Genomic DNA, 57,671 nt, shown 5'->3' on the forward strand with positions numbered 1-57,671 from the left:
AGCCCGGCAGATGCGACCCAATCAGGTCCCCCCGAAGGCCTCTACCACGCCGGTTTCTGCGGCGCTCGAAATAGGAGCGGCCCCCACGGGGCCCCGCCGCCTCGGCGCCGGAGAGGTTAACCGAAAATGTTGAAGCATCCCGCATGGTAGAACTGTATGCCCATCGCACCATCGATGCATCCATCCGGGTTCCCGCCGCGGCGGTGCTCCCGGAGTTTCACCCAGGCAGCGGGTAGGCTTGCCGATCGTGGGATCCCTCCGAACATGCTCTCGTTCCGCGTGCCAGCGCCCTGCCTTCGCCACGCTCACCTATGTCTATGCCGACTCGACGGCCGTGCTCGGGCCGCTGGCGACCTATGCGGAGCCGCACTGCTACGACCTGTGCGCCCAGCACGCCGAAACCCTGACGGTGCCCCGCGGCTGGGAAGTGGTCCACCTGATGCTTCCCTCGACACCCCCCGGGCCGAACCCCGACGACCTGCTCGCCCTGGCCGACGCCGTCCGCGAGGCCGGCGTCGACCGCGCCCCCGAGCCCGGGCAGGTCACCCAGCGCTCGAGCAGGACCCCCATCGAGCCGCCCGCCGAGGGCGCCGGACCGCGCCGCGGACACCTGCGCATCCTCAAGGAATAAGCGCACCTCCTGAGGGTTTCCCGCCTCCACCGGCCCGGCGGTAGGCTGGAGGAAGGCCTCCACCCCTTCTCCAGAAAGCTCACTTCCATGGCACATCTGTCCAAGCAGCTGCTCGAAGTGCTGCGCTGCCCGGTCACCGGAGCCGCACTGGTGGAGCAGGACGGCGTCCTGGTCGCCGGGGAGTCCGGCCCCGACGGGCTCCGGCGCAACTACCGCCTTGAGGAAGGCATCCCGGTGCTCCTTGCCTCCGAAGCACAGACAGCGGCATCCGATGCCGCCCATCCCGGCACACGATGAGGAACCCCATGACCTTCGATTACAAGATCGCCGACATCTCCCTCGCTGAGGCCGGCCGGCACCAGATCCGCCTGGCCGAACACGAGATGCCCGGGCTGATGGCGCTGCGCCGCGAGTACGCCGATTCGCAGCCGCTCAAGGGGGCGCGCATCGCCGGCTCCCTGCACATGACCGTGCAGACGGCCGTCCTCATCGAGACCCTCACCGCGCTCGGCGCCGAGGTTCGCTGGGCCTCCTGCAACATCTTCTCCACCCAGGACGAGGCGGCGGCCGCGGTCGTCGTGGGGTCCGGAACCGTGAACGAGCCGGCGGGCGTGCCCGTGTTCGCCTGGAAGAACGAGACCCTCGAGGAATACTGGTGGACCGCGGCCCAGATCCTCACCTGGCCCGGCTCGGCCGAGGGCCTCGGTCCGAACATGATCCTCGACGACGGCGGCGACGCCACCATGCTCGTGCACAAGGGCGCCGAGTTCGAGGCCGCCGGCGCCGTCCCGGCGAACCCGGCCGAGAACGACGTCGACTACTCCCACGAGTACACCGTGTTCCTCGACGTGCTGCGCAGCACCATCGACACCGAGCCCGGGAAGTGGACCGCGATTGCCGCCGGCATCAAGGGCGTCACCGAAGAGACGACGACCGGCGTGCACCGCCTGTACCAGCTGGCGGCACAGGGCAAGCTGTTGTTCCCGGCGATCAACGTCAACGACTCCGTGACCAAGTCGAAGTTCGACAACAAGTACGGCATCCGGCACTCGCTGCCCGACGGCCTCAACCGCGCCACCGACGTGCTCATCGGCGGCAAGGTCGCCGTCGTGTGCGGATACGGAGACGTCGGCAAGGGCGCAGCCGAGGCCCTGCGCGGCCAGGGTGCGCGCGTGATCGTCACCGAGATCGACCCGATCTGCGCGCTGCAGGCCGCCATGGACGGCTACCAGGTGGCCAAGCTCGAATCGGTGCTGGCGCAGGGTGACATCTTCATCACCACCACCGGCAACAAGGACGTCATCATGGCCTCCCACATGGCGGGCATGAAGCACCAGGCCATCGTCGGGAATATCGGCCACTTCGACAACGAGATCGACATCGCCGGCCTCGCGAAGGTTCCCGGGATCACCCGGATCGAGATCAAGCCCCAGGTCCACGAATGGGTCTTCCCGGAGGACGCCGCCGCGGGCACCGGGGCGCACTCGATCATTATGCTCTCCGAGGGGCGCCTGCTGAACCTCGGCAACGCCACCGGTCACCCCTCCTTCGTCATGAGCAACTCCTTCGCCAACCAGACCATCGCGCAGATCGAACTGTTCACCAAGTGGGAGCTTTCCGACGCCGAGGGCTCGCCGGTCTACGACAAGCAGGTCTACGTGCTGCCGAAGATCCTCGACGAGAAGGTTGCCCGGCTCCACCTCGACGCCCTGGGTGTCGAACTGACGGAGCTGACGAAGGCGCAGGCCGAATACCTCGACCTCGACGCAGCGGGTCCGTACAAGACCGACCAGTACCGGTACTGAGGCTGCCGCCACGCCGATCGTTGGCGGTTCGTAACCGTTCCTGCCCGGCGCGGCGGGTCCCGGCACGTAAAATCGCACTTCGGCAGCATTCTTCAAGGAACGGGTTGGGCGTATGACGCAGTCAGCTGGGCAGGGCGGATCGGGCCGGCGCGCAGGGAAGGCCGTGGCGATCGCCGTCGCCGGCCTCCTCGTCGTCGGCGGGGGGATCGGACTGGCGGTCGCCTCGCCCTGGGACGGTTCCCCCAGCGAGGCCGGGCAGGGCCCGTCCGAGCCGGCCGGCCCGAGTTCCACCCCTGCCGCGCCCGCGCCGACCACCGCACCCCCGGCCCGGGACGTCACGGTGAACGCGGTGCCGGCCGACGGCGCCGCCGCCGTCAATCCGGTGACCATGGCCGAGGTCAGCGCACGCAACGGCAGGATTTCCGACGTCACCCTGCAGCCGGTCACCGGCGGCGCCCCGGTCGGCGGGACCCTCTCGGCGGACGGCACCAGGTGGACCGCGGGGGAGCGGCTGGCGTTCAACACCCAGTACGCGTTCACCTATACGGTGAGCGACGCCTCCGGAGGCAGGACGACGCGCGAGCAGACCTTCTCCACCGTCGAACCGGCCAACGAAGCCGACGCCGCCCTCTACCCGCTCGACGGAACCACCGTGGGGACCGGCCAGCCGCTGGAGATCAACTTCAGCGAGCCCGTGGTCAACAAGGACGCGGTCGAGAAGGCCATCAAGGTCACGAGCACCAGCGGGCAGCCCGGCGCGTTCTACTGGCTCACCGACACCAAGGTGCGCTACCGGCCCCAGGAGTTCTGGGCACCCAACAGCACCATCACCGTGGACATGAAACTCTTCGGTGTCGACTTCGGCAACGCCATGATCGGAAACTTCGACCGGACGTTCACGGTGAAGACCCACGACACCCGCCTTGCGGTCGTCGATGACAAAACCAAGACCATGAACGTCTATATCGGCGGGAAGCTGCAGCGCACCTTCCCGGTCACCCTCGGCACCCCTGAATGGCCCTCCACCGTGGGCTACCACGTGGTGATGGAGAAGTACGAGTCGACGAAGTTCACTGCGGAGTCCATCGGGCTCAAGCCCGGCGACGAAGCCTACTACCCGCCCACGGTGGTCAAGCACGCCAGCCGGCTGAGCAACGGCGGCGCCTTCGTCCACGAGGCGCTGCCCGCCGCGCAGGTGGCCCTGGGGCAGGTCAATGTCTCCCACGGCTGCGTCGGAATGTCCCCGGAAGGGGCGAAGTACTTCTACGACAACTTCGGCCCCGGGGACGTTGTGCAGATCCTCAACACCAACTACGGCCCGATGTATGTCCACGACGGTTTCGGTGACTGGAACCTGTCCTGGGAGGACTACGTGAACGGGACCCGGCAGTAGCACCGGTCCGCCCCGCCGGCCCGGCGGGTTACCGGCTGAAGGGAAGCCGGTGCAGCCGTTCGGCCGTCGAACCGACGGCCTCCTTCTGGCGGAGCATGCGGGAATGGTCCCGCCCGCGGCGGGTGGCGGCCACCGCGGCCAGGAAGTCCTCCGGATGGGTGCCCCGCGGCGGGGCCGGCGCGACGGCGGTGCCGACCTCACTGGCCAGCTCGACGGCGAGGGCCGCCCGCGACTGGGGGGTGAGGCGGGGTGCCTGCGCCAGGAATTGGGAGACCCTGCGGGCCAGCGGATCGGGGAGCCGCCCGATATCCGCGGTCGACGCCCAGGCCTGGAGGTGGTGCGGCACTTCCGGCACCGCACGCGGCTTCACGACCACCCGCTCACGCAGCGCGTACGTCCCGGCCAGCAGGTCCCCGAGCCGCTTCGAGCGTTCGTTGAACAGCGCCACGACGAAGGCGAGCGAGCCGACCAGCAGGTAAATCTCAAGCACCGCGAGCATGCCGCGGATAAATGCGTGCCGGAACCGGATGGCGCCGCCGTCGTCGCGCACGATTCGCAGCCCGAGCATCACCCGGCCCAGAGACCTGCCCCGGGTGAGGGTTTCGATGGTGACCGGCAGGATCAGGAACACCAGGATGACCAGCACCAGCGTCAGGGTCCGGGTCAGCGCCGAATCGAAGACGCCGTCGAGGGTGCTCCCCACGAGGAACATGATCCCGAAGAGCACCACGATCTGGGCGACGGTATCGATGATCGAGCTAAGGGCGCGGGCGGCGAAGCCCGCCGAGCGCAGCTCGAGGACTACGGCCTCGCCGGTCACCACTGAATCCACTGACGTTCCCCCTTCGCACCACCGGCTGTCCCGGGCTCCACCCTATCCTCCAGCCCGCGCTATAGGGTGGGCAGCATGGACGTCGACGCCTTCAGCGAAGTGCACCGCCCCGACTGGGAGCGGCTCGATGAGCTGGTGCGGCGCCGCAGCCTCACCGGCGCGGAGGCGGACGAACTGCTGGTGCTGTACCAGCGCGTTTCGACCCACCTGTCGATGATCCGTTCCGTCGCCCCGGAGGGGGAACTGTCGGGCGCCCTGTCGATGCGCCTGTCGCGGGCGCGGACCCGCTTCAGCGGCGCCCGCTCCCACTTCCTCGAAGACATCGCGCTGTTCTTCGTCGTCTCGCTCCCCGCCGCGTTCTACCGGGTGCGCTGGCTCACCGTCGTCGTGGGGGTGCTGTTCACCGCCGTCGCCTGGGCGTACGGGGCGTGGGTGGTGAACACGCCGGGGGTTATCGCGGCCCTCGGCACCGACGAGGACCTGCGCCGGTTCGTCGAGGAGGACTTCATCGACTACTACTCGGAGAACCCGGCGGCGTCCTTCGCCGGCCTGGTGTGGACCAACAACGCCTGGATCGCCCTCCAGGCGGTCGCCTTCGGGGTCACCGGGATCTGGCCACCGATCATCCTGTACCAGAACGCGCAGTCCATCGGTCTCGTCGGCGGGATGATGGCGGCCTTCGACAAGCTCGACGTGTTCTTCCTCTACATCCTTCCCCACGGGTTAATGGAGGTGACGGCCATCTTCATCGCCACGGCCGCGGGCCTGAGGATCTTTTGGGCCTGGGTGTCGCCGGGACGGCGGACCCGGGTGGCAGCGCTGTCCGAGGAGGGGCGGTCCCTCATCACAGTCGCCCTCGGACTCGTCCTCGTCCTGTTCGTCTCGGGCCTCGTCGAAGGCTTCGTCACCCCCAGCGGGCTGCCGCACTGGGCGCGCCTGGGGATCGGACTCCTCGTCCTCGCCGCGTACTGGGCGTACACCCTGATCCTCGGCCGGCGCGTCGTCCGGGCCGGGGCCACCGGAGATCTTGCGGCCCTTGACCGGGGAGGGGCGGCGCGCACGGCGTAAGGAACGCCGTGCGGGGCTCCTCTTCCGGGTGCACGGGGGTGCGGCCCGGTAGTCTCGAAGGGGAAAGCCGCGACGCGGCGGAGTAAGGCAAAACAAGGAGACATCCCAGTGGCTGAGACCGACGGAACCGGCACCGAGCAGGACCACCAGGGGCGTGCCCCGGAGTCCGCCCCGGCTCCCATCGCCCAGCGCAACTCGCTGCCCATGCGGAGGGCGAGCACCATGCCCGATGTGTCCAGGTATGTCCCCGCGGGGGCGTCCGACAGCGAGTGGCACGGCTCCGCGGCGTCGGCCGCGGCCCAGGCGCCGACGCAATCCGCTCCACGCGGTGCAACTGCCGTCGATCCGGTGCCGACCGGTGACCCCGCGGCTGAACCGACTGCCACCGACCCGGCACCGACCGACGACGCTGCGGCTGAACCGACTGCCACCGACCCGGCACCGACCGGGTCGGGCCCGGCAGCGCCCGCCGAGGGGGAACAGGGGCCGCAGGCGCCGGCGTCCGGCCTCGAAGGGGCAGGCACAGCCAGGGACTCTGAACCAGCCAGGGACTCTGAACCAGCCACGGACTCTCAACCAGCCACCGCCGCGCTGCCGGTCAGCGATGTTCCGCGGCAGGAACCGGCGTCGGGCGGGACCGTCGCCGAGGACACGTCCGCCGCCGGGGCCACCGCCGTCGGCGCCTCCGTCGGGGAGGCCGAAGGGCTACGGACCCCGAGCGGCGGAAAGGACGCGCGCCGCGAGCCGGAGAACGAACCGGATTCCGACACCGGGGCGCTGCTGCTGCGCCCGTCCGAGCAGGAGGTCCGGCGGCGCGCCCTCGAACGGGAACACGCCGTGGCCGCCAAGCCGGCTCTCGCACGGTTCCTGCAGGTGGTTGTCGCCGCAATCTTCCCGATCGTGGTGCTGGCCGGCGCGGTCCGGGCCGTCACCTCTTCCTTCTTCCTCTGGGCCGAATACCACCGCCCGGGCTTTCCCGCCGACGAGTTCGGCTTTTCCACCCAGGACCGCCTGACCTACGGGTCTTACGCGCTCGACTACGTCCTCAACTTCGCCCCTGCCCGCTACCTGGGCGGGCTGGTCAACCCCGGCGGACAGCAGCTGTTCCTCGACAGCGAGGTCAGCCACATGGCCGACGTCAAAGCCGTACTTCAGCTGTCCTTCGCCGCCGCGTTCGTGCTGCTGGTGATCGCCATCGCCGCATGTGCCTACCTTGCCCGCCGGTACAAGGGCGGAATCCGCAGGGCGCTGTTCTCGGGTGCAGTGCTGACCCTGGTCCTCATCGTGGTCCTTGCCGTGTCGGCGGTGCTGGCCTGGGAGGTCTTTTTCGCAACAGTCCACTCGGTGTTCTTCGCCGACGGCACCTGGACCTTTAGGGTGGACGACACCCTGATCCGGCTCTTCCCCGAGCAGTTCTGGACCGACGCGGCCGCCACCGTGGGCTTCCTGGTGCTCGCGGCGACGCTGCTGACCCTGGTGCTCACCTGGCCCACGCGGCGGCGCCGGGAAAGTTCACAGGCCGCCCAGGACGAGCTGCAGGCCCGGCACCGCGCCGCACTGTCCGGCTCCTAGGCATCCGCGTCCGCAGGGTCCCGCCTTCCGGCAGGAGCACTGCGGAAATCTCCCCCGACCTACCGCGCCGCCGTCCCGGGGCCCATAATCGGTGCTGTACCAGGAGCAGCACACCGATTCGAACCGCCAAGCAGCACCGACCTTGAGGAGGAAGCGCGATGACCACACGCCTTAACCCATATCTTGGGTTCCGCGATACGGCGAGGGAAGCGATGGAGTTCTACCATTCGGTATTCGGCGGTGAGCTCACCCTGAGCACCTTCGGCGACTTCCAGGCGAGCGAGGACCCTGCGGAGCAGGACAAGATCATGCACGGAATGCTTGAGACCGAGGGCGGATTGGTGCTGATGGGGGCCGATACTCCGAACAGCATGGATTACAGCGTGGGCACCAACTACTCGGTTTCGCTGAGCGGCACCGACGAGGCCGAACTGCGCGGGTACTGGGACAAGCTCATCGACGGCGGCACGGTGACGCTGCCGCTCGAACGGGCACCCTGGGGCGACAGTTTCGGCATGTGCAGCGACAGGTTCGGCGTCAGCTGGCTGGTCAATATCGGCGCGCCCGAATCCTGAGGATGGCAAGCCGCATCGCCGTCGTCGCTATTGACGCCGCCGATCCGCGGGCCGTCGCCGCGTTTTGGACGGCGGCTCTCGGCTGGCAGGTGACCGGGGAGGAAGAGGGCATCATCAGAGTAGACCCGGCACGGACCCGCCGCCCAGCCGCGGGAACGTGCGGCGGGCCCGCGGGACCATAGGTCATGCCGGGCCGCGGCGCCGGCCGTCGAAACGTCCGACGCTCCGGCCCGGTTCCCACAGCGGTCCCGCCGGTCGGGTCTCCGCCGATCAGTCCCGCTGGATGCTCAGGTAGCTCAACCCGCGCAGGTCGAGGACCGTCCGTCCCCCCGCCTCGGTCAGCCGCAGCAGCACCGATCCGCACCCCCTGCACCGGGCGGTCATCCCCGGGGCGTGGGCATAGACCCGGGTCGTGGCCAGCACGCCCGTCATCCCGCAGTTCTCGCACCGGCCTTCGGCCACGGTGAGATCCCCTGCAGAGAATTCGGAGAGCGGTCCCGCGAGGGCGTTTCCATCGAGGCAGTCCTGCCCGTCGGCCTCCGCCCCGGTGCCGCCGGCCAACCCATCGTCAAGTCCAAGGCTCATGATCCGTCTCCTGTTCCACCGTAGCGTTCGGTCTTGATGCGGCCCTCCGTGTATCCGGCGTCAACGAGCCAGGCCGCCACCGCTTCGACAAAGCCCGTGGCACCGCAGATGAACACGGCCGGGTCGGCTTCGGGCGGCAGGATCCGTGGCATCAGCGTGGCGGGGGAGAGCCGCCCCACGGGCTCCCCGGCGGGCGCCTCCCGGGTGTAGACGTATTCCACCGGCAGGGGCGGCGAGGAGGCCTCGAGTTTTTCGAGTTCCCCGCGGTAGATGATGCTCGAGGGCCCACGGACCGAATAGAGGAGCTGCATCGGCGCAGTACTGCCTGCAGCGCGGTGGGAGCGCACCATGGCCATCAGGGGCACCACCCCGGAGCCTCCGCCGATGAGCTGCACCGGGGAGGTGTCAGAGGGCTGCCATACGAACCAGCCGCCGACGGGCCCCCGCATCTCCACCTGGTCGCCTACCGTCAGGTCGCGGACGAGGTACGGGGAGACCTCGCCGTCCTCCAGCTCCTCAACGGTGATTTCAAGGCCGGTCGGCGGCAGCGTCCCGGCCACGGAGTACGACCGCACGGCGGTGTACCCGTCGGGGGCCGTGAGCCGGATGTCGACGTGCTGGCCGCCGATGCTGCTGACCGGTTCGGGGAACTGGAGGGCGAGGGTCCGTGCGGTGGCCGTCTCGAACCGGGCCTCGACGACGTCGGCGGTCCTCCAGGTGCGGCTCACCAGTACCGTTCCTCGAGCCAGGGATCGCCGTGGAGGTTGTAGCCGTTGGTCTCCCAGAAGCCCGGGTCGTTTCGGTCCATCATCCTCAGTCCCCGGACCCACTTGGCGCTCTTCCAGAAGTAGAGGTGGGGGACGAGCAGCCGTGCGGGGCCGCCGTGGGCGGGCTGGAGATCCTCGCCGTCGAACTGGTGGACGATCCACGCCTTGCCGTTGAGGATGTCCTCCATCGGCAGGTTCGTGGTGTAGCCGCCGTAGCTGGAGAACATTGTGTAGGGGTGGGAGGTGTCAACGTCCTGGAAGAAGGTGTCCATGGACACCCCCTTCCAGCGCGTGCCGAACTTCGACCAACTGGTCACGCAGTGGATGTCGACGGTGAATTCCTCCTGCGGCAGGTTCTGGAAGTCGTCCCAGGACCATGAGTGCTTCTGCCCGGCCTCGGTGGTGAGCTGGAACTCCCACTCGGCGGTGTCGATCCTCGGCGTCGGACCGGCGGAGAGGACCGGAAAGCTTTCGGTCAGGTACTGCCCGGGCGGCAGACCGGGCTGGTCCTTGTTCCTGCGCCCCCGAAACCCTGATGAGATGATGCCCATGTGTTCCTCCAATCGGATGCGGAGCCCTGCCGTCGGAACGGACAGGCCTCCTCCCGGGAGCCCTGAACGCTTCGCCGAGCGGTAGGGGTTGCGCCTCGTGGCTCGTTCTATCACTTCGCCGGGGCAATGGAAAGAACAAGTCCCTTTCGTGTCAGCGCCCACCGGCCCGCCCGGCGCATCCGACGACGACGGGCGGGCCGGGGACGACGCGCGCACCCGAAGGCGACGGGCGCACCCGAAAGCGACGGGCGCGGCCGATAAAGCGGGCCGGTTTGTCGCGATGGGACGTTTTCGGTGGCCTCAGTCCGGCCGGCCGGCGGCCGCAGCGTCGAGCAGGGAGATGACCTCGGCTTCCTCAACGGGGGAGAAGTCGCCGTAGTGCTCGCCGACGGACCGGAAGCGGTGGGGGGCCGCGAGGAACACGTGGGCGTCGGCCTCGGGGATGCGGGCGGCGGCATCGAACGGCGCGACCGGTGCCGCCAGGATGACCCGGGCGGCATTGAGACCGCGCGCCACCCTGCACGCCACCCGGGCGGTGGCGCCCGTGGCGACGCCGTCGTCGACCACCACCGCCGTGCGCCCGGTGAGGTCGATGCGTGCGCGTCCCCGCCGCAGCAGGGCCGTGCGTGCCTGGAGGACGGATCGTTCCCGTTCCTCGACGGCCCGCAGCTCCTCGTCGCTCACGCGGGCGCGCTGGATCACGCGTTCCTCAAGGACGCGGATGCCGTCTTCGCCGATCGCCCCCATGGCCAGTTCGGGCTGGGAGGGCACTCCGAGCTTGCGCACCACCACCACATCCAGCGGCGCCCGCAGGGCCGCCGCGACCTCCGCCGCCACTGGCACCCCGCCGCGCGGCAGGCCGAGGACCACCACCGGGCCCTGAAGATCGGTCAGCCGCCCGGCGAGCTGCCGGCCCGCATCGATCCGGTCCCGAAAGAGCATTCTTCCCACCCCCGCCCGTCGTCCCCGTGCCCTGTTCCTCTGCCCGGCCCTGTTCCCGTGCCGGTGTGCTTGTGCCGGCAGGCAGCGCCGCTGCCGGCCCTTACAGTATCCGCCGGTGCGCGCCGCCCCGGGAGTGCAGGCTCAGATCCAGCGAGGGAACCACATGCGCTGCCGCCACTGCTCGTAGGGAATCACGTCGGCGGTCCAGATCGGCAGGAAGTAGGCGGAGACGAGGACCGCCGCGGCAAGGAACGCGCCGACGAGCAGGACGCCGACGCGCCGGCGCCGCAGGGAGTCCGACGGCCCGCCCAGCACCAGGCCCAGGCAGTAGACCAGGGCGAGGATGAGGAAGGGTTCGAAGGCGACGGCGTAGAAGTAGAACATGGTGCGGTCGGGGTACAGGAACCACGGCAGGTAGCCTGCGGCGGCGCCCACGAGGACCGCCGCGGCCCGCCAGTCCCTGCTGCGGATCCAGACCGCCAGCAGGATGAGCAGGGCGAGGGCCGAACTCCACCAGATCAGCGGATTGCCCAGCACCGTGACCGCCTGCGAGCACGCCTCTGCGCCGCAGCCGGTCGGCTTTTCGTAGAAGAACGAGGTGGGGCGGCCGAGGATCAGCCACAGTCCCGCAGGGGCCTCATACGGGTGGTCCGAGGCGAGGCCCTGGTGGAACGAGTAGGCGCTGCGGTGGTATTCGGCCAGCGATCTCAGGGCAGGGGGCACCCAGTCCCACTGCGCGGAAGGGTTGGCTGCGGCCCACTGGCGGTCGTAGGCGTCCCGGGAGGCGAACCACCCCGACCAGGTGGCGACGTAGGTCAGCGCGGCCAGCGGCACGATCGACGCGAACGCCTGCAGGCCGTCCTTCAGCACGGCCCCGCTGGCCCACCGCCGGATCCCGGCGACGCGCCGCGCACCCAGGTCCCACGCCACGGTGAGGAGCCCGAACGCGGCGATGTAGGGAAGGGCCGACCACTTCGTTCCGAGGGCCAGGCCGAGGCAGATCCCGGCCGCGATGCGCCAGGGGCGGAGCCCGAGCCACGGGCCGAACCGCAGGTGGGCGTCGGATGGCGGGCCACCCGTGCGGTCGGCCACGGCCGCCAGCCGGCGCGCCAGGCGCCTCCGGCCCTGCTCCCGGTCCAGCAGCAGCGCGGCGAAGGCCAGCAGCAGCCAGAACATCAGGAAGATGTCAAGGAGTGATGTGCGCGAGTGCACCAGATGGTGGCCGTCGACGGCGAGGAGCAGCCCGGCCACCGCCCCCAGGACGGGAGAGCCAAGGAGGCGCCCCGCGACGAGGGCCAGCAGGAGGATCGAGAGGGTACCGACCAGCGCCGCCGAGAAACGCCACCCGAACGGGTTGCCGGGGCCGAAGAGCAGCAGGCCGCCGGCGATCATCCACTTGCCCAGCGGCGGGTGCACCACGTAGTCGGCGGTCGGAAGGATGACTGAAGGATCCCCGGCGTTGAAGGAATCGTTGGCGTCCTCGGGCCACTCCCGTTCATAGCCGGAAAGCAGCAGCGAGTAGGCGTCCTTGACGTAGTAGGTCTCGTCGAAGACGAGGCTGCCCGGATCGCCGAGGCGGACGAAGCGCAGCACCCCGCCCAGGACGGCCAGGGCCACCGGCAGCAGCCAGGCCAGCACGCCCCCCGGCGCCGGCGCACCGAGGAGCCGGGCCCGCAGCGCCTGCTCGGTGAAGGCCGCCCGCGGGGAGGCCACCCACCGGCGCGATCCCGGCAGGGACTTCCCGGGTTCCAGGACGGCGGCGTGGCTCACCCTGCCATGCTACCGGGGCGCATCGTTTCCGCCGGGCGCTCTCCTAGTGGGCGAGGCCCTCTTCGTGGAGGCGGTGGCTCGCCGGTTCGATCTGGAAGGTGCTGTGCTCGATGCTGAGGTCGAAGTGCTGCCCGACGCACACCTGCAGCTGGTCGAGGACCTTGTGCGCGTTACCGCTGGTGTAGCACTCGTCCTCCACCACGACGTGGGCGGTCAGGACCGGCAGGCCCGTGGCGATCTGCGTGATGTGCAGGTCGTGGACGTCGGTGACGAAGGCAAGGTTGGAAATATGGGCGCGTACCGCGTCCGGGTCGATGCCTGCGGGCGTCGATTCGAGCAGGACGCTGACCGTCTGGCGCAGCAGGCGGATGGTGCGGGGAACGATCAGCGCCCCGATCAGCAGGGCCACCAGCGCATCGGCGCGCACCCAGCCGGTCAGGGTGATGATGACGGCGGCGATGATCACGGCCACTGACCCCAGCGCGTCGTTGAGCACTTCGAGGAAGGCGGCGCGGAGGTTGAAGTTCGCTGAGCGGTGGCGTGCCAGCACCGCCAGCGCCGCAATGTTGCCGGCCAGGCCGATGGCGCCGAAGACGATCAGTTCGGGCCCGGCGACGGGGGTCGGCTCGATGAGCCGGCGGACGCCCTCGATGAGCACGTAGAGCCCGACGGCGAGGAGCAGGCCCGCCTGGGCCATGGCCGCGACAACCTCGGCCCGGCGGAAGCCCCAGGTGCGCCGTGCGGTGGCCGGCCGCAGGGCCAGGGTGGCCGCCGCCAGCGCGAGGGAGAGCCCGGCGGCGTCGGTGAAGACGTGGGCCGAGTCGAAGAGCAGGGCCAGGCTGCCCGTCAGGGCGGCGCCGATGACCTGGAGAATGAAGACGGCCACCGTGATCGCCAGCGCGGCGGCCAGCGGCCCGCGGTGCGTGGAGTCGTGTCCGTGGTGGTGGTTCCCCATGCGCCAAGGGTACCGTGCCCCACACGCGCCGGAGGAACCCGCTACGGGGAAAGTCAGCCGTCTGGTCAGCTATTGGACCGATGCCGCGGACGTCACTTAGCGTTGACACTGACGGAATGCGGCACCGGCTCCGCGTTGCCGGGTGTAAAGACGAACCCATGGAGGGCGATTGTGAAGACGAAGGCGCAGGACGGCACCACCCAGAGGCTGAAGGCCGTACTCGATGTCCTTGCCGACCGGGCGCTGGGGGCCGCCGGCGGCCCCGGCTCCGCCGTGCTGGCCGAGGCCATCGCCCGGGTGCCCCTGAACGAGCGTGAAAGCGAGCTGCTCAGCGGCGGCGTCCCGCGGGGATTCAAGACCCTGACGACGGCCTCGGCGAAGCTCGTCAAGGCGGGCTGGATGGTCAAGGGCCGCAGCGGCTGGACCATCACCGAGGAAGGACTCCGGGCGACGGTTGCCTTCCCCGACGAGGAATCCTTCGCCTCGGCCCTCGCCGCCGGCACGCCCGTGCCCGCGGACACCCCGCTTCCCGCGGCCTCCGGAACGGCGGGCTCCGCGGACGGCGCAGCGGAGGAAACCGGTGGCGGTGCCCCGGCGGCGGAGGCTGAAGGCAGCGGACCCACCTCCGCGGCGGACCAGCACCCCGGCCAGCCGGCGGCCGTCGCGATCGCGGGCAACTTCGGCTCCCACCTCGGGGCGGCCGAGGACTGGGCCCCGCACTTCGATGAGGTGCAGATGGTGTTCGATCAGGACGAGTCGGTCTGGAAGATCACCACCGACCTTCCCGCGGGCGCCTACTCCTACAAGGTGGCCATCGACCGCTCCTGGGTGGAGAACTACGGCGCCTTCGGCGTGCGGGACGGTTCGGACCACGAGCTGCACCACCCCGGCGGGCAGGTCACCTTCCGCTACGACCACGACACGAAGGACATCAGCACCACCTGAACGCCAGACACCCCGGAAGCGGGGCCGGGCCGCAGCGCAGGGGCTACCCTTGAGTAGTGAATGAACCCGCAGGAAATGCCCCGGAACCCGGCCCCGACGACGCCGCAGGATCGGGGGCGGACACCGCCCGGCCGGCCTTCGCCGCCTACCGGGGAACCGCCGGCGACGGCGGAACCCGCGGCCGGGTGGTGCTGGCAGGAACCCCGATCGGCAATATGGGGGACGCGACCGAACGGCTCGTCGGGCTGCTGGGCAGCGCCGACGTGGTTGCCGCCGAAGACACCCGCAGGCTCCACCGGCTCGTGCAGGCGCTCGACGTCACCGTAGCCGGGAAGATCGTGAGCTACCACGAGCATAACGAGGCCACCCGCACCGCCGAACTGCTCGAGGAGGTGCGCTCCGGGGCGACCCTCCTGATGGTCACCGACGCCGGCATGCCCTCGGTGTCCGACCCCGGTTACCGCCTGGTGGAGGCCGCAGCGGCCGAAGGGATCGCGGTCACCGCCGCGCCGGGGCCCTCGGCCGTGCTCACGGCCCTGGCGCTCTCCGGGCTTCCCACCGACCGGTTCTGCTTCGAGGGTTTCCTTCCCCGCAAGGCCGGTGAGCGGTCCACCCGGCTCGCCGAACTGGCCGCCGAGCGCCGCACCATGGTCTTCTTCGAGGCCCCGCACCGCCTCGAGGCGATGCTGCGGTCCCTGCGCGCGGCCTTCGGCGGTGACCGGCCGGCGGCGGTGGCCCGCGAACTGACGAAGGTGCACGAGCAGGTCCTCCGCGGGTCCCTGCTGGAGCTCCTCGAATGGGCGCAGGACGGCGAGGTCCGCGGCGAGATCGCCGTCGTCGTCGGCGGGGCCCCCGCCGCGGCGCCCTCCCGCCCCGAGGACCACGTGGCGGCGGTGCACGAACTGGTGGGGAACGGACTCCGCCTCAAGGAGGCAGTGGCCGCCGTCGCCGAGGACGCCCGCGTCAGCAAACGCGAGCTCTACGCCGCCGTCATCGCCTCCCGGTAGCGCCGGCGCGGCGCACCTCACCCGGATCGTAGAGTTTGTGCACCTGAACAACACCTCCGGCATCCTGTGGTGCAACGGAGTCTGGACAGGCCCGGCCGCCCGGCGCTACCGTGAGCGGGAATCCGGGCCGCGTCCACCGCAGCTCCAGTGCCGCTTCCACCCCTTACCGTCGAGGAGTTCATCATGACTGTTACCGTCGAGCGCGAACAGGACCTGCTGGCCCGGGTTCCCACCGGACTGCTGATCGGCGGGCAGTGGCGCGATTCCTCAACCGGCGCCTCCTTCGACATCGAGGACCCCGCGACGGGCAAGACCCTGATCTCGATCGCTGACGCCACCCCGGCCGACGGCGCGGCCGCGCTGGACGCCGCCGTCGCCGCGCAGGAGGACTGGGCCCGGACGGCCCCGCGCGAGCGCGGCGAGATCCTCCGCCGGGCCTTCGAACTCGTGACGGCGCGCGCCGACGACTTCGCGCTGCTGATGACCCTTGAGATGGGCAAGCCCCTCGCCGAGGCCCGCGGGGAGGTCACCTACGGCGCCGAGTTCCTCCGCTGGTTCTCGGAGGAGGCGGTCAGGGCCTCCGGACGGTACTCCATGGCTCCGGACGGCAAGTCCCGGCTGCTCGTCACCAAGAAGCCCGTGGGCCCGTGCCTCTTGATCACGCCCTGGAACTTCCCGCTGGCCATGGCCACCCGCAAGATCGCCCCCGCGGTCGCCGCCGGCTGCACCATGGTGCTCAAGCCCGCGAACCTCACGCCGCTGACCTCCTCCCTGTTCGCCCAGGTGATGGAGGAGGCCGGGCTGCCGGCCGGCGTGCTGAACGTCATCCACACCACCGACGCGCAGGGGGTCACCGGTCCGCTGGTCGAGGATCCGCGCCTGCGCAAGCTCTCCTTCACCGGCTCCACCCCGGTGGGGCGCAGCCTGCTGGCCGCCGCATCCAAGAACGTCCTGCGCACCTCGATGGAACTCGGCGGTAACGCGCCCTTCCTCGTGTTCGAGGACGCCGACCTCGACGCCGCCGTCACCGGCGCGCTGGCGGCGAAGCTGCGCAACATGGGCGAGGCGTGCACCGCCGCGAACCGCTTCCTCGTGCACGAATCGGTTGCCGACGAGTTCGCCGCCCGGCTGGCCGAGCGGATGGCCGGCATGCGGACCGCCCGCGGCACCGAGGACGAATCGAAGCTCGGCCCGCTGATCGACGGCAAGAGCCGGGACAAGGTCCACAGCCTGGTCACCGATGCGCTCGCCGACGGCGCCGAGGCCGTGACCGGCGGCGCGCCGGTCGAGGGCCCCGGCTACTTCTACCAGCCCACGGTCCTGAAGGGAGTGGTCCGGTCCTCCCGCATTCTGAAGGAGGAAATCTTCGGCCCGGTGGCCCCCATCGTCACCTTCTCCACCGAGGACCAGGCGGTACAGCTGGCCAACGACACCGAGTACGGGCTGGTTGCCTACGTCTTCACCCGCGACCTCAACCGGGGCCTGCGCATGGGCGAACGCCTCGACACGGGGATGCTTGGCCTCAACGCCGGAGTCATCTCCAACGCTGCGGCCCCGTTCGGCGGGATCAAGCAGTCAGGGCTCGGCCGGGAGGGCGGCGCCGAGGGGATCGAGGAGTACCTCTACACCCAGTACATCGGCATCGCCGACCCCACCGCCTCCTGACCCACGGACTCCTGACCCGCTGCCTCCTGACCCACCGCCCCGACCGCGGCCGTTACCGGGTCGGACGCAGCAGCGACCGGGGAAGGAACAGGGCCCGCAGCCGGGCCGGCACGCTGCTCTGCTCCCGCAGCGCAGCGGTCACCGCTGTGACGTCGTCCCAGCCGGCCGCCGGTGCGGACACGAGGGCAACTCCCGCCCCGGGGGCCGGGGCCGGCGGGGGACCGGCGTATTCCTCGCGCTCGAAGGCCCGCTGGAGCGTCTCCAGCGAGGCGGCCGCGGGCCCATGAAGGCCGGCCTCGGCCCGCAGCCGCTGCGAGAACGCGCGCGGGGTGTCGGTCGGCAGGGCCGGGTGTCCGTAGTCTCCTGCGATCTCGGTCGTCTGGGCCCAGGCTGCGGCGGCGGCACCGGGTCCCTCGCCGGCGAGCACCCGGCGCCGCCGCGCCGCCGTGCGTGCCGAGCGGATCAGCAGGGGCAGGAGCGCGAGCAGGAGACCCGCGGCCACCGCAATCCCGGCCGCGGCGGCCCGGGACTGGGCAGCGGCCGGATCGGCGGCGCCGGCGGAGGTCTCCTCCGGGTCGGCGGCCGTACCCTGCGGCACGTCCGCAGCGCCGGGGTTGAGGTTGTCGTAGTCGTCGACGCGGACATTGAACGGCGAGGTGATCGTCTGCGCGTAGTCCGGAACGACGCCGCGTGAGGGAGTGGGCTCGAACCGCACCCAGCCGACCCCGTTGAAGTACAGCTCGGGCCAGGCGTGGGCGTTGCGGGAATCCACGGCGAACTCGCGCAGCTCCATGCCGTCGGGCCCGGCCTCCAGGTCGCCCGTCGTGGTGCCCGGGGTGTAGCCGACGGCGACCCTGCTGGGGATGCCCGCGGCCCGCGCCATCACCGCCATCGTGCCGGCGTAGTGGACGCAGTAGCCGGCGCGCGTCTCCAGGAACCGGGCCATCACGCCCATGCTGCTTCCGTCGTAGCCGCCCTCGACGGGCGCGTCCACCGAATAGGTGAAGTCCCGGCTCCGGAGGAAGTTCTGGATGGCGATCGCCTGGTCGTACGGGTTGCGCAGCCGCCCGGTGACCTCTTCGGTGGTCTCGAGCACGATGTGGGGGGTGTCCTCCGGCAGGTCCGTGAAGACCGGGGCCACCGCGCCCTTCGGTGCCGGCCGGATGGCGCTCAGGCGCTCCTCGGTGAGGTCGGGCAGCGTGCTGATCACCTCGTACTCTTGGCGGACCGTGGTGCCGCCGTCGTAGGAGAGGATGCTGAGGTTCTTCGGGTCCCAAGTCCAGCGCCCGTTGAGGCTCGCGACACTGACCGGCGCGTAGGGGGCCAGCAGCCACGGGCTGGTGTAGCTGTCGGTGTTGATCCGCGTGAACGCCGTGGCGCCGAACTCCCCGGCCGAACGGACCGACTCGGAACCCATGCCCTGGAGGCCGGGCTCGCGTTCGTCCCGGCGCTGGTCGGGTTCCCACCGCTGCCCGGCGAAATCCTCGAGCGTCACAGCCCTCAGGTACACCGGCTCGGGGGAATTCGTGGCATAGGTGACCCGACCGAAACCGGCCGGGTTGCGCAGGTCATTGCCGAGGGTCACCGCCGGATTGAGCCCGGAGGAGCTGCCCCACACGTTCAGCCGGGCACCCTGCGGGAAGGCCCCGCTGTTGAACCCGGGAATGGCAAGGGGCAGGAGCACCGTGACGGCCAACGCCGCCGCGCCCACCGCCAGGCCGCGCCCGAGGTATCCCGTGGAACCCGTTTCCGCCGAGGCTGCCAGGAGGCCTTCACGCCACTGCGCGCAGCCCAGGAGCAGCAGGTAGGCGGCCACGGTCAGGAGGAACGGCACCATCCCGACGCCCAGCGGCTTCACCACCGCCGGAACCACCATCAGGGCCAGCAGGCCGATGCCGCTGACCGCGGGCATCCGCAGGGTGGTGGCGAGGGTGTCGACGGCGATGGCGATCAAGCCGATGGCCGCGCAGGTCACCAAAAAGATGCCCGCCCCGGGGAGGACCGGCGCCGCCTGCGAGGTGACCGTGTCCTCGGCGTGGTTGAGGAGGATCTGCAGCTGGATGCCGGTTCCGGGTCCGGGGATCACCCCGAGGATGCTTTGGTCGGGGACGAACCGTGAGGTCAGGCAGCCGCCCAGGGTCAGCAGGCCCGCGAGGAGGGTCACCAGCCCGGGCAGCCGCAGGGTCCGCGCCAGCGACATGGCGATCATCACGGGCAGCACGGTGTTGAACACCGGCCCGAACCAGGTCCAGGGCTCGATGACGCCGTTGAGGCTGGTGGACGCGGCAAGTACGCCGGTACCCACCGCTGCGCTGACCGCCCAGTGCGCGTAGTCGGGACGGGACGGGCCCGTGGCGGTGGTGCCGGGGGCCTGCCGGGAGTCGGCCACGGGGCGTTCGAGCGTCGCTGTCACCGGAGACCTTCCTGGGGGGTGGAGGTGCGCGGGCCGGCCGGGGCGGTCGGCGCGGAGTGGCCGAGGCCCGCCCAGACGGCCGGCATGTCGGCGCGCGGGGAGGCGGCGGCCGCATGCCAGCCGGCCGTGCGGAGGATGTCGATCTGGGCGGCGGCCTCGGCCGGCCGGTCGACGACCACGAGGGCCAGGGCCGCCGATCCATAGCCGGAGGCGGTGGCGAGGCTCCGTGCCTCCTCGGGGGTGAGCAGTCCGAGGACGGCGATCAGCGGGCCCCGGTGCCGGGTGGACGCGAGCCGGTCGAGCAGGTCGTCGCCGAAGGGGGAGCCGGGGTCGTGCTGGTGAGGGTCCTCCCGGCGTGAACCGCGGCCGGGCGGCACCGCCTCTGAGGATCCTGCCTGGCTGCTTCCGCTGCGCCGCTGCGCCGGCCGGCGGGCGGGGCCGGCCCCCGCAGCGGTGCTCCCGCTGCGCCGGCCGCCGTCGTGGGTGGGGCCGAGCGCCGCAAGCCCCTCGGCGATGGCGGCCAGTGCGCCGGGGCCCTGGAATTCCTCATCCCCCGGGAAGGGAGCTGAGGGGGAGCGCAGCAGGGCGGGGGCCCCGTGGTGGTCAAGGAACCGCAGCGCGTAGCTGCGCTCCAGCAGGTGCGCGCTGATCGACACCGCCGCCGTCACGGCCCATTCAAAGGCCGGGATCGTGTTGATGCCCGCCCCGCCGTGGCCGGAATCGGCGCCGAACACGGCGTTGAAGCCGTAGCTGAAACTCGACTGCCGCTGGTCCATCAGGAGCGTGGCCTCGGGCGTAGTCACCGATTCCTCCTGCCGCACCATCAGCTCGTTGTGGCGGGCCGTGGCGGCCCAGTGCACGCGGCGCATCGAATCCCCGTGCCGGTACTCGCGCGTCATCACGTCATCGTCGCTGGGGTTCGCCTGGCGGCGGGTGGCGGCCGTGCCGTCGGTGCCCCGCGATCCGGAGAGCGGGGCGGCCACGAGATCCAGCGGCGCCGGGGTCACCACGAGGGAATCGGGATGGCCGAGGAGGTGCCGCGAGGTGCCCAGCCCGAAGGGGTCGGTGAACTGCGCGGTCACCGGGCCGATGTCGAAGAGGCCGCGGGTTGAGGACCGGAGGCGGTACTCATAGAGGCTTACCCCGTCGCGCGTCGGATTGCGGGAGGGGAAGGTGAACTGCGGGGCGCGCCCGAAGCGTGGCGGCACGTGTTCCTCCATGGTGACCGGGGGCCCCGGCGGGCCGTTGGAAGCCACGGCCAGGGAGACGGTGGTCGTGGAGCCGGTTTCCATGGTGGAGGGGGCGAAGCTGCGTTCGATGATGAACCGCGGCTTGATCAGCCGCAGCATCAGCACCGACAGGGCCGGAAGGCAGGCAAGGAAGACCCCCACGTAGAGCAGGTCGCGGCGGCCCAGGATCTGCGCGGCCAGCAGCGCCACACCGCCCGCGATCACGAAGCCCCACCCGCGCTGGGTCAGGACGTTCGTGGGGAGTCGGTCGAGCAGCGCCATGGCCGGCCGGAACCCGTCAGCGGCCCCGGGTCCCGGCCCCGCGCGCATCACGCGGAACCGGCACCTTCGACAGCACGTTCTCGACGACGGAGGCGGCGGTTTCCCCTGCGCTCGCGGCCCGCCGGTCGAGCATCAGGCGGTGGGCGAGGACGGGCCCGGCCATGGCCGTGATGTCATCGGGAAGGACGAAGTCCCGGCCCTCGAGGGCCGCGGTGGCCTTGGCCGCGCGGAGCAGCTGAAGCAGGGCCCGCGGGCTGGCCCCCAGCCGCAGCCGCTGGTGGGAGCGGGTCGCAGCGCCCAGGGCCACCGTGTACTCCTTCACCACGGGGGAGACGTAGACGGTGCGCACGGAGGCCATCATGGCCGCGATGCCCGCGGCCGTGGTGGAGGGCCGGACCGCCGCCAGGGGCGAGAGGGACTGATGGGTTTCGAGCATCTCGATCTCGGAGCGGGCGTCGGGGTAGCCCATGGAGATGCGGGCCATGAAGCGGTCCCGCTGGGCCTCCGGCAGCGGGTACGTCCCCTCCATCTCGATGGGGTTCTGGGTGGCGACGACCATGAACGGATCACCCAGGGCGTGGGTGCGCCCGTCGACGGTGACCTGGTGTTCCTCCATGCACTCAAGCAGCGCCGACTGGGTCTTGGCCGAGGCCCGGTTGATCTCGTCGCCGATCACGATGTTCGCGAACACCGGGCCGGGCCGGAACTCGAAGCGGCGCGAATCCTGGTTGTAGATCGACACCCCGGTGACGTCCGAGGGCAGCAGGTCCGGGGTGAACTGGATGCGGTTCACGGTGCAGTCGATGGTGCGCGCGAGGGTCTTGGCCAGCATCGTCTTGCCGACCCCCGGCACGTCCTCGAGCAGCAGGTGTCCCTGCGCCAGCAGCACCGTCAGGGCCAGCCGCGCCGCATCGGGTTTGCCGTCGATCACCGTATTGATCGAGTCGAGAATCCCCGACGCCACCGCGGCAAAGGACTCAACCGCCGGGTCCTGCCCCGCCGTGCCTGGCAGGTGGGAATCCTCGACGGTCGTGTTCTGGACGTCCATGGGTGCCTTCCGCGCTTCGGCAGCTACGGGTCGGAGTCCGGCGGAGAGCGGCCGGATAATACGACGCGCAGGCGATGACCTCGGCGACCGCCACGGTGGGCGTGCTTTGGCTGACTAGATACTTAGATTACTAGGTCAACCTCCCGCGCGGGTGGAAAGTTCCCGGGCTGGATAGGCTGGGGCCATGAGCAACAGTTCCGCGTACTCAGCAGGCTCCATCCCCGGGCCCTACCGGCCGGTCGGCGGGCCCGATGACACCTCCGATGACGGCCCCGGTTCCGGTCCGGCCCCGGTGAGGGCACGGAAGTCGGAGGGCGATGGGGGCCAGCGCCGGAAACTCGACTATCCGCCGCTGCCCGAACCGCTGCCGGTTCCGGTGATCGACAACCACACCCACCTCGACTTCAGCGACGGGCTGGTCGAGGTCAGCCTGCGCGCGGCCCTGGACGCGGCGGAGGCCGCGGGGGTGGCCGGGGTGGTCCAGGTGGGCTCGGACCTCGAGTCCTCACGCTTCACCGTGAAGGCCGTCGACGCCGATCCGCGGATCCTCGGCGCCGTGGCCCTCCACCCGAACGACGCGCCGAAACTCGCAGCCGAGGGTTCGCTCGAGGAGGCGCTCCAGGAGATCGAGCAGCTCGCGGCGCACCCGCGCATCCGGGCCATCGGCGAGACCGGCCTCGACTACTTCCGCACCCCCCAGGAGGGCATCGAGCGCCAGCGCTACTCCTTCCGGCGCCACCTCGACATCGCCAAGCGCCTCGGCCTGGCCCTGCAGATCCACGACCGGGACGCCCACGACGACGTCGTGGCCACCGTCCTCGAGGAGGGCGCGCCGGAGCGGGTGGTGCTCCACTGCTTCTCCGGTGACGCGGCCCTGGCCCGGATCTGCAACGAGAACGGCTGGTACATGTCCTTCGCCGGCACCGTCACGTTCAAGAACGCCGGCAACCTCCGGGAGGCCCTGGCCATCGCCGACCCCTCGCTGATCCTCGCCGAGACGGACTCCCCGTTCCTCACCCCGCACCCGTACCGGGGCCAGCCGAACGCGTCCTACGTGGTGCCGTACACCGTGCGGGCCATGGCGGAGGTGCTCGGCGCCGACCTTGAGGAGCTGTGCGGGCGGATCCGAGCGAATTCCACCGCCGTCTACGGCTCCTGGGACTGACCGGCTCCTGGGACTGATCGGTTCCTGGGATTAGTCGGTTCCCACGATTGATCGGTTCCCACGATTAACCGGTCCTGGCCGATCGCGGCCGTCCGGCGGGACGCAGAGCGGAACGCAGGCGGGACCGGTGGGACGGATGGAACGCAAGGGTTTGGAGTTAAAGTCACGGCACGGTTACGGTTAGCACCTGTTAGCCGGGGTCGGGGAAGGCATTCGGACTAACACCGCCTGCGGCGTCGCTACCGGCGGAGCACCAGTGCTCCGCCGCCGCCTCCGCAGGCACCTCCAGCAGCTCCGGGCCGTCCGCGTGCCCGGTGGTAATCCGTGCGCCCTGCGCTGTCTGCAGGCTCCGGTTCCCGCGCTGCGATTCCCCGTGCCCGGAGACTTCGTACATGGGGGACCCGGTGGGGAAAAGGGTGCGCAGGCACTGGCTGAAGCGGACGGGCCAGACGGTGGTGATGATGAGCCTCGTCTCGGGGCTTGTCGCCTTCGTCGGCAACGGCAAGCAGGTCGAACTCACCGTCGAGGGCCGCACCTCGACGGTGCAGACCTACGGCGGCACGGTCGAGGAGATCCTGGCCAAGGCCGGGGTGCCGCTGGGCCCGCACGACGACGTCGTCCCCGCCCGCACGGCGGAAATTCTCGACGGCGCCGCGATCGAGGTGCGCAGGGCGCAGGAGATCGACCTGATCCTCGACGGTGTCCGCTCGACGCACCCCACCACGGTGAAGACCATCGGCGACCTGCTGGCCGAGCTGGGACTGGCCCGCACCGCGGCGGTGTCGCTGCCTCCGGCCACCGAACTCTCAGCAGTGGATTCGGCCATCACCGTCCGGACCCAGAAAAGGGTGGCCCTCACCGTGGGCGGAACCACCTCGGTGCGCACCACCTCGGCCGTCTGGCTCCCGGAGCTGCTCGCGGAGGCGAAGATTACCCTCGGTGCGGAGGACCGCATCTCCGTTCCGGCCTCCACCGCCGTCATCGACGGGCTCGGCGTGAAGATCACCCGCATCACGAGCAAGGCCACCCGCACGTTCACCGAACCCATCCCCTTCGAAAGCGTCGAGACCGAGGACCCTGGGCTTCCCCGCGGGGAGCGGAAGGTCACCGTCGCGGGCGTCGACGGTGAGCGCACCAGCGTCTATGCCGTCCGCCTCGAGGACGGCAAAGAGGTCTCCCGCCGGCTGCTCAGCCGGAAGGTCACCCGGGAACCGGTCCACGAGGAGATCGCCGTCGGAACCCGCCCCGCCGCCAAACCCCGGCCGGAGACAGCCCCCGCGAAGGAGGTCGGCCGGCCCGCCGGGGGACCGGCCCCACAGGGGAACGTCTGGGCCGCGCTGGCCGAGTGCGAGTCCGGGGGAAACTGGTCGATCAATTCCGGCAACGGCTACTACGGCGGCCTGCAGTTCAGCAGGTCGAGCTGGCTGGGCGCCGGCGGTGGCAAATACGCACCGCTGCCGCACCTTGCCACCCCGGCCGAGCAGATCGCCACGGCCGAGGTGCTTAAGGGCAACGGCGGCTGGGGCCACTGGCCCTCCTGCGCCTCGAAGCTCGGCCTGCGCTGAGCCCCGGACGCGCCCTGCGGAGCGCGGCGGCCCCGGCCCGCCGGGCGCCGCTGGACCGGCGGAGGCCGGCCGGCGGCTACCATAACTAGGTGACAATGCCTTCGACACCGCCGCCGCCCGCACCGCTGCTCGGTGCAGCCGACATCCGCCGGCTGGCGGCGGAGCTCGACATCCGGCCCACCAAGACGCTCGGCCAGAACTTCGTGATCGACGGCAACACCATCCGCAGGATCGTCGCCTCGGCCCAGCTGGGCGAGGGCGAGACGGTGCTCGAGGTGGGCCCCGGGCTGGGCTCGCTGACCCTCGGCCTGCTCGACGCCGCCGAACGCGTCGTGGCCGTCGAGATCGACCCCGTCCTGGCCGGCCGGCTTCCGGCCACGGTGCGGCAGTGGCGCCCGGAGCGGGCGGACGCGCTCGACGTCGTGCTGGCCGACGCCCTGCGCGTCACCGAGCTGCCGCACCCGCCGACGGCCCTCGTGGCGAACCTCCCCTACAACGTCGCGGTGCCCGTGGTGCTGAACCTGCTCGCCCGCTTCCCGTCGCTGCGTTCGGGCCTGGTCATGGTGCAGGACGAGGTGGCCGACCGGCTCGCCGCGGGCCCGGGGTCGAAGGTTTATGGTGTCCCCTCGGTCAAGGCGGCATGGTACGCGCGGATGGCCAAGGCCGGGGTGATCGGCATGAACGTCTTCTGGCCCGCGCCCAAGATCGCCTCCGGGCTGGTGCGCTTCACCCGGCACGACCCGCCTGCCACGACGGCGTCCCGCGAGGAGGTCTTCGCCGTCATCGACGCCGCGTTCGCCCAGCGCCGCAAGACCCTGCGGGCGGCCCTGTCCGGCTGGGCCGGCAGCCCCGTCCTCGCGGAGCAGGCCCTCGTGCGGGCCGGCGTCGACCCGACGGCCCGCGGTGAGGTGCTCGACATCGCCGCCTACGCGCGGATCGCCGAGGGGAAGGCCCCAACCGCCTGACGGCCGCGATTTTCCGCACGGAAGCCGGTGATCTAAGTTTGACCCTATGGAGTCGGTAAGAGCTGGACAGTTGCGGGGTGGCCCGCGCAGGGTCCGGGTCCGGGCTCCGGGCAAGATCAACGTCTCCCTGCGGGTGGGCCCTCCCCGCGAGGACGGCTACCACGGGATCGCCAGCGTGTTCCTCGCCGTCTCCCTGTATGAGGAGGTCACGGCGACCCAGATGGACGGCGACGGCGTCACCGTCAGCGTCAACGGCCAGGGCACCCTCAACCTGCCCCTCGGCGCGGTTCCCCTCGATGCCACCAACCTCGCCGTCCGCGCCGCGCAGCTGCTCGCCGAGGTGAGCCCGGGATCGACCGGCGTGCACCTCGACATCACCAAGCGCGTGCCCGTCTCCGGCGGGATGGGCGGCGGCTCGGCCGACGCTGCCGCGGCGCTGCTCGCCTGCGACGCCCTCTGGGGCAGCGGCTTCTCCCGGGACGAACTCGCGAAGATCGCCGTGAGCCTTGGCGCCGATGTCCCCTTCGCGCTGCTCGGGGGCACCGCCGTCGGCCTGGGAGTCGGCGAGCAACTGACCCCTGCCATCTCCAAGACACCGCTGCACTGGGTGCTGGTGCCGGCGGACTACGGCCTGTCCACCCCCCAGGTGTACCGGCTGCTCGATGAGATCCGGCTGCGCACGGGGGCGCAGGCGCCGCTCCAGCCCGAGATCGATCCGGCCATCCTCAGCGCGATGCGGGCAGGAAACGCCACGGCCCTGGCGCCGCTGCTCCACAACGACCTCCAGGAACCGGCGCTGGAACTCGCGCCGGGCCTTGGCGATATCCTTGAAGCAGGAACAAAGGCCGGCGCCCTCGCGGGGATCGTCTCCGGCTCCGGACCGACAGTCGCGTTCCTGGCCCGCAGCGCGGGGCATGCCGTCGACCTCGAGTCCCGGCTCGAGGCCGCGGGGATGAACGCCACCGCGGTCCACGGCCCGGCGCACGGCGCGCGGATCGCCACCGACACCGCCGGCTGAGCCAGCCGGCCAACACCCCTTACCGAAAGCAGTTCGCATTGGCACACCTTCTCGGCGCTGAAAACCTCGGCGTCGCCTTCGTTACCCGCACCATCCTCGACGGGGTGTCCCTCGGCCTCGAGGACGGCGACCGCATCGGAATGGTGGGGCGCAACGGCGACGGCAAGTCAACGCTCATGCGCCTGCTCGCCCAGCGCACCACCCCCGACTCGGGGCGCGTCACCCGGCGGCGCGACGTGAGCGTCGGCTACCTCGACCAGACCGATGTGCTCGACGGCTCCCTCACCGTGGGCGAGGCGATCGTTGGGACCCAGGATGACCACGAGTGGGCCTCAAGCCCGAAGATCCGCGACGTCATGGGCGGGCTCGTCTCCGAAGTGGACTGGCACGCGCCGGTCTCCTCGCTGTCGGGCGGCCAGAAGCGGCGGGTGGCGCTGGCGAAACTGCTGATCGGCGACCACGACGTGATCATGCTCGATGAGCCCACCAACCACCTCGACGTCGAGGGCGTGGCCTGGCTCGCCGGGCACCTGAAACAGCGCTGGCGCCCCACCGAGGGCGGGCTCCTCGTGGTGACCCACGACCGCTGGTTCCTCGATGAGATCAGCACCCGCACCTGGGAGGTCCACGACGCGATCGTCGACGGGTTCGACGGCGGCTACGCCGCGTACGTCCTCGCCCGCGCAGAACGGGACCGGATGAACGCGGTCATCGAGAGCAAGCGCGTCCAGCTCGTCAAGAAGGAGCTCGCCTGGCTGCGCCGCGGCGCGCCTGCGCGGACCGCGAAGCCCAAGTTCCGCATCGAGGCGGCCAACGAACTGATCGCCGACGTCCCGGAGCCGCGCGATACGCTCGCCCTCAACAAGATGGCGATGTCCCGCCTCGGCAGGGACGTGCTCGACCTCGAGGACATCAGCCTCTCCATCGACGCCGGCGGGCAGGAACGCCAGTTGTTCTCCAACGTGACCCTGCGCCTGGCGCCGGGGCAGCGCCTCGGTCTGGTCGGGGTGAACGGATCGGGCAAGACGACGCTGCTGCGCATGCTCAACGGCGAGGTGGCACCGACGAAGGGGCGGCTGAAGCGCGGCAAGACGGTGCAGACCGCCGTGCTGTCCCAGGAGGTCCGTGAGCTCGACGAGCTGGGGGACAGCCGGGTGATCGAGGTGATCGAGGCCGAAAAACGCGTCTTCAGCGTCGGCGGCAAGGAGGTCTCGGCCAGCCAGCTCGTCGAGCAGCTCGGCTTCACCAACGAGAAGCAGTGGACCCGCGTCAGCGAACTCTCGGGCGGGGAACGCCGGCGGCTCCAGCTGCTGCGGCTGCTCGTGGGTGAACCGAACGTCCTGATGCTCGACGAACCGACGAACGACCTTGACACCGACACCCTCTCGGCCATCGAGGACGTCCTCGACGGGTGGCCCGGGACCCTCGTTGTGGTCTCCCACGACCGGTACCTCCTCGAACGGGTCACCGACACCCAGATGGCCCTGCTCGGCGACGGGCGCCTGCGCGACCTTCCCGGCGGGGTGGACCAGTACCTCGAGCTGAGGCGGGCCGCGCCGTCCCTCGCGGTGACCGGAGCCTCGGCGTCTCCCGCCGTGTCGAAGGACAGCGGTGCGGGGAACGGATCGTCGGAGGCCGACCTGCGCCAGGCCCGCAAGGACCTCGCCCGGATCGAGCGGCAGATCACCAAGATCGATGCCCAGAAGGGCAGGCTTCACCAGCAGATGGAGGAGGCGGGCGCGAAGCCCGACGCCGATTTCGAGTACCTCGCGGACCTGAATGCGAAGCTCAAGGCACTCCAGGAAGAAACCGACGGATTGGAAGAGCAGTGGCTGCTCGCCGCGGAGGTCCTGGGCGAGTAGTCCGCACCTAAATATGAGTAGCGGTTACGCGGAATTTCCGTCGAAAGCCGCGGAAGCCCGGTGTTAGCTTGAAGTTGCCCCGTGGTGACCGAATACGCTCATTTTTTTAGGAATTCTGTATGCCGTACGTCCTAGGCGTTGATATCGGAACGAGTTTCACGGCCGCCGCGATCACCCGCCTTGGCGGCGACTCGGTAGCGACGCCATCCACTCTCGGCCTGGGACTGCGCGGAGGTGCGGTGCCCACGGTGGTGTTCCTCGGCGAGGACGGGCAAATGCTCGTGGGGGAGGCCGCGGAGCGGCGCGGGCTTGAGTGCCCCGAGCGCATGGTGCGTGAATTCAAGCGCCGGATCGGCGACCCGGTTCCCTTCGTGGTCGGCGGGGTGAGCGTCGCCGCCGAGGACCTGTTCGCCACGATGGCACGCTGGGTCGTAGACCGTGCCGGGGAGCGCGAAGGCGAGCCTCCCGTGGCGGTGACCGTCTCCCACCCGGCGGGCTGGGGCGGTCATCGGACGGGCCTGGTCCGGGCTGCGCTGGCCGGCGTAGGGCTTGCCGACGTCATGCTCCTGAGCGAACCGGAGGCGGCCGCCCTTCACTATGCCTCCCAGGAGCGGATCGAGCCGGGCAGCACGATTGCCGTCTACGACCTCGGTGGCGGAACCTTCGACGCCGCGGTGCTGCGCAAGAACGATACCGACACCTTTACGGTGCTCGGGCGGCCCGGCGGCATCGAGCGGCTCGGCGGAGCCGACTTCGACCAGGCCGTCTTCGCCCATGTGGCCGCCGGGGCCGGACCGGCTTTTGCGGACCTCGACGTCTCCGACCCCGGGGTCCTTTCGGCCCTCGCACGGGTCCGCCGGGAATGCACCGAGGCAAAAGAGGCTCTGTCCGCCGACTCAGAGGCGACCATCCCGGTGCTGCTGCCCGGGGCGCACACCTCCGTGCGGCTCGTCCGGTCCGAGTTCGAGTCGATGATCGAGGATCCGGTGCGCTCGACCGTCGAGGTGCTCGCCGGGGTCCTCGAGGCCGCCGGAGTTGAGGCCGCCGACCTCGACGCGATCCTGCTGATCGGCGGCTCCTCAAGGATTCCCCTGGTTGCCGAACTGCTTTCGGAGGAGCTGGAGCGGCCGATCGCCATCGACGCCGACCCCAAGGCATCGATCTCACTGGGAGCCGCGTTCGCCGCCGCCGGGCTCGTGGAGGAGGATCTCGACGGGGACGACGGGGGAGTGCCGGCCGGTGCGCCCGGGAGTCCCGAGCGGCCCGCCATGGCCTCTGGTGCGCCGCCGGTCCTCGCCCCGGCCGGCGCCGGAACCGTCCGTTCCCGCACGGGCGTGCGGATCGGGGCGGTGGCCGTGTCCGTCGCGCTGCTCACCGGTCTCACGGCGACGGCGGCACAGAGCCCGCGGTTCTTCGGGGGCCTGAGCGCCGCTGCGGAGGCCGATTCCAGCACGGGCCCCCGCAGTTCCCCGACCGGAGAGCCGACGGGCGGCGGCGGGAAGCCGGACACACCGGACAGGACCTGGTTCTCGCAGCTGACGGATCCGGCCGAGCCGCCGGCCGCGGCCAACGGAGTCCCGGCAGGGATTGCCGCGCTCGGACCGGGCAGCGGATCCGGTGCAGCCGCGACGCAGGGGGATTCCGGGGCGGGCGATGATGATTCGCTTCCCACCGGAGGGAAGAGCCTCGCAGGCATCGCCTCCGCTGACCCCGGTACGGCGGGCGCGGGCGGCAGCGGAGAACCGTCCGCCGCGCCGGCCCCCGGAACCCCCGATCCGACTCCGGGCACCCCACCCAGCTCGCCGTCCCCGTCCCCGGTGCCGGAGCCGACGCCGCCGCCGGTGACCCAGCCGCCGGTGACCCAGCCGACGCCGCCGCCGGTAACCCAGCCGCCTCCGACGACTGAGCCGACCCAGCCGCCGGTGACCCAGCCGCCTCCGACGACCGAGCCGACCCAGCCGCCGGTGACCCAGCCGCCGGTGACCCAACCGCCTCCGACGACTGAGCCGGCGCCGCCGCCGGTGACTCAGCCGCCTCCGTCGCCGACAACTGAGCCGGCGCCGCCGCCGACCGGTCCGGTGCCCACGCAGTCCGCCCCGGTGGATCCCAGCCCGGAGCCCAGTGCGGCCATCGAGACCGCCCCGGCCCCACCGCCGGCCGCACCGGAAGGCTGACTGGAGGTGCAGGGAGGAAGTCTGGGGGTCTCACTGCCGTGTCCGCTGCGGAGAACGGTTGCCGCGTCCTTCCTCGAGGCCGCGGACCGGTCCGCGGCCGATCCGCAGCGGCGTCTCGTCGCGGGGATCTCCGGCGCCGGCGGATCAGGCAAGAGCGCCCTTCTCGACCTTGCCGAGGAACGCTACCGGGACGCCGGAATCGGCGTCGTGCGCGGCCCTGCCGCCCTCGAGACTGGATTCGGTGAAACCGAATTGGACGGTGCCCGCCGGGCCGTCCTCGTCGATGACGCCCACCTTCTCGACGACGCCGCGCTTGCCCGGATCCACTCGATTCTTGAGGACCGCTCCGACGATGTGATCGTTTCCTACCGGGGCTGGCCCCGGAGCCCGGCACTGGAGCGCCTCGCCGCCGTTCTCGAACAGCGCCATCCGCCGGTGGTGCTGGGTCCGCTGGGCACGGACGATCTCGCCCGCTATCTCGGTGCCGCCCTGGGCGACCCGGTGCCTGCGGCGACCCTTGAGCTGGTGGCGGACCTCACGGGCGGGATGCCGTGGCTCGTGCAGCGGGTCACCGCGGGCCTGCAGCGGGAGCCCGGCGGAACGGGCTCCGCCCCGGAGGTTCCCCGCGGTGTCATGGACCAGCTCGGCTACGACCTCGACGGCGTCGACACCGCGCTGCGCGAACTGCTTCTGGCGATGGCCGTCGGCTTCGTCCCGCCGCGGCAGGTCCCGCCCGGGCTGGCGGCGGCCGGTACCCCGGTCGATACCCTGCTCGCCCGGGGCCGGGCCGGTGGGATGCTGCTTCCCGATGGACGGCTCGCCCCCCTGATCCGCCGCGCCCTGCTCGCGGCCACTCCGGCCTACCGCGTCCGGGAGCTGCAGCACTCCCTCGTGGACCTGTTGACGGACGGGGAACTGCGGTCCTGGGAGGTTGCCCGCGGACTGGCCCGCGACGGGCTGCAGCACCCCCGGGTGGCGGCTGCGCTCGTGGCCGCGGCCGACGCGGAGCTGCCCGACGCACCGGAGGCCGCGGCGGTGCTGTACGAGGAGGCGGGCGCCGCCGGCGCCGACGGGCTCTCCACGGCGGCGCGCCGGGCCCAGGCTGCCGCAGCTTCGGGGGACCTCGACGGCGCGTGCAGGATCCTTGACCATCTGCTCGCCCAGGAGGAGGCGCCGGACATCGCACGCGCCGCCGACGTCGCCGCGTCCGTGTGGGCCCAGCGCGGCATGCTCGCCCGCGGAGCCGATGTGTACCGGTGGCTGGGGGAGGGGCGGGCCGGGAGTTCCGCCGCCCTGGCCGCAGTCACGATGATCGGCAGCGGCGACAGGGAGGGAGCGGAAAAGATGCTCGGGGGAACCGCGCAGGACGGCTCCCCGACGGTGCGTGCCGTCTCGGTCGCCCTGATGGGGCGGGGCGTGCACACCTCGCTGGGGCCCGCTCCGGCGCAGGCCCTGCCGGGACTCATCCGCGCCTCCGACATGATGACCGCCTCGGGCCAGACGCTTCCCCTGCCCGACCTGCCGGCCGCGCTCGCCGCCCTGGCGGCACTCAGCAGCGGTGAGCTCGAGCTCGCCGAATCGGTCCTTGATGCGGCGCTCGCCGGTGGGCAGGGCGGACCGGTGGCCCGCCCACGGCTGCTGCTGCTGCGGGCATGGACCGCACTGCAGCGGGACCTGCCCGGCGAGGCCCGGTCCTTCGCCGCCGAGGCGGTCTCCGGCCCGGGCACGCTCGTCCCCCGGGACGAGTTCTTCCTCACCGCACTCGAGGTGGCGCTGGCGCGGCGGACCGGCGATGTCCCGGCCCTGGTAGGCGCCTGGCAGCGGGCCCGCGAGGGCATCCTGCGCGTCTCGATCGACCTTTACCTCCTCCTGCCCCTCGGCGAACTCCTTGTCGCCGGCGCCCGACTGCGCGACGCGGCCCGGCTCGAATTCCCGCTCGCCGAGGCCTGGGCATTGCTGGAGCGGCTGGGCCACCCGCCGCTGTGGTCGGTCCCGCTCCACTGGGCGGCGGTCCAGGCGGCGCTCCTTTCGGACCGGCCCCAGGACCTTGCCCCGCATGCGGCGGCCCTGGTGCGCAGCGCCGGACGTTATCCCCTGGCCGCGGTGCTCGCCACCGGGGGCCGGGTATGGATTTCGGTGCTGGCCGGCCGCTTCGAGGTCTCCGCCGTTGAGAACGCAGCGCGCGGGCTCGCGGCCGCCGGCTATACCTGGGACGGGTCGCGCCTGGCGGGCCAGGCCGCGTCGCGGGCCGACGACCGGAAAGACATGGCCCGCCTGATGGCCTGCGCCCGGGACCTGCACCCGGCCCCCGATACCGCGGCCATGCCGTCATCCCGGCCCGCGGCCGGTGCCACCCGTCCGGCAGCGCCGGGGCCGGGGCCGGGCGCGGCCGCGGGATCGGACGGGTCTGGGCTGAGTGCCCGCGAGCGCGAGGTCGCCCGGCTCGTGCTTGAGGGCAGGACCTACCGGGAGATCGGCCAGGCGATCTTCATCTCTCCGCGCACCGCCGAGCACCACATCGCACGCATCCGGCGCCGCCTCGGAGTGACCACCCGCGCCGACCTGCTCGACCAGCTGCGCGTCGCCCTGGCCCGGGCCGAGAAGGGACCGGGCGGGGCTTAGGGGCTCCGGCGGGCGTCGGGGCAAAAACGCACCCGATTGCGACACCGGCGCCGGATATAACGGGTGCGCCGGTCGTTTTCTGGTGCGCCGGTCGTTTCCGGGTGTGCCGGTCGCACCGAGGTGCGGTCTTCCGGCCGGCGCCCGCCCCGGTGGTCGCCCAACCCACTCTTCCGGTGCGCGGAGTGCCCGAATACCCCGTACCCCCAGCGTCCGCGACGCCCAAACCCCTATCCGAGGAGTCCCCGGCAGGGGAGGAATCCCCGATGGCGGCGGACGGCGCCGGTCCTAGATTGAATTCAGGCGATCCAAGCATCGGCGCTCTCAGAACAACCGATCATCACCAAGCAGGGGAACCCAAAATGCCAACTCTCGCAACGACTCTTCTCGAATTCCTGATGAACCTGTTCAAGGACCCCGAGGCCGCGGCGGCCTTCAAGGCGGACCCCGAGGGGGCCCTCGCCGACGCCGGGCTGGGAGGTGTCTGCATGGAAGACGTCGATGCGGTCCTGCCGGTCATCCTCGACTACGCCCCCGTCGCCGTGAACTCGTCCTTCGACCGCGAGTACAACACCGGCGGCAATGACTCCACCATCGAGGCGCCGATGAGCGGCAACGCCGGCTCGGTCAGCGTCGGCCCGATCACCGGCGCAGGCCACAGCCACGGCGATGACGATGACGATGACCACGGGCATGGCGGCGGCCGAGGCCACGATCACGATGACGACGACGACGACGATCATGGCCACGACGACTACAACGATCATGGCCACGCGGTCCAGACCCTAACCCACGTGATGAACAACTACTCCTACACGTCGACCATCGATGACCGGGACACCATCACCGACCAGTCGGTCAACCAGAACATCTGGGCCGACGGCGATGTCACCCAGTTCTTCGACAACGACGCCATCGTCGCCTCGGGCGATGACGCCATCGCGGCCGAAGGCGACGTCGAGGTCGACAACTCCGTTGACGAATCCACTGACAACTCCACCACGGTTCACGCCGGGGATGACGCGCACATCGGCATCGGCAACACTGACGTCGACGTCGAGATCGATGACTCCTTCAATGAGGACAACGACGTCACCGAGGATTCCTACAACAAGGACAACTCGGTCAACGACTCCTACAACGAGGACGAGTCGATCAACGACTCCTACAACGAGGACAACGACGAGGACAACGACATCAACGACTCGTACAACACGGACGTCGACGTCGAGTTCGAGGACTCGTTCAACGAGACCACGGACGAGTCGACGACCACGGTGCGGGATTCGAACAACGACAATTCGACGACCGTCGACATCGACGACTCCTTCAATGAGGTCGACAAGTCCGTCACCGACCACTCGACCAACACGGACCTGGACGTCGAGATTGAGGACTCGTTCAACGAGGTCGACGTCACGGATTCCTACAACGAGACCACGACGACCACCGAGACCGAGGTCGTCATCGACGAATCCTTCAACACCGACAAGTCGGTCACCGTTGATGAATCCTTCAACACCGACAAGTCGGTCACCGTCGACGCTGAGTTCGACGAGTCCTTCAACGACACCTCCACCGAGGTTGTCGTGGACGACATCACCACCGAGTTCACCTCGATCGACGAGTCGGTCGTCCTGACCGACACCGAGGTCACCGCCGACGAAGGCGGCGAGGTGGACCTGGAGGCCGATTCATAGCAGCCTCCCGCAAGTTTGTCTCAAGAAGAACGGCCCGGCCCGGCAGGAAGCGTGCTTCCCGCCGGGCCGCTCTGTAGTCTCGAGTCATCGTCTTTCCCGGGAGGTGCACCTGTGGCCGAGCTGGTTCAGCTTGTGGAGCGCGGCATCGAACTGGTGCATGCGGGAGACAGGGCGGATCTGCGCCGCCGCCTCGAATCGACCCGGGGCCGTCTCCTCGACGCGGCGATCCGGGTGATCGTCGTCGGAGAGTTCAAACAGGGCAAGAGCCAGCTCATCAACGCCCTGGTCAATGCGCCCGTGTGCCCGGTGGATGACGACATCGCCACTTCGGTGCCCACCGTGGTGCGCTACGGTGAGCAGCCCTCGGCCGTCCTCGTGGTGCCCCGGGACGCCGACCCGGCGGCTGACGGCGGGCCCGCGCTGGAACGGCAGCCGGTCGACCTGGCCGACATCGCCTCCTACGTCTCGGAGAAGGGCAACCCCGGCAACGAGCGCCGGCTCGTGGCGGCCGAGGTTTCCCTTCCGCGCAAGGTCCTTGCCGGAGGGCTTTCCCTCGTCGATTCGCCCGGGGTCGGCGGCCTCGATTCGGCCCACTCGCTGACGACACTCACCGCTCTGCCGACGGCCGATGCGATGCTGCTGGTGTCCGACGCCTCCCAGGAATACACCGAACCGGAAATCCGCTTCCTGCGCCAGGCCCTGCGGGTCTCCCCAAATATCGGCTGCGTCCTGACCAAGACCGACCTCTACCCGCAGTGGCGGCGGGTCGCCGAACTCGACCGGGTCCACCTCGACCGGGTCCGTCCGGGGATTCCGCTGATCCCGGTGTCCTCCGACCTGCGCCTTCACGCGGCCCGCCTGAAGGACAACGAACTGAATGCGGAGTCGGGCTTCCCGGCGCTGGTGGCCTACCTGCGCTCGAACATCCTCGGCTCCGCCGAAAGGCTCCAACGCCGCTCCGTCGCCCAGGACCTGCTCTCAATCACCGAGCACCTGCGCCTGTCGCTGACGTCGGAACTCGGCGCGCTCGAGGACCCCGAACGGACCCCGCTGATGATCGCCGGGCTTGAGGCCGCCAAGGAGCGCGCCGATGAGCAGCGCCGGAGGTCGGCCCGCTGGCAGGTCACCCTCAACGACGGCATCAGCGACCTCATCGCCGACATGGAGTACGACCTGCGCGACCGGCTGCGCAGGATCCAGCGCGAAGCGGAGCAGGCGATCGACGAAGGGGACCCGGGGCCGACCTGGGACCAGTTCGCCCAGTGGCTCGAGCAGCGGGTCGCCTCGGCGGTTTCCGATACCTTCGTCTGGACCAGTGAACGCTCCGCCTGGCTGGCCGAGCAGGTCGCCGAGCATTTCCAGCAGGACGAGGTGCGGCTGCCGGTGCTTTCGGTCTCCGACACCCAGGATGTCCTGAGCCCCGTCGAGAAGGTGCCGACGCTCGACCCGGGCAGGGTGGGCCCCCTGCAGAAGGTCCTGATCGGCATGCGCGGATCCTACGGCGGCGTCCTGATGTTCGGGTTGCTCACCGGCATCGTCGGCATGTCCCTGATCAACCCCTTCTCGGTGGGAGCCGGGCTCCTGTTGGGACGCAAGGCCTACCGGGAGGACAAGGAGGCGCGGCTCAAGCGCCGGCAGGGCGAGGCGAAGGCGCTCGTGCGGCGGCAGATCGACGACGTCGTCTTCCAGGTGGGGAAGGAACTCAAGGACCGGTTGCGCCTGATCCAGCGCGCCACCCGCGACCACTTCTCCGAAATCGCCGAAGAGCACCACCGTTCGCTGGGCGATTCGGTGGTGGCGGCACAGAAGGCCGCAGCCACCTACGCCCTCGAACGGGAGCAGCGGATGCAGCAGATCCGGGCCGAACTGAAGCGCGTCGATGCCCTGCACGCCGAGGCCCGCGCACTGGAAGGTGACCCCGCGGCGGCCCGGCCGTGACCGACGGCGTGGGCGCGGCGGTGGCAGCGCTCGTCCGCGACGCCCAGGAGGTGTACGGGGCGGACCCTGCGGCGCTGGCGGTGCTCTCGGGCTATGACCGGCGGCTGCGCGAACCGCTCCGCGTCGCCGTCGCCGGGATGGTCAAGGCGGGCAAATCCACGCTGCTCAATGCGGTGATCGGCGAAGAGATCGCCCCCACCGACACCGGGGAATGCACCCGGGTCATCACCTGGTACCGCCACGGGGACACGCCCCGGGTGACCCTGCACCCGCTTGACGGTGCCCCGCGGGCGCTGCCCGTGCGCCGGGTGGAGGGACGGCTGCAGCTCGACCTCGGCGGCACCCCCGCCGAGGAGGTGGACCGGCTCGTGGTGGAATGGCCGGCCCGGGCCCTGCGGGACCTCACGCTCATCGACACCCCCGGGATCGCGTCGCTGTCGCGGGAGGTTTCCGCGCGCTCCCTGGGGTTCCTCACCCCGGGCGACGCGCCGTCGGAAGCCGACGCCCTGATCTACCTGATGCGCCACCTGCACGCGAGTGACCTCGGCTTCCTCGAGTCCTTCCAGGACACCGCGGCGGGACAGTCGGGCACGGTCAACGCGCTGGCGGTCCTCTCGCGGGCCGACGAGGTCGGAGCGGGCCGGATCGACGCGCTGCTGGCCGCCCGCGAGGTGGCCGCCCGCTACCGGAACGACGCCGGCCTGCGCCGCCTGGCCCTGGGCGTCGTCCCCGTCGCCGGCCTCCTCGCCCAGAGCGCGCGGACCCTGCGCCAGAGCGAGTTCGCCGCCCTCGCCGCGCTTGCACGGCTGGAGCGAGGGGACCGCGAGCGCCTCCTCCTCTCGGCCGACCGGTTTGTCCGGGAGGACGCGCCCGGGGGCGTTCCCGCGGGGGAGCGCGCCGTTCTGCTTGAGCGGTTCGGCCTGTTCGGGGTCCGGCTCGCGTGCGTGCTGCTCGGCGGGGGCATCGGCGAGCCGACGGCCCTGGCCCGCGAACTGGCCCGGCGCAGCGGCCTCGACGACATCCTCCGTGCTCTCTCGGGCCAGTTCCAGGCCCGGGCGGCCCAGCTCAAGGCCCGAAACGTCCTGATCGGCGTCGACGCCCTCGTGCGCGCCCGGCCCCGGCCCGGCACCGCCGCCCTGGCTGCGTCGATCGAGCGGATCCTTGCCGGTGCCCACGAGTACCGGGAGCTGCGGCTCCTCGGCGTGCTCCACACCGGCGGGGTGGCCCTCACGCCGGACCTGGCGGCGGACGCGGAGCGGCTCATCGGCGGAAGCGGGGTGGCACCTGCGCGCCGGCTGGGACTGCGGCGGGACGCACCGGCGGATCAGGTGCGGACCGAGGCGGTGCTCCAGCTGCGCCGCTGGCGCGCCGTGGCCGAAAACCCGCTGACCGACCGGAGTGCCCTGGAGCTCTGCCAGACGGTGATCCGCAGCTGCGAGGCGTTGCTTGCCGATACCGCCCAGGAGCCGGCAGCCCCTCTCTGAACCCCTGCGTCCCGGGCCGGCAGGCGGTTCGCAGGGCCGGTGGCCGGTTTCAGCCGGAGCGGAACCACGCGTTGGCACGGGGGAGCAGGCTTGCGGCCAGCGCCGCAGCGCCGAGCAGGGCCTGCGCCACCAGGAGCAGCACGAAGTAGGTCTCAGCGCCTGGAGGGGCAAGGATCGAGCCGCCGACGGCCAGCACCGCGAGGTGCACGGGCAGGAGTGCCAGCAGTACCCACCGCGGCCAGCCGCGCCGGCGCAGCAGGACGGCGAGCAGGAGCGCTTCGATGCCGAGGAGGACCAGGAAGGCGCCCAGCCCGCCCCACCACGCAACCGAGGCAACAGTGTCAAGGGTCATCGGATCCCGGTCGGTTCCGATGCCGGACGCCGCCTCTCGCAGCCGCTCAAGCTGGGACCGGCGGTTGAGGAACGCAAGAAGGGCCGCCACAATCCCGGCCGCGAAGCTCGCCAGCCAGAGGGATCGGGCGGCCGCCACCGGGCCCGGCGGCGGCGCCGCGGCAACGATGGGTGCGGGGGCGCTCCCGGCGAGTTCCGGCCGCGGCGGAGCGGGGTGAAGCGCCGGCTCCCGCCGCCGTTCGCCCGGGGTCCCCGCCCTGCGTCCGGGACCTTCCTCGGCAGGTTCGTTCGACATGGGGGTAACTTAGCACCGGTCCCCGGCGGCCGCAGGAGAAGCCTTCTCCGAGTACGTCACCGAATGGAACGAGTAGTTTCTACTGTGGTTGGTGGGAGAAGCCGGTCCTACCCTAGGTGCCATGAGCAGCAACAGTGGAAACACAGTCCATGGCCGGCGCAGGAAGCAGGATACGCGGCCGGCCGCCGGTCGCCGGGTGGGCATCGGGACGGGCCTCGCCGTCATCGTGGTCATCGTCCTGCTGATCATCCTCTTCTGACACCGCCCCGGCGTACCGGCGGGACCTCAGGCGCTGCGCAGCTGCGGGTCGATCGACAGCCCGCTGAGCCCGTTCCAGGCGAGGTTCACGAGGTGCGCCGCCACGGTCCGCTTGTCCGGCTGGCGAGCGTCGAGCCACCACTGGCCCGTCATGGCCACCATCCCGACAAGCATCTGGGCATAGATGGCACCGTGCTGGGGCAGATATCCGCGCTTCTCAAACTCGGCGGCCATGATGTGCTCAACGCGAGCGGCGATCCGGGACAGCAGTGTGGAAAACGCGCCCTCGGGCTGGGACGGGGCGGCGTCGCGCATGAGGATGCGGAAACCGTCGGTGCTGTTCTCGATGTAGTCGAGGAGCGCAAGCGCCGCGCGCTCAAGCAGCTCACGGGACCCGGCATCGCCGGCGAGGGCGGTCGTGACGCTGCGCAGCAGGATGTGGAACTCGACGTCGACCACCTGGGTGTAGAGGCCTTCCTTGCTGCCGAAGTGCTCGTAGATCACCGGTTTGGACACCCCCGCCGCCGCGGCGATCTCCTCGATCGTGGTCCCGTCGAGGCCCCGAAGTGCGAACAGCGCCCGGCCGACGTCAATGAGCTGGGCGCGCCGTTGGGCGCCCGTCATGCGGGGTCGAACGGCCCCGTCGCCGGGTGCTGAAGGCTGGCTCACTCCTCCATCCTACGGACCGGGCCGGGTCGCCGATGGATTCCGTTCGTGGCAGACTTGATAACCGTGTGCACGTGCTGCCGTACGGCAGGGCGCGCATGGTCCGCCCTGGTGTAATGGCAGCACCCCAGCCTTTGGAGCTGTGGAGTATAGGTTCGAATCCTATGGGCGGAACGGTGGAAACGGCCCGGTACTATGACCGGGTGGCCACCCGACGGTCACACCCCCAACAGGTAGGAGCGCTTCTTCGTGAGCCATCAGGACGCCGCTGCTGCGACGGCACCATTGGAATCCTCCCCACCGGCCGCAGTGATCGTCCTCGCTGCCGGAGCAGGCACCCGGATGAAGTCGAGGACCCCGAAGGTCCTGCACCCGCTGGGGGGTCTGTCCCTCGTGGGCCACGCCCTCGCGGCGGCCCGTGCACTCGGACCGGAGGCGCTGGCCGTGGTGGTCCGCCACGAACGCGACCTCGTCGCCGGCCACATCGCCGCCCTCGACCCCGGCGCGCTGCTCGTGGACCAGGACGAGATCCCGGGCACCGGCAGGGCCGTCCAGGTCGCACTCGAGGCGCTCGACGCCCGCCACGGTGCCCCCCTCGACGGCACTGTCGTCGTCACCTACGGTGACGTGCCGCTGCTCACCCCCGCGACGCTTGAACACCTTCTGGCCGAGCACCGGGCAGGAGCGAACGCGGTGACCGTCCTGACCGCGGTCCTCGACAACGCCGACGGCTACGGCAGGATCCTGCGGGGGGCCGACGGGACGGTCACGGCCATTGTGGAGCACAAGGACGCTACCGACGTCGAGCGGGAGATCCGCGAGATCAACTCCGGGATCTATGCCTTCGACGCCGGGCTCCTGCGCACCGCCCTGGGGCAGGTCGGTGCCGACAACGCCCAGGGCGAGATGTACCTGACCGACGTCCTCGGCCTCTGCCGGGCCGCGGGCGGCCGGGTCGCCGCCGTCGTCTCCGAGGACCGCTGGCAGGTCGAGGGGGTCAACGACCGCGTGCAGCTGGCAAGCCTCGGCGCCGAGCTGAACCGGCGGATCGTCTCCGCGTGGATGCGGGCCGGGGTGAGCATCATCGACCCGGCAACGACCTGGATCGACGCCACGGCCGTGCTCAGCGAGGACACCACCGTCCTGCCGGGCACCCAGCTCCACGGGACAACCCGGCTCGAACGCGGTGCGGTAGTGGGTCCAGACACCACCCTCACCGACGTGCTCGTCGGCGAGGACGCCTCGGTGGTGCGCACCCACGGAAGCGGCGCGCGGATCGGGGCCGGCGCCTCCGTCGGCCCCTTCACCTACCTGCGCCCCGGCACGGTGCTCGGTGAGGAAGGCAAGATCGGGGCCTTCTACGAGACCAAGAACGTCACCATCGGCCGCGGCTCGAAGCTGTCCCACCTGGGCTACGCCGGCGACGCCGAGATCGGCGACTACACGAACATCGGCTGCGGAAACATCACGGCCAACTACGACGGCGTGAACAAGCACCGAACTGTCATCGGCTCCCATGTGCGCACCAGTTCGAACACCGTCTTCGTCGCGCCGGTCACCGTCGGTGACGGCGCCTACACGGGAGCCGGGGCGGTGATCCGCAAGGACGTCCCCGCCGGCGCACTGGCCCTGAGCATCGCCCCGCAGCGCAACGCCGAAGGGTGGGTCGGTACGAAGCGGCCGGGCACTGCCTCCGCCCGTGCCGCCGCGGCATCGGCCGGTGGCCCTGCTTCCGATGCCCCGGCCACCGGCCCTTCCTCCACCAGCGCCACCCCCGGCACAGTGGCGACACCAACAGAAGAGAGCAGCCAGGCATGAGCGAAATCACGGCACACGGCGAGAAGAAGCTGGTCCTGGCCTCCGGGCGCGCCCACCCCGAACTCGCGGAGGAGATCGCCGCGGAGCTTGGCACCGAACTCCTGCCGGTCTCCGCCTACGACTTCGCCAACGGGGAGATCTACGTCCGGTCGGGGGAGAGCGTCCGCGGCACCGACGTCTTCGTGATCCAGGCGCATCCGGCCCCTTTGAACAACTGGCTGATGGAACAGCTGATCATGGTCGATTCGCTGAAGCGGGCCTCCGCCAAGCGCATCACGGTTGTGTCCCCGTTCTATCCCTATGCCCGCCAGGACAAGAAGGGCCGGGGCCGCGAGCCCATCTCGGCGCGCCTGGTCGCCGACCTCTACAAGACGGCCGGGGCCAACCGGCTGATGTCGGTCGACCTTCACACCTCGCAGATCCAGGGTTTCTTCGACGGTCCGGTTGACCACCTGATGGCGATTCCGCTGCTCGCCGAATACATCCGCTCACGCGTCGATGCAGACAACGTCACGGTGGTCTCGCCGGACACCGGGCGGGTGCGGGTGGCCGAGCAGTGGGCCGAACGGCTCGGCGGTGCCCCGCTGGCGTTCGTCCACAAGAGCCGGGACCTCACGGTCCCCAACCAGGCCGTGTCGAAGCAGGTCGTCGGCCAGATCGAGGGACGCACCTGCGTGCTCATCGACGACATGATCGACACCGGAGGAACGATCTCCGGAGCCGTACAGGTGCTGAAGAACGCCGGCGCGAAGGATGTTATAATCGCCGCCACGCACGCTGTCTTCTCGGAACCGGCATCACGCCGGCTCGCCGAGTCGGGCGCGCGGGAAGTGGTCGTCACCAACACCCTGCCGATTCCCGCCGAGAAACGCTTCCCGCAGTTGACGGTGCTTTCCATCGCGCCGCTGATCGCCCGTGCGATCCGGGAGGTGTTCGACGACGGATCCGTCACGAGCCTCTTCGACGGGATCGCCTGAGCCCGCTGCTGGACGGTAGAATCCTTCCTACCTAGGTGGGGCGGACCCGCTCCACCCCAGTAGGGTAAAGGGGCCCCAGGCCCCTGTTGTAGGTAGTGAGCGTCGTCCACTTGAGTAGGCATGCACGCATCTGCCGCACCAAAACAGGTAGCTTCACGGGAAATTCCGTAGTCACCACTCGTGTTCGCGGGCTCACTCGTTTCTAGGCTGTGTATCAGAAGAACTCACAGCCCGGGGAAGAAGTTGGTCTCAATGCGGTCTCATCGAGTGATTTATTCGCGTCATGACACACCGGTCCGTGGGCCGATCGTCCAGGGCGGCCCGAAATGACCCCGCTGCTGCCCGGCAGCTTCTTCATCGGGCGCACCGAACTGCTCGCCGGGATCCACACGGCCCTCCGCCGGCCGGGATCCTCGGGAGCGGTCCTCGTCGGCGGGACGGGGGTCGGCAAGACGGCGCTCCTGCAGCAGGTCCTTCAGTCGGGGTCCGGGGGCCACATCGTCAACGTGCGGGGATCGGCCGCCTCCCGGCGCATTCCCTACCGCGCCCTGAGCTTCCTGCTCTCCGAGGTGGAACGGGAGGTGCTCGGCAACCCGGTGATGGTCCTCCAGGCGCTGAGCGCGGCGCTGCGGCGTCACGCCCGTGGCGAGTCGGTCATCATCGCGGTCGACAATGCCGAGCAGCTTGACGCCGCCTCGTCCGGCGTCATCAGCCAGCTCGTGCAGAACGGCGACGCCCGCATCCTGCTCGCCGTCAAGGATTTCGCCCTCGCCGACGGCGCCTTCATGGCGATGTGGTGCGACGGTTCGCTTCAGCGCTTCGACGTTCCGCCGCTCACCTTCGACGAATCGACCCGGTTCGTCGAGGCCGAACTGGGGGCGCCGGCATCCCAGGAGTGCCTGCAGGCGCTGTGGGAGTTCAGCGCCGGCAACCCGAGAGTCCTCCGCACAGCGCTGCGCGGGATGGCCCGGCGCAACCTCCTCGCCCGGAGCAACGGCTCCTGGGTGCTGCTGCCCGGCCGGCTGGTCCTGGGCGAGGAACTCGCGGAAGCCGGATCGGCCCTGCCCGAGCTGAGCCGGGAACAGCGCAGGATCGTACGCCTGACCGCCCTGACCGGCCACCTGCCCTGGCCGATGGCGCTCCAGCGGTTCAGCCCGGAAGACCTCGACACCGTGCAGGAGGCACGCGTGATCAGCGTCGACCACGGGCCGGCGCCGGCCGCGCGCTGCACCGCACCCGCCCTTGCCGACGCCGTCGCCGAAAGTGTTCCCGCGGAGGAGGCCGGGGCGCTTTACGCCGACTTCGCCTCCCAGCCGGGCTTCGGGGCGGTCTTCGAGGCCGAACCGACCCGCCATGCACAGTGGCTGCTCCGGGCCGGAATCCCGCTGCCTCCGGAGGTCGCCCTGGCCGGCGCCCGCTCGGCCAACCGCGCCGGCGACTTCGCGGCAGCCGCGGAGATCGCGGCCAGCGGAAAGGCCCGCTCCGTACCCGCCGCCCTGGTGCTCGAGTCGGTCATCGCCGACCTCGGACAGGGGGACTTCGAACGGGCAGCCTCGACCGCGGCAGCCCTGGCGGGCCGCCCGGAGAGCCCCGCCGGTGCCGACCTCTTCCGGCTGCGCCTGCTGCAGGCGCGCATCCTCCGTCAGCTCGGCCAGCCCGGCAGCGCGGCCCTCCTCGACCGGGCCGCCGACGAACTCACCGGGGAGCAGCCCCTGCCGGAGGCCGCGGAACTGCGCAGGGAGGCGCTGCTGGCCCGCGCCGAGCAGGCCTCCTGGGACGGCAGGTTCCTGCACAACGCGGCAGAGCTTCCGGCGGTCCTCGCCTCCGATGACGGGCTCGACGCCGAATTCCGGGCGCGCGTCGAGGGCTGGCTGTGCGAAGCCTGGGCGATGACCGCCCGGCAGCTCGAGGCAATGGAACTGGCTGCCGACCTCGCCCGCCGTCTCGGGGGACCTGGCATCAGCAGGACCACCCGGACCTTCGCCGTCCAGCAGATCGGGGAGGTGTACCGGCTCGCCGGCTCGGGCGCCGAGGGCGAACGGATGCTGGCCGCCGCCGGACTGCCGAGGGGAGGCCCGGAGGCCGGGCGCGGATCATGGGGCGCCGTCGCCGAAGGTGTGGCCGAGGCACTCCAGGGCAGGGTCGGTCCCGCCCTCGAACTGCTCGCCCCCGCGCTCAACCAGCTGCGCGTCCGCGACCCGCAGGGCCTGCTGCCCCTGGCCGCGGCCGGAATCACCTACTGCCACGCCCAGGAGCGCAACCTCGAACAGGCAATCGCCCACCTTCCGGTCACGGAGGCCGGCCCAGCAAGCCCGTGGAAGGTCCGGCGCGCGTCCCGGCACCTTCAGCTCCTGGTGTCCTCGCTCCTTGAGGTCAAGGCCGACGCGGCCCGCGACCTTCACGCCCTCGGGGAGGTTGACCGCCGTGCCGGCGCCGGAGCGTGGGCGCTCCTGAACCTGTCCCGGGCCGTGCGCCTCGGCGACAGGACGGCGCTCGATCCGCTGACCGCCGTGTCCGCCTCGCTCCAGGGGGCGTTCGCCCGGACCTGCGAGCTCTACGCCAAGGGGCTGGGCAACGGTGATGCCGAACTGCTGGTCCAGGCCGCCGAACTCGCGTCCGCGCAGGGGGACCGCCGCTTCGCCTCCGACGCCGCCCAGGCCGCGCTGCGCAGCGCCGCCGGAACGCGGGAGAAGAACACCCTCCGCCAGCTGCAGCGCCGGGTCCGGGAGATCCTTCCCGAGGCCGCGGCCTGGAGCTCGGCCGGGTCGGGCCTCGAACGACTCACCGCCAGGGAACGCGAGGTGACCCGGCTTGCGGCGGCGGGGGCGAGCAACAAGGCGATCGCCGCGCAGATGTTCGTCTCGGTGCGCACGGTCGAGGGCCACCTCTACCAGGTGTACTCGAAACTGAACGTCTCCACCCGGAGCGAGCTTGGAGAGCTCATCCCCACCGAAACCCGCTCATGAGGACCACGGCTTCGCTGGTGGACGCGGACCTTGTCGGCCGGAACCCGCTGATCGAAGCCCTCGAGCACGCAGTGACGCGCTCGGACCTGCACGGGGCGTTCGTCTTCGGTGAAGCGGGGATGGGCAAGACGGCACTCGCCCGCCACCTCGTGGAGCGGACCCTGCACTCGGCGGCCTCCTTCCTGATCCACCCGGGTCCGGCCCTGAGCAACGCACCCTACGCGGCCCTGGCCCCGTTCCTGGGACGGGCAACAGCCCGCGACATCGAGTCCTCGCTCTCGGTGCTGCGGATCCTGATCTCGTTCTTCCGCGAGGAGTCGAAGGGCCGCCCGGTGCTGCTGGTCGTCGACGACGCCCACGAGGTCGACGACGACAGCAGCCACGTGCTCTCCCAGCTCGTCTCCTCCCGCACCGTGCGCCTTGTCGCCTTCTCGCGGCCCCAGGAGCCGGTCTCCGAGGAACTCGTGTCCCTCTGCAGGGAAGGACTGCTCGCCCGTTTCGAGGTGGGCCCCCTCGACGCGGCCGAGGTGGCGGAGGTGTGCACGAAAGTCCTCGGCGGCGAGCTTGTGCGCGGCACCGGGGAGCGCCTCTGGGAGGAGTCGGGCGGAAATCCGCTGTTCCTGCGGACCCTGCTCGACCAGTCCCTCGCCGATGGGGCGCTCACCGAAACCGCGGGGGTATGGCAGCTGTCCGGGGAGGAGCCGAGGGTGCCCGCCTCCCTCGCCGACCTCGTGCGGGGCATCTGCCTGCGGCTGCCGCCACAGGAACGGAAGGCCTTCGAGGCGCTCGCTCTCGCAGAACCTGTTCCCTTCTCGGCGCTCTCCGGCATCACCGATGCCACAGCCGTGCCGAACCTGCTCGAGGCCGGGCTCATCATGAGCATGCCCGGCCATCCGGCCTTCGCGGTTCCCACCCACCGGCTCTACGGAAGGATCGTGCGCGGACTCGTCCCGGCAGGACGGAGCGCCGTGCTCAGGGCCGAGCTGGCCGCCGGCTCAACCCCGATCCCCACGGTGGGCCCCGGCAGGATCCGGCACCTCAACTGGGCCCTTGACTGCGGGGAAACCGTTTCGGACGCCGAGCTCATCGACGGAGCCCGTCTCGCCCACCGCTACTTCGACCTGTCCTCCTCGGTCCGGTTCGCCTCGGCGGTGACAGGTCCGGAATACGCCACTGCAGCTCGGGTGGAGCGGGCGCGGGTCGAAATCGCCCGGATGCACCTGCCCGAAGCCGAAGACCTGCTGCGCGGAACCCTTGAGGCGGCCGGGCAGCTCGAGGTGCTTGCCGCCGCGGCGGTTCTCACGGTGCGCCTGCGGCTGTTCCAGGGCAGGCCGCTGAAGGACATCCATAGCCTGGCCGACCGGTGGAGCGCCGTGCTCCAGTCGAAGCACCACTTTCCGGCGGACCCCCCGGAGGTCACGCTGCTGCGCTGCTTCGCCTACAACCTCGAGGGCCGCTACGCCGAGGCCGAGACGCGGCTGCGGGCGATCGGACCGGATGAGGCCGCCGGTGAGCTCAACTTCGCCCTCGCCCAGTCCCTGCTCGGTGAGGCACTCGGGGCGACCGGCCGGGGAACCGAGGCCAAGGCGCTGACGGCGTCCGGCCTGGCCCTGGTCCGCACCAATCCCGGCCTCTTCAACGATTTCCACGCCTTCACCCTCACCCGCCACCTCCTCGTGCTGATCCACTGCGGGGACTTTGCCGAAGCCGAGGCCGCCCTCCAGGACTATGCCCGCCGGCCGGCCCGCGACTACGACTTCACCGGCGGGGCGCTCGCCGCCCTCGATGCGCTGCTCGAGGTGCGCCGGGGCAGGTTCCGGCTGGGGATGGAAAGACTGGGCCCCGCGCTCGAAGCGCTCCGCCGGTCCGACAAGGAGCTTCTGCTCCCGTACACCCTCGCCGTCGCCGCCCTCGCCTCCAGCGCGCTGGGCCGGGCGGACCGTGCCGAGGCGCTGACGACCGAATTCGCCGCACAGGCCCACCGGGGCAGCCGCCCCCTCGCGCTGCTGGGACAGGCTTTCACCCACGCGGCCCTGCTGCCCTCCTCAAACCGCGAGCACCACCTCGACCGGCTGAAGGGGCTGGCCGCCACTGCGGCCGGGAAGGGTCTTTCCGCCGTCGAAAAGGACATCCTCGAGATCCTCGTGGCGCTGGGTGACGAGGAGTCCGCCGTCCGGCTGGAGGCGCTCACCGGCACGATGGAAGGCCGAGAGGCGGCGGTGCTCAATGCGTACGCCGCCGCTGCGGTCTCCGGGGATCCGGAGCGGCTGGCCGCGGCGGGCGACAAGGCGGAACTCTCCCAGAAGCACCTTGTGGCAGCCGACGCCGCGTACCGCGCCATGCGGCTGCTGTCGGGCTCGGGGGACCGCCGGACCCAGCGCGAACTGCTCCAGGTGGCCCGGCGCCGGCGCCAGCGCCTCGAGGGCTGCTCACCCGCGCTCCTGGGTGACGCCGAGGAGCCGACCAAGCTGACCGCGCGGGAGCGGGAGATCGCCTCCCTCGCCCTCGACGGCGCGTCGAACCGCGCGATCGCCGCCGCGCTGACGGTCTCTCCCCGGACCGTCGAGGGCCATCTCTACCGCATCTACGCGAAGCTCGGAATCACCCGGCGCGAGGAGCTGACGGCGGAGTACGAATCCATCGTCCGGCCGGAGTAGGACCTGCCGAGTAGGAGCCTCGGCGATGAGGTAGTGCCGTGCCCGGGAACAGGTAGCAGAACAGGGGAATTCGGGCGCGATTACTTGTGTTGCCGTCCTCCCGGGGGACATAGAGTTTTGACAAGCCGGAACCCAGAAAAGGAGCCGGCTCCACCGAACCGGGTCGGCGGTGTCGAAGTCTTCTTGAGACCAGGACTTCATCCCCAGCCGCCGCCGACCCTTAACCTCGGCAGGAGAACCTGCAGGTGGCCGGGCCGGAACATTGACGTTCCGGCCCGGCTTTCTTTGTGGATTGACGCCCCGTGCGCGGCGCGGCCCGAACCCGCAGTGCCGCAACGCGGCCTCGAATGGCACAATGGGCTGAAATTGCCGGGCACGAGGCTGGGAGCGCCAATCGAATTCGACATGTTGCCGCGGGGCGCCAAGGTGCTGTGGGTGTCCTCTGCGGGCGGGCACCTCTCGGAACTCCTGAGAATCGACGGCACCGTTCAGTCGTCGGAGGATTCGCTCTGGGTGACCTTCGAAACCCAGCAGACCGTCTCGATGCTGAGCGCGCGGCGGAGCCAGTTCGTCGACTACGTCGCGCCCCGTGATGCGCCGGCCACCCTCAGGGCGGCACGCCGGATCCTGTCGATCCTGCACCGTGAGTCCTTCGACGCCTGCATCAGCACCGGGGCGGCCGTGGCGGTGTCGGGGCTTCCCCTGGCGGCACTGTTCGGAATTCCCACCTATTACGTCGAGAGCCTCGCCCGGGTCTCCGCTCCATCCTTCACCGGGAGAATCCTCGAGCGTGCGCCGCGGGTACGGACCTATGCCCAGTACGAGGGCTGGTCCCGCCGCTGGCCCTACGCCGGCACCATCTGGGATTCCTTCTCCTGCTCCTCCGGGACAGAGACCGCCCGGGTGCGGAAAATCCTCGTCACCCTCGGGACGATCCGGCCCTACTCGTTCGACCGGGCGGTCGATGCGGTGCTGTCGATTCTCCAGCCCGGGGATGAGCTGACCTGGCAGCTCGGCTCCACCCGGCGTTCGGGCCTTCCGGGCACCGTGCGCCAGGAGATGGGCTTTGGCGACCTGGGCCGGTGCGCCGCGGCCGCGGACGTCGTCATCACCCACGCCGGGGTGGGAACGATCCTTCAACTGATGAGCCTGGGCAAGATGCCTGTCCTTGCGGTGCGGGACCCGGCCCACCGGGAGCACGTCGACGGCCACCAGAACGAAATCGCGTCGGCCGCAGTGGCACGCGGGGTGGTGCGGGTGCTGGACCTAGCGCGCCCCGACCGCAGTGTCCTCGAAGCCGCTGCGTCCCGGCGGATTCTCAGCACCTGAGGCGGTCCCCGGCGGTCCCGGCCTCCGTCTGGGGGAGGGTCAGGGGAGACCGAGAGGTGCTGTAAGATGGTCTGCGATGCCTAGGCGAGGGAGCGGCCCGAGAAATCGGGCGGACTCCGTGATCGACGGTGGCTAGCGACTTTCAGCGGCTGGTGCTTTCACCAGCAGTGAGCGGTTTCTAGACGCGCTCCTCATGCCCCGGCAACGTCCACGGGCTGGCCCCGCCACCGGCGCACCAGCTATCCAGCGTTCCACGAGGAGAACCCCCATGTCAGAGCAGAAGCTCCCAGCAGAAGTACGCAACGAATTCGGCAAGGGCGCGGCCCGCCAGGCCCGCCGCGCCAACAAGATCCCCGCAGTGATCTACGGGCACGGTGGGGATCCGCTCCACGTCCTGCTCCCCGCGAAGGCCACCACCCTCGCCGTGCGCACCCCCAACGCCCTGCTGACCCTCGAGGTCGACGGCACCGAGCACCTGGCCCTCGCCAAGGACATCCAGCGCAACCCGCTGAAGCAGATCATCGAGCACATCGACCTGCTGACGGTCCGCCGCGGCGAGAAGGTCGAAGTCGACGTCACCATCCACATCGAGGGCGAGGCGGCCCCCGAGGTCGTCGTCAACCTCGAAAGCAACACGGTGCTCGTCGAGGCCGAGGCAACCCACCTGCCCGAAAGCCTCACCGTCAACATCGAGGGCCGCCAGGTCGGCGAGCACATCCACGCCTCCGACATCCAGCTGCCCGCGGGCACCCGGCTTCTGATCGACGCCGACACGCTCATCGTCAACCTCGCCGCTCCGACGGTCCAGGACCTCGGTGAGACCGAGGCTCCCGCTGAGGAAGCCGGCGCAGCCGAGCCCGCTGCCGACAACAGCTAATCCTGCCGGCCTTCATGCCAACTGACGCATGGCTCGTAGCCGGGCTCGGGAATCCCGGGCCCGGCTACAGCGGCAACCGCCACAACGTGGGTTCGATGGTCCTTGACCTGCTGGCAGCACGCCTCAGCGGGCGGTTCCGGTCAACCCGGACGCAGGCGGTGGCCCTAGAGGGACGGCTCGGACCCGGCGGCCCGCGCGTGGTCCTGATGAAACCGCTGACCTATATGAACCTCTCCGGCGGACCCGTCTCCGCGCTGGCGAAATTCTACGGAATCCCCACCGAGCGGGTTCTCGCGGTGCACGACGAGATCGACATTCCCTTTAATACGGTCCGGCTCAAGGCCGGCGGAGGCGAAGGCGGGCACAACGGCCTCCGGGACATCAGCAGGGCCCTGGGCACGAAGGACTACCTCCGGGTCCGGGTCGGCGTCGGGCGTCCTCCCGGCCGGCAGGACACCGCCGACTTCGTCCTCAAGGACTTCGGCACCGCGGAGAAGAAGGAACTGCCCTTCCTCCTTGAGGATGCCGCTGACGCCGTCGAGGCCGTGATCCGGACCGGGCTTGTTGCCGCCCAGCAGAAATTCCACGCTCCTGCCGGTTGAGAACCGTTCCCGCGGGCGCGGCTCGGGGCCCTCGCCGCGCGGGGCCGGCGGCGCGGGTGCGAACACTACAGCATTAAACCTTGTTCGCCGCTTGAGTGGCTTTCCTCACACGGGGAGGTAGTGTGATGCTCCAAGACAATCGTTGTGGGGCGGACTCAATGGTGACTTGTGGTACCAGCCCCGGTTTCGAACCGGGGCTGCCGGTTGGGGCCGGGGGAAGTGCGATGGGGCGCTGCACATGACGGGGCTGGACAGCAGTTGGCCCCTCGTGGGGCGTTCCGAGGAGATCGACTATGCCCGGAATGCCCTCGTGCAGGCCCCAGGTGGTGGAGTGGTCCTCGTCGGACAGGCCGGGGTGGGGAAGACACTCATCGCCCGCCGGGTCAGCAGTGACCTTGCCGGGGATTTCGAGGTGCTCTACCTGCGCGGCTCAGCGGCCATCGCGGACACCCCCTACGGAGTGCTCAGCATGGTCCTGGCCCAGCTTGACGAGGAAACCTCGGCCAACCCGCTTCTGCTCCTAAGCTCGCTCCAGAGCCGCTTCCATCCCGGCGCCGAAGGCGCCCGCACCCTGATGGTCCTCGACAATATCGAGGACTTCGACGACTTTTCGGCGATGGTCATCGCCCACCTCGTCCGCGTGGGATCGGTCCGGGTTTTGGGCATCTGCGGGGACATGCAGCGCGCACCGCTCGAGTTATTCAACCTGTGGAAGGACGACGTCGTGCGCCGGCTCGACGTCGAACCCCTCGACCTGGAGAAGACAACCGAACTGCTCACCGCCGCGCTGGGCAACCCCGTCTCCCGCTCGGTGGCCCTCGGGCTGTGGCAGGCAAGCGGCGGAAACCCCAGGTACCTTCAGGCGATCACTCTCGCCGACGTGGAATCGGGGCACCTCGCCCTGAGCGACGGGGTCTGGGTTTCCGGCGGCGGCGACGGATCCCGGGCCGGCAAGCCGATGACAGAGTGCGTCACCGGCCAGCTCGAGCGGATCTCCCCGGACCGGCGTCCGCTGCTCGAGACCGTCGCCGTCGTCGGCGCGGTTCCCCTGGACCTGCTGCTCAAGGTGTTCCCGCCGGAGCCGGTCAACGCTCTGCAGGAGCAGGGCATCCTCTGGGCGGAACAGGGTGGTCCTCCTCTGGTGCGCGTGTCCGACGAGGGGCTGGCCGAGTCGCTGCGCTCCCAGCTCGTTTCCGTGCCGGGACGCGCCGCACTCTCAACGCTGAACGGCCTGCGCACCGACAGCTCCATGCCCGGGCCGAGCCGCGCGTCCCTGATTCGGTGGAGCCTCGACAACGGGATCCCGGTTGAGGCCCCGGCGCTGATCGGGGCCGCCCGGGAGGCCAACCTGCGGTCCGAGCCGTCGGCGGCGCTGGGCTTCCTCGCAGCGGTGCCCGACGCCGAGGGCGGCCCGGCGACCGTCCTCGAAGCGGCGCGCGCGCTGGCCCTGGAGCGCCGGGTCGACGCCGCCCTGGCCACCATCGACCCCCTGCTCGGCGGCGACGCCCCACCGGTCGGCCTGCGGCTGGAAGTGGAGCTGATGCTCACGAAGGCGGAGTTGACCATGCGCAGCCACCAGCGGCACGCCGAGACGGCTCCGCTGCTCGATGCGGCCGGTGCGCGGCTGTCCTCCGCCCCCGCCGAGGAGGTGCAGGACCTCCTCGAACAGCTTGAGGACTTCGCCGCGGAGCGTGAACTTTTCGAGGGCCGCTCGGCCGGGCTCACCGAGTCCCTCCCCGGACGGATCGAGGCGCGTTCGGTGCACGGCCGGCCGACCTCTCGGCTCCAGGGACTGCTCGCCTCGGCCCTGGCCATGGCCGGCCGCCAGGAGGCCGCCGTGGAAACCGCCCGTTCCCTTGTCGCCCGGCTCGTCGGGGCCGAGCGGGACCCGCTCGAGATCGAGCGCGGCGGAACGCACCTCTTTACCGCGCTGATGGCCGCCGGGTACTGGAACGAGGCACTGGCGATGGCCGAGGCCCCTGAACGGGACGCCGACGCAAGCATCTACGACGGTTCGGCCTCGGAGTTCACCGAAGGTCTGCTTCACGCCTTCGCCGGCCGCAGCCAGGACGCGCTGGACCGGCTCGTTCCGGCCATCAGCCAGCTGCGGGCCAGCGACAGGCACGGACTGCTGCCCCTCGCGGAGGCCGCCGGTGCCTACGTCCTCGCGCTCCGGGGGGACCTGACCGCGGCCCGGGAGCACCTGGACGCCGTCGACCTGGACTCCGAGCGGCACTCCTGGCATTACCGTGACAGCGCCGAGTACTTCCGGATCCTCGCCGGGGCCGCGCTGGGCGAGCCCGGCGCGGCGCGGGAGAAGCTGCGGTCCCGGGCGGAGGCAAACGCCGCTGCCGGCAACAAGGGCCAGGAGCTCCTCTTCCTCTCCCAGGCCGTGCAGCTTGGCTCCGATGACCTCGTGGAGCGGCTGTGTGCCGCCGCCGCCACCTGCGAGGGGCCCCTCGCCCGGGTCCTGGAGCTGCTGGGCAAGGGGATCGCCGCACGGAATTCCGAGGTCCTTCTCGACGCGGCCAGCGCCGCCCTCTATTCCGGGCATGATGGGCTCGCGGCCCACGCGGCGGAGCGCGCCATCGAGTTCCTCGAGGACGGCGACGCGATGATCGGCATCTACGCCGACCAGATCCTCCGCCGGGCCGCCGCACCGGGGCGGAGGCCGGCGCGCAGCCGGACGATCCTCAGCGAGAGGGAAAGGAAGATCGCACGGTTCGTGGCCCGCGGTGCGTCCAATAAAGTCATCGCCGAGGCCGAACACGTCTCGGTGCGGACCGTCGAGGGACACGTTCACCAGATCCTGACGAAGCTCGGTCTCTCGAGCCGCAAGCAGCTTGCCCTGATTTTCAAGTAGACGGACAGCCGATATTCATGATGAGAATCCAGGAGGGCGTCCCCCTCGTCGGACGGACGAAAATCATCGACGGGATTCTCACCGCGCTCCACGACCCGGCAGGCGTCGGTGCGATGGTGGTGGGTGAACCCGGGGTCGGCAAGACCGCGCTCGCCCGGGCGGTGGTGCAGCAGCTCGGAGGGGCGGCCGAGGTTTTCCCGATCACCGGCGGCTCGTCCCTGCGCCGCATCCCGTTCGGTGCCCTCTCCCCGTACCTCCAGGGCCTGTCGGTCGAAGAGGTGGGTTCACCCGTGGCCATCCTGCGCAGCCTGATGAAACACCTCCCCGCCCCCGGGGGCCGGTCCTCGCAGCTCCCGCTCTTCGTCGTCGACGATGCGCACGAGCTCGACGAGAGCACCTGCGCCCTGCTGGCACAGCTCGTCAGTGCCCGCCGGGCCCGGCTGCTCATCCTGTCGAGGGCCGCACCCCACCCGCCCGCCGAGTTCCTCGCCCTGAGCCGCGACGGCCTCCTGATGCGGTTCGACCTCGAACCGCTTGACGATTCGGCGGTGGACGAACTGTGCCGGCAGGTCCTCGGCGGCAATGTGCTGACCGGGACAAGCAACCTGCTCGCTGGCGCCACGGGCGGAAACCCCCTGTTCCTGCTCACGCTGCTGACGCAGGGCCGCGGGCAGGGATACCTTGTCGAACGCAACGGCGTCTGGCGCATGGTCGGCCAGCCCTCGGTCGACCTGCGCCTCGTGGACCTGATCCAAAGCCAGCTGCGCCAACGCAGTGCTCCCGAGCTGGCGGCCCTGGAAGTCGTCGCCCTGGCCGAGCCCATCGCCCTGAAGGCGCTTTCGCGCTGCGCGGATCCCGACAGCGTCCGGAACCTTCAGGACGATCAGCTGATCACCGTCGGCCCGGCGCCCGAACGCCTCGTCTCCCTCAGCCACCCGCTCTACAGCGAAGTCCTCCGTACCTCCGTCCCCACTGCCCGCAGCATGGCCATCCGCCGTGCCGTCCTCGAGGTTCTCGATCCCCGGACCGAATCGCTCGAAGGATTCCTGCGCAGTGTGGCCTGGGGCCTCGACTGCGGTGTGCCACCGGACGACCCGAGCCTGCTCCGGGCCGCCGTTGTCGCCAACCGGCTCAACGACCCCGGCTTCGCCCTGAGGGCGGCACGGGCCGTCTCGGCGCCCGGGCTCCGCGGCAGGGCACTTGTCGAAATCGCCCGCGCCCAGATCGCGCGCGGCAACCTCGGCTATGCCAGGGAGCTCGTTGACGAAGCCCGCCTCCGGTGCACCAACCTGCTCGTCGCGAAGGAAGCAACCCTCCTTTCCTTCGACATCCGTCTCCGCCTGGGAGAGTTATCCGAGGACCTGCGCCGGGACATCGACCAGTGGGATTCCCTGATCCAGGCGATCGAGTCGACGGGCAGGAGCCGGGCACTCACCGACGCCGCCGCAACCTCCCACCTCGGAGCGCGGCTGCTCCGCTGCTACGTCCTGCTGCTCGAGGGGCAGCTCCACGGCCTCGAGAGGCCGCTGCGGGAGGCGGTGGAGAGCCCGCATGGCAGTGCCGAAACCCGGACCGGCGCCCTGGCCCTGCTCGGGGAGCTGCTCGCCTCCACGGGAAGGCCGGTGTCGGGAGCGGCCTGCACCGCCGAGGCGCTGGCCCTGATCGACGCCGAGGATCACCAGCTGCTGACCTACCGGGAGTTCGTCGCCTCCCGGCACATCCTGTCCCTCGTGCATGCGGGGGAGTGGAGCTCAGCCCGCGCGGTCTTCGAAAACTACGCACGGCACTCCTCACGGAATCCCTCCTATTTCGCCGGCTGGTCCGATCTCTTCGAGGGCATCGCCGCGCTGAGGAGCGGGCGAACCGGTGCTGCCCGCGACCGGCTGCTGCTCGCCGTGGAGGGGCTCCGGGAATCCGACGTCACCCAGGTGCTCACCATGGCCACCGGGCTCGCCGCCTTCGCCTGCGCCGCGGCGTCGGACACCGCGCGGGCCAAGGCGCTCATCGACGAATACACGACGGTACCCAACCGGGGGAGCAGGGAGATGCGGCTCACCGGACGGATCTACGCCCTCGCCGCCGGTGCGCTGCTCGGCGAGCCCCACGGGGTGGCGGCTGAGCTGAGGCAGATCGCGGACGGCGCAGCGGCCGACGGCAGGCTCGAAGTGGCCGCGACAGCGCTGGAACAGGCAGCGCGGCTCGGAGATTCAGGGGCCTTCGCGCCCCTCGCCGCCCTGACCGAATACTTTGAGGGCCGGGAGGGAGCGGTCCTTCACGCCTTCGCTGCGGCCGCGCGGGATTCGGATCCCGTGCGGCTGGGCGAGGCCGCCACCACGGCAGAGGACGCCGGATACCTCCCCCTCGCCGGAGCCTGCCTCCGGCTCGCGGCCGAGCTGTGGACCTCGCGGGGTGCCGGGCAGAAAGCCCGAAGCGCGCAGACCCGACTGACTGCGGTGCTCTCGCGCACGGACCAGCCCGCGGCCGGGGCGGCCGGCTCCGCCCCCGGCACCCGCCTGACCCGGCGGGAGCAGGACATCGTCTCCCTCGTCGCCGAGGGCTACTCCAACCGGGACATCGCCGAGCGCCAGAACGTTTCGGTGCGCACCGTCGAGGGGCACCTGTACCGGATCTTCGCGAAACTCGGAATCAACCGGCGCGAGGAACTCCAGCACAGCCAGGACCGGTGAGGGCCTCCTCCCGCCCGTCCCCGACCTCCGGAATCCCCGCGCCCCGGCCGCAGGTGAGTGGAGCGCGGCACCCTGTGGGTACTCAAGGCAACGAGCCCACGTAGTCCACCACCGCCACCGAGTACCGCGGCGCCCCGTGCCCGTCGAAGTAGCGTAACCCCTACTCGTGCAGGGGCAGCGGCCTGTTCATAGGCTCAATCCAAGAAGAACAGCAAGCTTGGGGTGAACGTTAGAGGAACAGGGTCTCATGATGGGCGGACGTGGTTGCTGCGGCTTTCACCGCACATCGAAGGCTGTTTTACCAGGAGTTCATCCTTTCCGGCCGACGCTTGGAAGCGGCGCTGCGGCGCCCCCGTCGGTCACCTGCACCACCGGATCCGGGCCCGCCCCGGCGTCGGTGGGGCACCCTTCAGCGGAGCCGGCGGCGTTAGAACCTCCCGAGACCGAGGTTCGTCCCCAGTCGCCGTCGGCTCCCCACTTTGCCGCCCTCCGGGCGGCCCGCCGTCGGGGGGCGGCGGCATGACCGGGGCGAACCCCGCCCTGTCGCCGGGGAGGATCGGCACGCTCCCCGCACGGACGGCCGTGGGCAGCACGCGCCGGGTCCTTTCGGGAATCGCCTGGCGGCGGCGGTACCAGCAGTCGCTCCGGGTCACCGATACGCTCCTGATCCTCCTGGTCGTCCTGGTCTGTGGACGTCTCTTCACCGGAACGGCGCTTGAGGATGAAGGCCTGAAGATCACCTTCGGGCTGCTCCTCGGCTGTGCCGGCGGCTGGCTGAGCGCGATGTACCTCTTCCGGAC

The 57,671-nt window shown here is 70.6% G+C and carries 44 protein-coding genes and 1 tRNA gene (1 of these 45 cut by a window edge); 33 read left to right on the forward strand and 12 right to left on the reverse strand.

The window, feature by feature from the left end:
* Positions 1-247 precede the first annotated feature (247 nt).
* The 4 genes from I6N91_RS01495 to I6N91_RS01510 all read left to right on the forward strand — a co-directional run bounded on the left by I6N91_RS01495 (position 248) and on the right by I6N91_RS01510 (position 3,829).
* The gene (locus I6N91_RS01495) at positions 248-631 is read left to right on the forward strand and encodes a DUF3499 domain-containing protein (RefSeq protein WP_198810129.1); all 384 of its coding nucleotides are present in this window, start codon (positions 248-250) and stop codon (positions 629-631) included.
* Positions 632-718: 87 nt separating this feature from the next.
* Positions 719-928 (forward strand): hypothetical protein, encoded by a 210-nt coding sequence (locus tag I6N91_RS01500; protein ID WP_198810130.1) that lies wholly within the window; start codon positions 719-721, stop codon positions 926-928.
* An 8-nt stretch (positions 929-936) separates the two neighbouring features.
* Complete coding sequence (ahcY, locus tag I6N91_RS01505) at positions 937-2,436, forward strand: adenosylhomocysteinase (protein ID WP_198810131.1); 1,500 nt, start codon at positions 937-939, stop codon at positions 2,434-2,436.
* Between the two features lie 112 nt (positions 2,437-2,548).
* Positions 2,549-3,829 (forward strand): Ig-like domain-containing protein, encoded by a 1,281-nt coding sequence (locus I6N91_RS01510; protein WP_198810132.1) that lies wholly within the window; start codon positions 2,549-2,551, stop codon positions 3,827-3,829.
* A 28-nt stretch (positions 3,830-3,857) separates the two neighbouring features.
* Here I6N91_RS01510 and I6N91_RS01515 read toward each other — a convergent pair whose 3' ends face one another.
* Positions 3,858-4,661 carry an RDD family protein gene (locus tag I6N91_RS01515; protein ID WP_198810133.1) on the reverse strand — a complete coding sequence of 268 codons (804 nt, stop codon included), beginning with the start codon at positions 4,659-4,661 and terminating at the stop codon, positions 3,858-3,860.
* A gap of 75 nt (positions 4,662-4,736) precedes the next feature.
* On the opposite strand from I6N91_RS01515, the gene I6N91_RS01520 reads away from it, so the two are divergent.
* From I6N91_RS01520 to I6N91_RS01535, 4 genes are all read left to right on the forward strand, one after another.
* Positions 4,737-5,729, forward strand: coding sequence for a stage II sporulation protein M (locus I6N91_RS01520; RefSeq protein ID WP_198810134.1), 993 nt, complete (start codon positions 4,737-4,739; stop codon positions 5,727-5,729).
* A 108-nt stretch (positions 5,730-5,837) separates the two neighbouring features.
* Positions 5,838-7,301 (forward strand): TIGR01906 family membrane protein, encoded by a 1,464-nt coding sequence (locus I6N91_RS01525; RefSeq protein WP_307843193.1) that lies wholly within the window; start codon positions 5,838-5,840, stop codon positions 7,299-7,301.
* Positions 7,302-7,459: 158 nt separating this feature from the next.
* Entirely contained in the window at positions 7,460-7,876 is a 417-nt protein-coding gene (locus I6N91_RS01530) for a VOC family protein (RefSeq protein ID WP_198810135.1), read from the forward strand.
* 2 nt (positions 7,877-7,878) lie between these two features.
* A complete protein-coding gene (locus tag I6N91_RS01535; RefSeq protein WP_198810136.1) occupies positions 7,879-8,058 on the forward strand; it encodes a VOC family protein in 180 nt (59 codons plus the stop codon).
* 88 nt (positions 8,059-8,146) lie between these two features.
* Here the strand turns inward: I6N91_RS01535 and I6N91_RS01540 are convergent, their stop codons facing one another.
* From I6N91_RS01540 to I6N91_RS01565, 6 genes are all read right to left on the reverse strand, one after another.
* Positions 8,147-8,461: a DUF6510 family protein gene (locus tag I6N91_RS01540; protein ID WP_198810137.1), complete on the reverse strand. Its 315-nt coding sequence runs from the start codon at positions 8,459-8,461 to the stop codon at positions 8,147-8,149.
* Positions 8,458-9,189: an FAD-binding oxidoreductase gene (locus tag I6N91_RS01545; RefSeq protein ID WP_198810138.1), complete on the reverse strand. Its 732-nt coding sequence runs from the start codon at positions 9,187-9,189 to the stop codon at positions 8,458-8,460. Before I6N91_RS01545 ends, I6N91_RS01540 begins: the two co-directional genes overlap by 4 nt.
* Positions 9,186-9,779, reverse strand: coding sequence for a sulfite oxidase-like oxidoreductase (locus I6N91_RS01550; RefSeq protein WP_198810139.1), 594 nt, complete (start codon positions 9,777-9,779; stop codon positions 9,186-9,188). The genes I6N91_RS01545 and I6N91_RS01550 overlap by 4 nt, the downstream gene beginning before the upstream one ends.
* Before the next feature lie 300 nt (positions 9,780-10,079).
* Positions 10,080-10,721 (reverse strand): phosphoribosyltransferase, encoded by a 642-nt coding sequence (locus tag I6N91_RS01555; protein WP_198810140.1) that lies wholly within the window; start codon positions 10,719-10,721, stop codon positions 10,080-10,082.
* A 141-nt stretch (positions 10,722-10,862) separates the two neighbouring features.
* Positions 10,863-12,491 carry a dolichyl-phosphate-mannose--protein mannosyltransferase gene (locus tag I6N91_RS01560; protein WP_198810141.1) on the reverse strand — a complete coding sequence of 543 codons (1,629 nt, stop codon included), beginning with the start codon at positions 12,489-12,491 and terminating at the stop codon, positions 10,863-10,865.
* Positions 12,492-12,534: 43 nt separating this feature from the next.
* On the reverse strand, positions 12,535-13,446 hold the full coding sequence (locus I6N91_RS01565) for a cation diffusion facilitator family transporter (protein WP_120166921.1): 912 nt from the start codon (positions 13,444-13,446) through the stop codon (positions 12,535-12,537).
* Positions 13,447-13,617: 171 nt separating this feature from the next.
* Here I6N91_RS01565 and I6N91_RS01570 point away from each other — a divergent pair, with 171 nt between their 5' ends.
* The 3 genes from I6N91_RS01570 (at position 13,618) to I6N91_RS01580 (ending at position 17,063) form a co-directional block, all read left to right on the forward strand.
* Positions 13,618-14,391 carry a glycosidase gene (locus tag I6N91_RS01570; protein ID WP_374058885.1) on the forward strand — a complete coding sequence of 258 codons (774 nt, stop codon included), beginning with the start codon at positions 13,618-13,620 and terminating at the stop codon, positions 14,389-14,391.
* A gap of 185 nt (positions 14,392-14,576) precedes the next feature.
* Positions 14,577-15,398 carry a 16S rRNA (cytidine(1402)-2'-O)-methyltransferase gene (gene rsmI / locus I6N91_RS01575; RefSeq protein WP_307843200.1) on the forward strand — a complete coding sequence of 274 codons (822 nt, stop codon included), beginning with the start codon at positions 14,577-14,579 and terminating at the stop codon, positions 15,396-15,398.
* Positions 15,399-15,581: 183 nt separating this feature from the next.
* Positions 15,582-17,063 (forward strand): NAD-dependent succinate-semialdehyde dehydrogenase, encoded by a 1,482-nt coding sequence (locus I6N91_RS01580; RefSeq protein ID WP_198810142.1) that lies wholly within the window; start codon positions 15,582-15,584, stop codon positions 17,061-17,063.
* Between the two features lie 52 nt (positions 17,064-17,115).
* Here I6N91_RS01580 and I6N91_RS01585 read toward each other — a convergent pair whose 3' ends face one another.
* The 3 genes from I6N91_RS01585 to I6N91_RS01595 are packed head-to-tail and all read right to left on the reverse strand — an operon-like array spanning position 17,116 to position 22,035.
* The gene (locus I6N91_RS01585; RefSeq protein WP_198810143.1) at positions 17,116-19,476 is read right to left on the reverse strand and encodes a DUF3488 and transglutaminase-like domain-containing protein; all 2,361 of its coding nucleotides are present in this window, start codon (positions 19,474-19,476) and stop codon (positions 17,116-17,118) included.
* Entirely contained in the window at positions 19,473-21,035 is a 1,563-nt protein-coding gene (locus I6N91_RS01590) for a DUF58 domain-containing protein (protein WP_233091352.1), read from the reverse strand. Before I6N91_RS01590 ends, I6N91_RS01585 begins: the two co-directional genes overlap by 4 nt.
* On the reverse strand, positions 21,004-22,035 hold the full coding sequence (locus tag I6N91_RS01595; RefSeq protein WP_198810144.1) for a MoxR family ATPase: 1,032 nt from the start codon (positions 22,033-22,035) through the stop codon (positions 21,004-21,006). The genes I6N91_RS01590 and I6N91_RS01595 overlap by 32 nt, the downstream gene beginning before the upstream one ends.
* Positions 22,036-22,219: 184 nt before the next feature.
* Between I6N91_RS01595 and I6N91_RS01600 the strand changes: the two genes are divergently transcribed.
* From I6N91_RS01600 to I6N91_RS01645, 10 genes are all read left to right on the forward strand, one after another.
* On the forward strand, positions 22,220-23,200 hold the full coding sequence (locus I6N91_RS01600) for a TatD family hydrolase (RefSeq protein WP_198810145.1): 981 nt from the start codon (positions 22,220-22,222) through the stop codon (positions 23,198-23,200).
* Between the two features lie 392 nt (positions 23,201-23,592).
* Positions 23,593-24,765, forward strand: coding sequence for a resuscitation-promoting factor (locus tag I6N91_RS17335; RefSeq protein ID WP_198810146.1), 1,173 nt, complete (start codon positions 23,593-23,595; stop codon positions 24,763-24,765).
* A gap of 89 nt (positions 24,766-24,854) precedes the next feature.
* Positions 24,855-25,730, forward strand: coding sequence for a 16S rRNA (adenine(1518)-N(6)/adenine(1519)-N(6))-dimethyltransferase RsmA (gene rsmA, locus I6N91_RS01610; protein WP_374058886.1), 876 nt, complete (start codon positions 24,855-24,857; stop codon positions 25,728-25,730).
* Between the two features lie 46 nt (positions 25,731-25,776).
* Positions 25,777-26,748: a 4-(cytidine 5'-diphospho)-2-C-methyl-D-erythritol kinase gene (locus I6N91_RS01615; RefSeq protein WP_198810147.1), complete on the forward strand. Its 972-nt coding sequence runs from the start codon at positions 25,777-25,779 to the stop codon at positions 26,746-26,748.
* A gap of 38 nt (positions 26,749-26,786) precedes the next feature.
* Positions 26,787-28,610, forward strand: coding sequence for an ABC-F family ATP-binding cassette domain-containing protein (locus I6N91_RS01620; RefSeq protein ID WP_198810148.1), 1,824 nt, complete (start codon positions 26,787-26,789; stop codon positions 28,608-28,610).
* A gap of 119 nt (positions 28,611-28,729) precedes the next feature.
* Positions 28,730-30,784 (forward strand): Hsp70 family protein, encoded by a 2,055-nt coding sequence (locus I6N91_RS01625; protein ID WP_198810149.1) that lies wholly within the window; start codon positions 28,730-28,732, stop codon positions 30,782-30,784.
* A gap of 6 nt (positions 30,785-30,790) precedes the next feature.
* The gene (locus I6N91_RS17445; RefSeq protein WP_307843194.1) at positions 30,791-33,406 is read left to right on the forward strand and encodes a LuxR C-terminal-related transcriptional regulator; all 2,616 of its coding nucleotides are present in this window, start codon (positions 30,791-30,793) and stop codon (positions 33,404-33,406) included.
* A gap of 359 nt (positions 33,407-33,765) precedes the next feature.
* Positions 33,766-35,103 (forward strand): IniB N-terminal domain-containing protein, encoded by a 1,338-nt coding sequence (locus tag I6N91_RS01635; protein ID WP_198810150.1) that lies wholly within the window; start codon positions 33,766-33,768, stop codon positions 35,101-35,103.
* Positions 35,104-35,214: 111 nt separating this feature from the next.
* A complete protein-coding gene (locus I6N91_RS01640) occupies positions 35,215-37,041 on the forward strand; it encodes a dynamin family protein (protein ID WP_198810151.1) in 1,827 nt (608 codons plus the stop codon).
* Entirely contained in the window at positions 37,038-38,525 is a 1,488-nt protein-coding gene (locus I6N91_RS01645; protein ID WP_198810152.1) for a dynamin family protein, read from the forward strand. The genes I6N91_RS01640 and I6N91_RS01645 overlap by 4 nt, the downstream gene beginning before the upstream one ends.
* Positions 38,526-38,574: 49 nt before the next feature.
* Here I6N91_RS01645 and I6N91_RS01650 read toward each other — a convergent pair whose 3' ends face one another.
* On the reverse strand, positions 38,575-39,171 hold the full coding sequence (locus I6N91_RS01650) for a hypothetical protein (RefSeq protein WP_198810153.1): 597 nt from the start codon (positions 39,169-39,171) through the stop codon (positions 38,575-38,577).
* 121 nt (positions 39,172-39,292) lie between these two features.
* Between I6N91_RS01650 and I6N91_RS01655 the strand changes: the two genes are divergently transcribed.
* Entirely contained in the window at positions 39,293-39,430 is a 138-nt protein-coding gene (locus I6N91_RS01655) for a hypothetical protein (protein WP_198810154.1), read from the forward strand.
* A 26-nt stretch (positions 39,431-39,456) separates the two neighbouring features.
* On the opposite strand, the gene I6N91_RS01660 is transcribed toward I6N91_RS01655, so the two are convergent.
* Complete coding sequence (locus tag I6N91_RS01660) at positions 39,457-40,053, reverse strand: TetR/AcrR family transcriptional regulator (RefSeq protein WP_198810218.1); 597 nt, start codon at positions 40,051-40,053, stop codon at positions 39,457-39,459.
* 144 nt (positions 40,054-40,197) lie between these two features.
* Here I6N91_RS01660 and I6N91_RS01665 point away from each other — a divergent pair.
* The 11 genes from I6N91_RS01665 to I6N91_RS01715 all read left to right on the forward strand — a co-directional run.
* Positions 40,198-40,269, forward strand: a tRNA-Gln gene (locus tag I6N91_RS01665).
* Positions 40,270-40,344: 75 nt separating this feature from the next.
* A complete protein-coding gene (gene glmU / locus I6N91_RS01670; RefSeq protein WP_198810155.1) occupies positions 40,345-41,913 on the forward strand; it encodes a bifunctional UDP-N-acetylglucosamine diphosphorylase/glucosamine-1-phosphate N-acetyltransferase GlmU in 1,569 nt (522 codons plus the stop codon).
* On the forward strand, positions 41,910-42,890 hold the full coding sequence (locus I6N91_RS01675; protein WP_120166887.1) for a ribose-phosphate diphosphokinase: 981 nt from the start codon (positions 41,910-41,912) through the stop codon (positions 42,888-42,890). Before glmU ends, I6N91_RS01675 begins: the two co-directional genes overlap by 4 nt.
* A gap of 326 nt (positions 42,891-43,216) precedes the next feature.
* Entirely contained in the window at positions 43,217-45,856 is a 2,640-nt protein-coding gene (locus tag I6N91_RS01680) for a LuxR family transcriptional regulator (RefSeq protein ID WP_198810156.1), read from the forward strand.
* Positions 45,853-48,513, forward strand: coding sequence for a LuxR family transcriptional regulator (locus I6N91_RS01685; RefSeq protein WP_198810157.1), 2,661 nt, complete (start codon positions 45,853-45,855; stop codon positions 48,511-48,513). The genes I6N91_RS01680 and I6N91_RS01685 overlap by 4 nt, the downstream gene beginning before the upstream one ends.
* A gap of 405 nt (positions 48,514-48,918) precedes the next feature.
* Entirely contained in the window at positions 48,919-49,842 is a 924-nt protein-coding gene (locus I6N91_RS01690) for a glycosyltransferase (RefSeq protein ID WP_233091303.1), read from the forward strand.
* 268 nt (positions 49,843-50,110) lie between these two features.
* Positions 50,111-50,719: a 50S ribosomal protein L25/general stress protein Ctc gene (locus I6N91_RS01695; protein WP_198810159.1), complete on the forward strand. Its 609-nt coding sequence runs from the start codon at positions 50,111-50,113 to the stop codon at positions 50,717-50,719.
* Between the two features lie 14 nt (positions 50,720-50,733).
* The gene (gene pth, locus I6N91_RS01700; protein WP_198810160.1) at positions 50,734-51,321 is read left to right on the forward strand and encodes an aminoacyl-tRNA hydrolase; all 588 of its coding nucleotides are present in this window, start codon (positions 50,734-50,736) and stop codon (positions 51,319-51,321) included.
* Between the two features lie 238 nt (positions 51,322-51,559).
* Entirely contained in the window at positions 51,560-54,184 is a 2,625-nt protein-coding gene (locus I6N91_RS01705; RefSeq protein WP_198810161.1) for a LuxR C-terminal-related transcriptional regulator, read from the forward strand.
* Positions 54,185-54,201: 17 nt separating this feature from the next.
* Positions 54,202-56,871 carry a LuxR family transcriptional regulator gene (locus I6N91_RS01710; protein WP_198810162.1) on the forward strand — a complete coding sequence of 890 codons (2,670 nt, stop codon included), beginning with the start codon at positions 54,202-54,204 and terminating at the stop codon, positions 56,869-56,871.
* A 519-nt stretch (positions 56,872-57,390) separates the two neighbouring features.
* A protein-coding gene (locus I6N91_RS01715; RefSeq protein ID WP_198810163.1) for a sugar transferase crosses the window boundary here: on the forward strand, positions 57,391-57,671 show its 5' portion. Its footprint extends 1,222 nt past the window's final position; the window shows 281 of its 1,503 coding nt (coding positions 1-281); it begins with the start codon at positions 57,391-57,393; the stop codon falls past the right edge of the window.

Origin of the sequence: Arthrobacter sp. MSA 4-2, from assembly GCF_016405885.1 — a bacterium.
GTDB lineage: Bacteria > Actinomycetota > Actinomycetes > Actinomycetales > Micrococcaceae > Arthrobacter_D.

What these genes read in the sequence shown, in the direction of transcription:
- I6N91_RS01520 (WP_198810134.1), top strand. Translation starts at nt 4,737, where the DNA reads ATGGACGTCGACGCCTTCAGCGAAGTGCACCGCCCCGACTGGGAGCGG.
- I6N91_RS01535 (WP_198810136.1), top strand. Translation starts at nt 7,879, where the DNA reads ATGGCAAGCCGCATCGCCGTCGTCGCTATTGACGCCGCCGATCCGCGG.
- I6N91_RS01705 (WP_198810161.1), top strand. Translation starts at nt 51,560, where the DNA reads ATGACGGGGCTGGACAGCAGTTGGCCCCTCGTGGGGCGTTCCGAGGAG.
- I6N91_RS01600 (WP_198810145.1), top strand. Translation starts at nt 22,220, where the DNA reads ATGAGCAACAGTTCCGCGTACTCAGCAGGCTCCATCCCCGGGCCCTAC.
- I6N91_RS01550 (WP_198810139.1), bottom strand. Translation starts at nt 9,779, where the DNA reads ATGGGCATCATCTCATCAGGGTTTCGGGGGCGCAGGAACAAGGACCAG.
- I6N91_RS01580 (WP_198810142.1), top strand. Translation starts at nt 15,582, where the DNA reads ATGACTGTTACCGTCGAGCGCGAACAGGACCTGCTGGCCCGGGTTCCC.
- I6N91_RS01710 (WP_198810162.1), top strand. Translation starts at nt 54,202, where the DNA reads ATGATGAGAATCCAGGAGGGCGTCCCCCTCGTCGGACGGACGAAAATC.
- I6N91_RS01510 (WP_198810132.1), top strand. Translation starts at nt 2,549, where the DNA reads ATGACGCAGTCAGCTGGGCAGGGCGGATCGGGCCGGCGCGCAGGGAAG.
- I6N91_RS01695 (WP_198810159.1), top strand. Translation starts at nt 50,111, where the DNA reads ATGTCAGAGCAGAAGCTCCCAGCAGAAGTACGCAACGAATTCGGCAAG.
- I6N91_RS01650 (WP_198810153.1), bottom strand. Translation starts at nt 39,171, where the DNA reads ATGTCGAACGAACCTGCCGAGGAAGGTCCCGGACGCAGGGCGGGGACC.
- I6N91_RS01565 (WP_120166921.1), bottom strand. Translation starts at nt 13,446, where the DNA reads ATGGGGAACCACCACCACGGACACGACTCCACGCACCGCGGGCCGCTG.
- I6N91_RS01660 (WP_198810218.1), bottom strand. Translation starts at nt 40,053, where the DNA reads ATGACGGGCGCCCAACGGCGCGCCCAGCTCATTGACGTCGGCCGGGCG.
- I6N91_RS01690 (WP_233091303.1), top strand. Translation starts at nt 48,919, where the DNA reads ATGTTGCCGCGGGGCGCCAAGGTGCTGTGGGTGTCCTCTGCGGGCGGG.
- ahcY (WP_198810131.1), top strand. Translation starts at nt 937, where the DNA reads ATGACCTTCGATTACAAGATCGCCGACATCTCCCTCGCTGAGGCCGGC.
- I6N91_RS01590 (WP_233091352.1), bottom strand. Translation starts at nt 21,035, where the DNA reads ATGCGCGCGGGGCCGGGACCCGGGGCCGCTGACGGGTTCCGGCCGGCC.
- I6N91_RS01655 (WP_198810154.1), top strand. Translation starts at nt 39,293, where the DNA reads ATGAGCAGCAACAGTGGAAACACAGTCCATGGCCGGCGCAGGAAGCAG.
- I6N91_RS01555 (WP_198810140.1), bottom strand. Translation starts at nt 10,721, where the DNA reads ATGCTCTTTCGGGACCGGATCGATGCGGGCCGGCAGCTCGCCGGGCGG.
- I6N91_RS01530 (WP_198810135.1), top strand. Translation starts at nt 7,460, where the DNA reads ATGACCACACGCCTTAACCCATATCTTGGGTTCCGCGATACGGCGAGG.
- I6N91_RS01635 (WP_198810150.1), top strand. Translation starts at nt 33,766, where the DNA reads ATGCCAACTCTCGCAACGACTCTTCTCGAATTCCTGATGAACCTGTTC.
- I6N91_RS01615 (WP_198810147.1), top strand. Translation starts at nt 25,777, where the DNA reads ATGGAGTCGGTAAGAGCTGGACAGTTGCGGGGTGGCCCGCGCAGGGTC.
- I6N91_RS01685 (WP_198810157.1), top strand. Translation starts at nt 45,853, where the DNA reads ATGAGGACCACGGCTTCGCTGGTGGACGCGGACCTTGTCGGCCGGAAC.
- I6N91_RS17335 (WP_198810146.1), top strand. Translation starts at nt 23,593, where the DNA reads ATGGGGGACCCGGTGGGGAAAAGGGTGCGCAGGCACTGGCTGAAGCGG.
- pth (WP_198810160.1), top strand. Translation starts at nt 50,734, where the DNA reads ATGCCAACTGACGCATGGCTCGTAGCCGGGCTCGGGAATCCCGGGCCC.
- I6N91_RS01540 (WP_198810137.1), bottom strand. Translation starts at nt 8,461, where the DNA reads ATGAGCCTTGGACTTGACGATGGGTTGGCCGGCGGCACCGGGGCGGAG.
- I6N91_RS01675 (WP_120166887.1), top strand. Translation starts at nt 41,910, where the DNA reads ATGAGCGAAATCACGGCACACGGCGAGAAGAAGCTGGTCCTGGCCTCC.
- I6N91_RS01680 (WP_198810156.1), top strand. Translation starts at nt 43,217, where the DNA reads ATGACCCCGCTGCTGCCCGGCAGCTTCTTCATCGGGCGCACCGAACTG.
- I6N91_RS01595 (WP_198810144.1), bottom strand. Translation starts at nt 22,035, where the DNA reads ATGGACGTCCAGAACACGACCGTCGAGGATTCCCACCTGCCAGGCACG.
- I6N91_RS01625 (WP_198810149.1), top strand. Translation starts at nt 28,730, where the DNA reads ATGCCGTACGTCCTAGGCGTTGATATCGGAACGAGTTTCACGGCCGCC.
- I6N91_RS01500 (WP_198810130.1), top strand. Translation starts at nt 719, where the DNA reads ATGGCACATCTGTCCAAGCAGCTGCTCGAAGTGCTGCGCTGCCCGGTC.